This is a genomic window from Phyllobacterium phragmitis, assembly GCF_002980495.1.
Lineage (GTDB): Bacteria > Pseudomonadota > Alphaproteobacteria > Rhizobiales > Rhizobiaceae > Paramesorhizobium > Paramesorhizobium phragmitis.
Genome location: NZ_PVBR01000004.1, coordinates 1 through 57,036, shown reverse-complemented (window position 1 = coordinate 57,036; position 57,036 = coordinate 1). Strand labels below are relative to the sequence as shown.

The 57,036-nt window shown below is 60.8% G+C and carries 54 protein-coding genes, 1 tRNA gene and 1 other RNA gene (1 of these 56 only partly in view); 34 read left to right on the top strand and 22 right to left on the bottom strand.

What is annotated here, in order from left to right:
* The 5 genes from C5748_RS06255 to C5748_RS06235 all read right to left on the bottom strand — a co-directional run.
* A protein-coding gene (locus C5748_RS06255) for a type II and III secretion system protein family protein (RefSeq protein ID WP_105741365.1) crosses the window boundary here: on the bottom strand, window positions 1-708 show its 5' end (the start). 870 nt of this gene lie to the left of the window's left edge; the window shows 708 of its 1,578 coding nt (coding positions 1-708); its start codon is at window positions 706-708; its stop codon lies beyond the left edge, outside the window.
* A gap of 89 nt (window positions 709-797) precedes the next feature.
* Entirely contained in the window at window positions 798-1,610 is an 813-nt protein-coding gene (gene cpaB, locus C5748_RS06250; RefSeq protein ID WP_105741089.1) for a Flp pilus assembly protein CpaB, read from the bottom strand.
* 112 nt (window positions 1,611-1,722) lie between these two features.
* Window positions 1,723-2,244 carry an A24 family peptidase gene (locus tag C5748_RS06245; RefSeq protein WP_105741088.1) on the bottom strand — a complete coding sequence of 174 codons (522 nt, stop codon included), beginning with the start codon at window positions 2,242-2,244 and terminating at the stop codon, window positions 1,723-1,725.
* Between the two features lie 31 nt (window positions 2,245-2,275).
* Window positions 2,276-2,449, bottom strand: coding sequence for a Flp family type IVb pilin (locus C5748_RS06240; RefSeq protein ID WP_105741087.1), 174 nt, complete (start codon window positions 2,447-2,449; stop codon window positions 2,276-2,278).
* Window positions 2,450-2,556: 107 nt separating this feature from the next.
* The gene (locus C5748_RS06235; RefSeq protein WP_105741086.1) at window positions 2,557-2,751 is read right to left on the bottom strand and encodes a Flp family type IVb pilin; all 195 of its coding nucleotides are present in this window, start codon (window positions 2,749-2,751) and stop codon (window positions 2,557-2,559) included.
* A gap of 402 nt (window positions 2,752-3,153) precedes the next feature.
* On the opposite strand from C5748_RS06235, the gene C5748_RS06230 reads away from it, so the two are divergent.
* The 3 genes from C5748_RS06230 (at window position 3,154) to C5748_RS06220 (ending at window position 4,905) form a co-directional block, all read left to right on the top strand.
* On the top strand, window positions 3,154-3,534 hold the full coding sequence (locus C5748_RS06230; protein ID WP_105741085.1) for a pilus assembly protein N-terminal domain-containing protein: 381 nt from the start codon (window positions 3,154-3,156) through the stop codon (window positions 3,532-3,534).
* A 143-nt stretch (window positions 3,535-3,677) separates the two neighbouring features.
* Complete coding sequence (locus C5748_RS06225) at window positions 3,678-4,277, top strand: TadE/TadG family type IV pilus assembly protein (protein ID WP_105741084.1); 600 nt, start codon at window positions 3,678-3,680, stop codon at window positions 4,275-4,277.
* Between the two features lie 31 nt (window positions 4,278-4,308).
* A complete protein-coding gene (locus C5748_RS06220) occupies window positions 4,309-4,905 on the top strand; it encodes a TadE/TadG family type IV pilus assembly protein (RefSeq protein WP_158259818.1) in 597 nt (198 codons plus the stop codon).
* 18 nt (window positions 4,906-4,923) lie between these two features.
* Here C5748_RS06220 and C5748_RS06215 read toward each other — a convergent pair whose 3' ends face one another.
* Window positions 4,924-5,847, bottom strand: a complete 924-nt coding sequence (locus C5748_RS06215; RefSeq protein WP_158259817.1) for a PhnD/SsuA/transferrin family substrate-binding protein — start codon at window positions 5,845-5,847, stop codon at window positions 4,924-4,926.
* Between the two features lie 193 nt (window positions 5,848-6,040).
* Here C5748_RS06215 and C5748_RS06210 point away from each other — a divergent pair, with 193 nt between their 5' ends.
* The 4 genes from C5748_RS06210 to rpsT all read left to right on the top strand — a co-directional run bounded on the left by C5748_RS06210 (window position 6,041) and on the right by rpsT (window position 9,499).
* Complete coding sequence (locus C5748_RS06210; protein ID WP_105741081.1) at window positions 6,041-7,291, top strand: phosphopentomutase; 1,251 nt, start codon at window positions 6,041-6,043, stop codon at window positions 7,289-7,291.
* A complete protein-coding gene (gene mutM, locus C5748_RS06205) occupies window positions 7,284-8,177 on the top strand; it encodes a bifunctional DNA-formamidopyrimidine glycosylase/DNA-(apurinic or apyrimidinic site) lyase (protein ID WP_105741080.1) in 894 nt (297 codons plus the stop codon). The genes C5748_RS06210 and mutM overlap by 8 nt, the downstream gene beginning before the upstream one ends.
* Window positions 8,178-8,228: 51 nt before the next feature.
* Complete coding sequence (locus C5748_RS06200) at window positions 8,229-9,002, top strand: enoyl-CoA hydratase (RefSeq protein ID WP_105741079.1); 774 nt, start codon at window positions 8,229-8,231, stop codon at window positions 9,000-9,002.
* A gap of 230 nt (window positions 9,003-9,232) precedes the next feature.
* Window positions 9,233-9,499, top strand: coding sequence for a 30S ribosomal protein S20 (gene rpsT / locus C5748_RS06195; protein ID WP_105741078.1), 267 nt, complete (start codon window positions 9,233-9,235; stop codon window positions 9,497-9,499).
* Between the two features lie 609 nt (window positions 9,500-10,108).
* Here rpsT and C5748_RS06190 read toward each other — a convergent pair.
* Entirely contained in the window at window positions 10,109-10,405 is a 297-nt protein-coding gene (locus C5748_RS06190) for a hypothetical protein (RefSeq protein WP_105741077.1), read from the bottom strand.
* Here C5748_RS06190 and dnaA point away from each other — a divergent pair.
* The 6 genes from dnaA to C5748_RS06160 all read left to right on the top strand — a co-directional run bounded on the left by dnaA (window position 10,404) and on the right by C5748_RS06160 (window position 16,893).
* Complete coding sequence (gene dnaA / locus C5748_RS06185) at window positions 10,404-11,870, top strand: chromosomal replication initiator protein DnaA (protein WP_105741076.1); 1,467 nt, start codon at window positions 10,404-10,406, stop codon at window positions 11,868-11,870. The genes C5748_RS06190 and dnaA overlap by 2 nt on opposite strands.
* A gap of 200 nt (window positions 11,871-12,070) precedes the next feature.
* Window positions 12,071-13,189, top strand: a complete 1,119-nt coding sequence (gene dnaN / locus C5748_RS06180; protein WP_105741075.1) for a DNA polymerase III subunit beta — start codon at window positions 12,071-12,073, stop codon at window positions 13,187-13,189.
* 16 nt (window positions 13,190-13,205) lie between these two features.
* Window positions 13,206-14,375, top strand: a complete 1,170-nt coding sequence (gene recF / locus C5748_RS06175) for a DNA replication/repair protein RecF (RefSeq protein ID WP_105741074.1) — start codon at window positions 13,206-13,208, stop codon at window positions 14,373-14,375.
* Between the two features lie 43 nt (window positions 14,376-14,418).
* Window positions 14,419-15,192 (top strand): molybdopterin-synthase adenylyltransferase MoeB, encoded by a 774-nt coding sequence (locus C5748_RS06170; protein ID WP_105741073.1) that lies wholly within the window; start codon window positions 14,419-14,421, stop codon window positions 15,190-15,192.
* A gap of 13 nt (window positions 15,193-15,205) precedes the next feature.
* Window positions 15,206-16,465: an aconitase X gene (locus C5748_RS06165; protein WP_105741072.1), complete on the top strand. Its 1,260-nt coding sequence runs from the start codon at window positions 15,206-15,208 to the stop codon at window positions 16,463-16,465.
* A complete protein-coding gene (locus C5748_RS06160; protein WP_425350211.1) occupies window positions 16,462-16,893 on the top strand; it encodes an aconitase X swivel domain-containing protein in 432 nt (143 codons plus the stop codon). The genes C5748_RS06165 and C5748_RS06160 overlap by 4 nt, the downstream gene beginning before the upstream one ends.
* A 211-nt stretch (window positions 16,894-17,104) precedes the next feature.
* Here the strand turns inward: C5748_RS06160 and C5748_RS06155 are convergent, their stop codons facing one another.
* The 7 genes from C5748_RS06155 to C5748_RS06125 all read right to left on the bottom strand — a co-directional run bounded on the left by C5748_RS06155 (window position 17,105) and on the right by C5748_RS06125 (window position 26,687).
* Complete coding sequence (locus tag C5748_RS06155) at window positions 17,105-18,064, bottom strand: 2-hydroxyacid dehydrogenase (protein WP_105741363.1); 960 nt, start codon at window positions 18,062-18,064, stop codon at window positions 17,105-17,107.
* Window positions 18,065-18,069: 5 nt separating this feature from the next.
* Complete coding sequence (locus C5748_RS06150) at window positions 18,070-19,710, bottom strand: ABC transporter ATP-binding protein (RefSeq protein ID WP_105741071.1); 1,641 nt, start codon at window positions 19,708-19,710, stop codon at window positions 18,070-18,072.
* Window positions 19,707-20,858 carry an ABC transporter permease gene (locus tag C5748_RS06145; RefSeq protein ID WP_105741070.1) on the bottom strand — a complete coding sequence of 384 codons (1,152 nt, stop codon included), beginning with the start codon at window positions 20,856-20,858 and terminating at the stop codon, window positions 19,707-19,709. Before C5748_RS06145 ends, C5748_RS06150 begins: the two co-directional genes overlap by 4 nt.
* Window positions 20,858-21,958 carry a microcin C ABC transporter permease YejB gene (locus C5748_RS06140; RefSeq protein WP_105741069.1) on the bottom strand — a complete coding sequence of 367 codons (1,101 nt, stop codon included), beginning with the start codon at window positions 21,956-21,958 and terminating at the stop codon, window positions 20,858-20,860. The genes C5748_RS06145 and C5748_RS06140 overlap by 1 nt, the downstream gene beginning before the upstream one ends.
* 33 nt (window positions 21,959-21,991) lie before the next feature.
* Window positions 21,992-23,887, bottom strand: coding sequence for an extracellular solute-binding protein (locus C5748_RS06135; RefSeq protein WP_245428844.1), 1,896 nt, complete (start codon window positions 23,885-23,887; stop codon window positions 21,992-21,994).
* An 8-nt stretch (window positions 23,888-23,895) separates the two neighbouring features.
* Window positions 23,896-25,743, bottom strand: a complete 1,848-nt coding sequence (locus tag C5748_RS06130) for an extracellular solute-binding protein (protein WP_425350216.1) — start codon at window positions 25,741-25,743, stop codon at window positions 23,896-23,898.
* A 152-nt stretch (window positions 25,744-25,895) separates the two neighbouring features.
* Window positions 25,896-26,687: a c-type cytochrome gene (locus tag C5748_RS06125; RefSeq protein ID WP_105741067.1), complete on the bottom strand. Its 792-nt coding sequence runs from the start codon at window positions 26,685-26,687 to the stop codon at window positions 25,896-25,898.
* A 179-nt stretch (window positions 26,688-26,866) separates the two neighbouring features.
* Between C5748_RS06125 and C5748_RS06120 the strand changes: the two genes are divergently transcribed.
* Complete coding sequence (locus tag C5748_RS06120; protein ID WP_105741066.1) at window positions 26,867-27,616, top strand: 3-deoxy-manno-octulosonate cytidylyltransferase; 750 nt, start codon at window positions 26,867-26,869, stop codon at window positions 27,614-27,616.
* A 16-nt stretch (window positions 27,617-27,632) separates the two neighbouring features.
* Entirely contained in the window at window positions 27,633-28,514 is an 882-nt protein-coding gene (locus C5748_RS06115) for a prephenate dehydratase (protein WP_105741065.1), read from the top strand.
* A gap of 284 nt (window positions 28,515-28,798) precedes the next feature.
* Here C5748_RS06115 and nudC read toward each other — a convergent pair whose 3' ends face one another.
* Window positions 28,799-29,740 (bottom strand): NAD(+) diphosphatase, encoded by a 942-nt coding sequence (gene nudC, locus C5748_RS06110; RefSeq protein WP_105741064.1) that lies wholly within the window; start codon window positions 29,738-29,740, stop codon window positions 28,799-28,801.
* Window positions 29,741-29,768: 28 nt separating this feature from the next.
* Window positions 29,769-30,173, bottom strand: coding sequence for an HIT domain-containing protein (locus tag C5748_RS06105; RefSeq protein ID WP_105741063.1), 405 nt, complete (start codon window positions 30,171-30,173; stop codon window positions 29,769-29,771).
* 69 nt (window positions 30,174-30,242) lie between these two features.
* Here C5748_RS06105 and ffs point away from each other — a divergent pair.
* The 9 genes from ffs (at window position 30,243) to C5748_RS06060 (ending at window position 37,859) form a co-directional block, all read left to right on the top strand.
* Window positions 30,243-30,339: signal recognition particle sRNA small type (gene ffs / locus C5748_RS06100), an RNA gene on the top strand.
* Between the two features lie 138 nt (window positions 30,340-30,477).
* Window positions 30,478-32,331, top strand: a complete 1,854-nt coding sequence (locus C5748_RS06095) for a DNA polymerase III subunit gamma/tau (RefSeq protein ID WP_105741062.1) — start codon at window positions 30,478-30,480, stop codon at window positions 32,329-32,331.
* 22 nt (window positions 32,332-32,353) lie between these two features.
* Window positions 32,354-32,677: a YbaB/EbfC family nucleoid-associated protein gene (locus C5748_RS06090; protein ID WP_105741061.1), complete on the top strand. Its 324-nt coding sequence runs from the start codon at window positions 32,354-32,356 to the stop codon at window positions 32,675-32,677.
* 112 nt (window positions 32,678-32,789) lie between these two features.
* Complete coding sequence (recR, locus tag C5748_RS06085; protein WP_105741361.1) at window positions 32,790-33,395, top strand: recombination mediator RecR; 606 nt, start codon at window positions 32,790-32,792, stop codon at window positions 33,393-33,395.
* A 50-nt stretch (window positions 33,396-33,445) separates the two neighbouring features.
* Window positions 33,446-34,672, top strand: coding sequence for a lytic murein transglycosylase (locus tag C5748_RS06080; RefSeq protein ID WP_342588348.1), 1,227 nt, complete (start codon window positions 33,446-33,448; stop codon window positions 34,670-34,672).
* A 78-nt stretch (window positions 34,673-34,750) separates the two neighbouring features.
* Entirely contained in the window at window positions 34,751-35,719 is a 969-nt protein-coding gene (locus tag C5748_RS06075; protein ID WP_105741059.1) for a cation diffusion facilitator family transporter, read from the top strand.
* Window positions 35,720-35,842: 123 nt separating this feature from the next.
* A complete protein-coding gene (locus C5748_RS06070) occupies window positions 35,843-36,817 on the top strand; it encodes a cation diffusion facilitator family transporter (protein WP_105741058.1) in 975 nt (324 codons plus the stop codon).
* 49 nt (window positions 36,818-36,866) lie between these two features.
* Window positions 36,867-37,181 (top strand): quaternary ammonium compound efflux SMR transporter SugE, encoded by a 315-nt coding sequence (sugE, locus tag C5748_RS06065; protein WP_105741057.1) that lies wholly within the window; start codon window positions 36,867-36,869, stop codon window positions 37,179-37,181.
* A 75-nt stretch (window positions 37,182-37,256) separates the two neighbouring features.
* On the top strand, window positions 37,257-37,859 hold the full coding sequence (locus tag C5748_RS06060; protein ID WP_105741056.1) for a hypothetical protein: 603 nt from the start codon (window positions 37,257-37,259) through the stop codon (window positions 37,857-37,859).
* Here C5748_RS06060 and C5748_RS06055 read toward each other — a convergent pair.
* The gene (locus C5748_RS06055; RefSeq protein ID WP_105741055.1) at window positions 37,856-38,746 is read right to left on the bottom strand and encodes a LysR family transcriptional regulator; all 891 of its coding nucleotides are present in this window, start codon (window positions 38,744-38,746) and stop codon (window positions 37,856-37,858) included. The genes C5748_RS06060 and C5748_RS06055 overlap by 4 nt on opposite strands.
* Before the next feature lie 109 nt (window positions 38,747-38,855).
* Between C5748_RS06055 and C5748_RS06050 the strand changes: the two genes are divergently transcribed.
* Window positions 38,856-39,881, top strand: a complete 1,026-nt coding sequence (locus tag C5748_RS06050) for a YeiH family protein (RefSeq protein WP_105741054.1) — start codon at window positions 38,856-38,858, stop codon at window positions 39,879-39,881.
* A 130-nt stretch (window positions 39,882-40,011) separates the two neighbouring features.
* Here C5748_RS06050 and rpsA read toward each other — a convergent pair whose 3' ends face one another.
* The 3 genes from rpsA to aroA form a co-directional block, all read right to left on the bottom strand.
* Complete coding sequence (gene rpsA / locus C5748_RS06045; protein ID WP_105741053.1) at window positions 40,012-41,712, bottom strand: 30S ribosomal protein S1; 1,701 nt, start codon at window positions 41,710-41,712, stop codon at window positions 40,012-40,014.
* 141 nt (window positions 41,713-41,853) lie between these two features.
* Window positions 41,854-42,501, bottom strand: a complete 648-nt coding sequence (gene cmk, locus C5748_RS06040) for a (d)CMP kinase (RefSeq protein WP_105741052.1) — start codon at window positions 42,499-42,501, stop codon at window positions 41,854-41,856.
* A 191-nt stretch (window positions 42,502-42,692) separates the two neighbouring features.
* Complete coding sequence (aroA, locus tag C5748_RS06030; RefSeq protein ID WP_105741050.1) at window positions 42,693-44,048, bottom strand: 3-phosphoshikimate 1-carboxyvinyltransferase; 1,356 nt, start codon at window positions 44,046-44,048, stop codon at window positions 42,693-42,695.
* A 284-nt stretch (window positions 44,049-44,332) separates the two neighbouring features.
* Here aroA and C5748_RS06025 point away from each other — a divergent pair, with 284 nt between their 5' ends.
* From C5748_RS06025 to C5748_RS05985, 9 genes are all read left to right on the top strand, one after another.
* Window positions 44,333-44,722: a TIGR02300 family protein gene (locus C5748_RS06025; RefSeq protein WP_105741049.1), complete on the top strand. Its 390-nt coding sequence runs from the start codon at window positions 44,333-44,335 to the stop codon at window positions 44,720-44,722.
* Window positions 44,723-44,952: 230 nt separating this feature from the next.
* Window positions 44,953-45,028, top strand: a tRNA-Ala gene (locus C5748_RS06020).
* A 129-nt stretch (window positions 45,029-45,157) separates the two neighbouring features.
* Window positions 45,158-45,370, top strand: a complete 213-nt coding sequence (locus tag C5748_RS06015; RefSeq protein WP_105741048.1) for a hypothetical protein — start codon at window positions 45,158-45,160, stop codon at window positions 45,368-45,370.
* A 367-nt stretch (window positions 45,371-45,737) separates the two neighbouring features.
* Entirely contained in the window at window positions 45,738-46,082 is a 345-nt protein-coding gene (locus tag C5748_RS06010) for a hypothetical protein (protein WP_105741047.1), read from the top strand.
* A 38-nt stretch (window positions 46,083-46,120) separates the two neighbouring features.
* On the top strand, window positions 46,121-46,429 hold the full coding sequence (locus C5748_RS06005) for a Dabb family protein (RefSeq protein ID WP_105741046.1): 309 nt from the start codon (window positions 46,121-46,123) through the stop codon (window positions 46,427-46,429).
* A 98-nt stretch (window positions 46,430-46,527) separates the two neighbouring features.
* Window positions 46,528-47,079, top strand: coding sequence for an SH3 domain-containing protein (locus C5748_RS06000; protein WP_342588346.1), 552 nt, complete (start codon window positions 46,528-46,530; stop codon window positions 47,077-47,079).
* A gap of 275 nt (window positions 47,080-47,354) precedes the next feature.
* Window positions 47,355-49,313 carry an autotransporter assembly complex protein TamA gene (locus C5748_RS05995; RefSeq protein WP_425350210.1) on the top strand — a complete coding sequence of 653 codons (1,959 nt, stop codon included), beginning with the start codon at window positions 47,355-47,357 and terminating at the stop codon, window positions 49,311-49,313.
* Complete coding sequence (locus tag C5748_RS05990) at window positions 49,310-53,911, top strand: translocation/assembly module TamB domain-containing protein (protein ID WP_105741044.1); 4,602 nt, start codon at window positions 49,310-49,312, stop codon at window positions 53,909-53,911. The genes C5748_RS05995 and C5748_RS05990 overlap by 4 nt, the downstream gene beginning before the upstream one ends.
* Window positions 53,912-54,081: 170 nt before the next feature.
* Window positions 54,082-54,798: a L,D-transpeptidase gene (locus C5748_RS05985; RefSeq protein WP_105741043.1), complete on the top strand. Its 717-nt coding sequence runs from the start codon at window positions 54,082-54,084 to the stop codon at window positions 54,796-54,798.
* A 31-nt stretch (window positions 54,799-54,829) separates the two neighbouring features.
* On the opposite strand, the gene C5748_RS05980 is transcribed toward C5748_RS05985, so the two are convergent.
* Together C5748_RS05980 and C5748_RS05975 are read right to left on the bottom strand one after the other, a co-directional pair.
* The gene (locus C5748_RS05980) at window positions 54,830-55,219 is read right to left on the bottom strand and encodes a DUF930 domain-containing protein (RefSeq protein ID WP_105741042.1); all 390 of its coding nucleotides are present in this window, start codon (window positions 55,217-55,219) and stop codon (window positions 54,830-54,832) included.
* Window positions 55,220-55,436: 217 nt separating this feature from the next.
* Window positions 55,437-56,531, bottom strand: a complete 1,095-nt coding sequence (locus tag C5748_RS05975) for a GGDEF domain-containing protein (RefSeq protein WP_158259816.1) — start codon at window positions 56,529-56,531, stop codon at window positions 55,437-55,439.
* Between the last annotated feature and the right edge of the window lie 505 nt (window positions 56,532-57,036).

Below are 57,036 nucleotides of genomic sequence, written 5' to 3'. Positions count from 1 at the left end.
GTTGACCTCGGCCACAGTCACTTTCAGCATTACCTGGTCCTCGCCGGTGATCTTGATCATGTTGACGATCTTGCTGGAGCGGCGTTGGGAATCCGGGTTGTTGATGTCGACGCCGCCGCCATCCGTCGGCGCCGAGGCGGTGGTGGTGTACTGGCCGGTGGTCGCTTCACCGCCGGAGACGAACAGCCCCGCCAGTTTCGCCGCCTGCGCCGCGTCCTGCGGCGTCTGCACCGTCCCGGTCAAAACCACATTGTCGTTGATCAGTTCGACGGTGATGTCGGAGCCGGGTATATATTTCTTCAGGTAATGGTTGAGCCCCGCCACGTCGCGTTCGATCTCCAGGTCGAGGCTGGCGATCTGCTCGCCATTCGGCCCGAACACGAAGATATTGGTCTGGCCGACCTGTTTCCCGAAGAGATAGATGCGCCGCGCCGTGCGCGTTACCGCATCCGCCACATCCGGGTTGGCCACGAGAATGTCATAGGCGTCGCGCGGCAGGTCGATGACGATCGATTTGTTGAGGCCGAGCTTGATGCGCTTGGTCGAGCCGTTCTGGCCCGTGAGCTGAATGACATTGCTTTCGGCATGGGCGTGGGGCAACAGCGGCCCGGCCAATGGGAGAAGGGCTATCAGGGCAATTGCATATGGATGCAATGACCCTCGTCCTTCGAGGCTTCGCTTCGCTCCGCACCTCAGGATGAGGGTCATCTGGCGCCGCGCTTCCCGTACCCTCGTCCTGAGGTGCGAGCGGAGCGAGCCTCGAAGGACGAGGGTACGGGAAATGCCGTTGCTCATCATCATTTCGCACCCACTTCCGTCACGCTTCCCGATTTTATGAGTTTCACTGTTCCGCGCCGTCCGGGAGCCGAAATGAGATAATCGGCTTCCTTGCCCGCCGGCTCCTGTGCGTCATGTGTCGAGCGCAGCGCGAGGCTGAGCCGGTCCGCCATCTGCTGCGCGACGATGATGATCTCGGCCTGCTGCGATGTCAGCTCGAGCGTCGCGGTCTGGCCGACGATGACCTTCTGGCCTTTTTCATCTTCCTGGATGGCCTGGTCGATGGCCAGGACGCGGATATTCTCCAGGATGGTTTCGGTCAGGAAGGCCGGGCCCGAGCTATTGGCGCCGTCCTGCCGCCGCCGCGTCATGATGACGTCGACGAAATCATTGGGAAGGATAAAGCCGCCCGCCGATGTATCGGCCGAGATTTGCGTCGCCACGGCCCGCATGCCCGGCGGCAGCATAGAAGACATGAAGCTTTGGCCAGGCCCGATCAGCTTGGCCTTGCGGATGGGCTCGCCGGCCAGGAACTGCAGCCGGACCGTCGACCCCTTGAGATCATCGATGGCCTGCGGCTCGGCATTGCGCGTGATATAGCCGTCGCTGATGGCCGTGACGGGCCAGGGTTGCCAGCGCAACTGATCGCGCACTTCCGCGCCGACGCCGAGATTTTCGGTGGCGACAAGAACATCCTGCAATTCGATCTGCGGTGCCGGTGCGGCGGTCTCGACGACATCAGGCGGTGCCGCCGACATGTTCATCGCGATCATGCCCGCACCGCCAGCAGCGATGACCGCTACGGCCAGAACGACCAGGCGTGCTGATTTCATTGGTCCCACCCTGCGCAAACGCGCCCCAAACGCGTGAGCCACAACATGCAGCGGGAAAAGTGTAATTATGGTTAACGCAATCTTATGGCGGGGCCGGAAAGATGAATGGGCGTTACAGGGACGAAAGTCGTCCGAGGACCCAGGTGCCGAGTGCGGATTGCGGAAAGGTCAGCAGACCGGCAGCGCCGAGCGCAATGCCATAGGGAATGCCGATGTCGTTTTGCGCCAGCCGGCGCATGAATTCGAAACGCCCGGCCACCACCGTTATCGGCGATCTGCGATAGGCGAGGATCGCCAGCGTCAGCATGCCGCCCAGCATCGATGCGGTGAAGAGATAAGTCACCAGACTGGTATTCAAGCCGAACCACAGGGCGGTTGCCGCCATCAGCTTCGCGTCGCCGCCGCCCATGGCGCGGATGGCGAAAAGGCCGAATGTCGCCGTCAATACGGCAAATCCGGCGGCGAAATGTAGGGCGTAGACATCCCACGCCATGCCGGTCAGCGGCGCGAGAATAGCGAAGGCGCCGACGAGGATCAGCGAAACCCGGTTCTGGATCGTCATCGACAGAAGATCGGAGATTGCCGCGAAAGCCATGGCAAACGGAAACACAATGAGAATGGCCGCTTCGATCATCACTCCTCCCTCAAACTTGTTGCGCCGCAGTCTATTGCATCGTGTCGGAAACACGTGTCGCGACGGAGTCGAATTGTCCTTCCAGACTGGCTGAAAGCTGTAGAAGTCCCGCAAGAATGGCAATCGATACAAGCGCACCGATCAGTCCGTATTCTATTGCGGCTGAAGCAGTCCGGTCACAGAGGAAGCGTTTGAGAACTGTCATCGGATGCGACTTTCTCCATAGGGCTTTAAACGCAATGACTTGGATGCATTAACCGCCCGGTTTGAATATCGGGCGGTTAATCCGGGTCAAACCCTACGCAACTCTCACTAATTATCTTTATGGCTATTGAGCGCGGTGCCACTCACTTCGCCGGCAATGTCGCGAAACTTTGTATTGATGTTATCGCCGAGAAGCTTGCCACCACCGATGACGGCGACGGAGATAAGCGCGGCGATCAGGCCGTATTCGATGGCGGTCGCGCCGGATTCATCCTTAGCGAAACGTGCGAAAAGGTTCTTCATGATTTTGGCTCCTGGGTTCTTGTTGGTACAGCACTCCGTCAACTGTTTTTGATCTCGTTGATCGGATGGCCGGAACCTAGATGGCCAGAATTGCAATCGCCTTAAAAAACAGGATTAGGAAAAGGTAAATGCGCTGCTTGCCTTGACGTAGTTAATCCAAGGGAAACATTTTACAGTCGTTTTGAAGTAATGATCAGGCGTTCCACCGAACCGTGATTTCAGGCTTTCGAATATTCGTGGAAGTCATGCTTGAACATTGATCGGGCAGGCGGGGAAGATAGCCTCGACCGGGGATATGAGCCTTAATCGTTCCTTCACCAATCTCCTTCATTTTCGGGCAGGAATTTGCCGGGTGGGAGAAATCGCGTGTCATATAAAGGCCGATACGATCTTGGAGGCACGATGCGGGCTGCCTCGGTCGTTCTCATGGCGTTATCCGCAGGCCTGGGCAGCGCCATGGCCGATGAGAACATCAAACTGGTGACCAATCAGGCCCGTGTGCTGCGTCTGGCGCGCCCGGCCGATACGGTCGTCATCGGCAATCCTGATATCGCCGATGCGGTCGTGCAGGATTCAAGGACCGTGGTTCTCACCGGCAAAGGCTTCGGCGTCACCAATATCGTCATCATGGATGCCGACGGCAGTGCCATTGTCGACGACCAGATCGTCGTCGGCCGCGACGATTCCAAGACCACGCGGGTCTATCGCCGCGCCAATGTGCAGATGCTGTCCTGCACGCCGTTTTGCGAAAATGCCTATCAGGGCGACGGCGCGGTCAACTAAATCTGTCAACGGCTTTCGTCTTGCCGCCATGGTTGACGAAGCGTGAAGATTTTTCCTCGAATTTGCTTTCCCGCTCATACGGGAAAGCAAGATGTTCGTGCTTATGATCTGGCCATAAATAAGGGCAGTGGGGCAGTGGGAACATGCGGGGCGCAAATTTTGCGGCGGAGCCGGAGACTAAGCAATCACGTCGGCTAAAGATTACGGCGCGTGTCGCTGCGCTGCTGCGCGGCTTCAGGCGGGACCGGAGCGGCACGACGGCGATCGAATTCGCCGTGCTGATCTTTCCCTTCATGCTGCTTCTGTTTTCGATCATCGAAGTCAGCGTCAGCTTCATGGGGCAGCAGCTTCTTTCCGATGCCACCGACAAGATCGCCCGCCAGTTGCGCACCGGCGAGCTGAAGGCGGCGGATATGACCTCCAGCAAGCTGCACGATATGATCTGCACCCGCCTGGAAATCCTCGTCCCCTTCGATTGCCCTGAACTCTCCGCCAATCTGAAGACCTATACGAGCTACGCCGGCGTCCCGAAGAGCGGCCTCATCGATGCCACGGGCCAGCTGAGCCTCGGCAATACAGTCAGTCCTGGAGGGAGGGGCTCAATCAACCAGCTCAACGTGCTTTATCGCTGGCCGCTCCTGACCGATATCATGCGCCGGCAAATGCAAAGCGCCGGCGGCGACGGCAAGCTGCCGCTGTTTGCAACGAATACCTGGCAGAACGAGCCTTATGAGCTTGATTGAAAAAAACGTTCGGGACGAGGGGGATATGAAAATGTCGAAACAGCAAGCACGCTTGGGAACGTTCGGGCATATCGTTAGCCGGTTCACGAAGGACAGATCCGCCACCGCCGCAGTGGAATTCGTTCTGGTCGCGCCGCTTATTATCCTGGTCTACCTCGGCGCAGTCGAACTCTCCGAGGTCATCGAAACCGATAAGAATGTCAGCCGGACAGCCGGCATCATCGCAGATATCGTCGCCCAGCAGTCTGATGTATCGAGAGCCCGGATGGACGACATTTTCGAGATCGGGCAAGCAACGATACTCCCTTATGATCGCGACAAGGCAGGCATCAAGGTAACAGCCATTCAGGTCGCCTCGACCCCGCTGACCAATCCGCCAGCCACCGTCGCCTGGTCATATGCCAATGGCAAGCTGTCGCCGGACACGAAGAAAAGCACGATCGATATCCCGGCTTCATTCCGGACCAACGGCACGTTTCTCATCAGGGTCGAAATCACCTTGACCTATGAACCGATCACCACATGGGGGATGCGCAATATTGTTTCGGTGAATGACGGTTTTCCATTGTCCGAAATTTATTATTTCGCTCCGCGCTTGTCCCAAACCATCACCTGTTCGAATTGCTGAAGCGCTACGCTTTCTTTTCTAAAGCTCTTTTCCCTGTCCGATGATGGCCGAAAGCATCTTGAGCGGCAGACGGTAATCATTGCTGCCGACAGCAACGAAGCCACCGCCATGAACGGGATCGATAAGATCATAGGCATCGGGATCGCGCGTCGACAGGGAGACCAGAAACTGGCGCAGGATGAGCTTCGCCTCGGGCGCGAGATTGGCTCGCACGGCGTGCGGCCCATAGCGCAGGAGCGAAGATTCCCAGGCGATGCGATAGCTGTTTCTGTCCAGCCCTTGTTCGGTCAGCCGCGCCAGCGTTCCGCCATGCCGCTGCAATTCTTCGCCGCTGGCCGGCACCCAGCCGAAAAAGCCGTCGATCTTGCCTGATGTGAACAGCTTCTCGGCCTTTTCAAGCGAACCGGCATTGGTAAATGTGTCGTGGACGAGATCGGCATTCGTGCCCGACAGCATATAGGTCGAGACCGGGATGAATGCCGCCGCCTTGGCTGCGTCTGCCGGCAGGGCGATGCGCGCGCTCTTCAAATCTTTTCCATCGACATTCGTCCGCAGCAGCAGGATTGAACGAATACCGAGCGACCGATCGGCTCCAATGGGGGCGACGAGAGGCTCGACGCATTCGCAGGCCGTATAGGCGGCCGCATAGGCGGCGGACGTCTCGATCGTATAGTCGATGCGCTCGGTTGCCTGCGCATCGATCAGGGCGGGTATGTCGGGCAGGACGACCAGTTCGACCGGCATATCGAGCGCTGCGGCATAGATTGATTTCAGCCGCCCGATTTCGGTGGGGTTCATCTCGGTGATGCGTGGAGCGGCGACACCGATACGAAACCGTCCGAGTTCCTTGCGCCAGTCGGCATGGGCGGGGCCGCTCAGCCCCGTGAAAGCGAGAATGAAGCCGAGGAAAATCGTCTTCGAAAGAACACGGGACGAAAGCATGATCCAAAACCCCCGATGGTTGCCCAAAGATTGCAGTACGTCGACCATCCCCAAATCGATTGTGCCGGTCCAAATATTGACAAAAGATTAATGTCGGCCCCTGCGGCATTAACCATCAGGATATCTCGGCAAGTTGTTTGTCTTCGGGCAGGTTTTCTCCTATCTCTAGCGCAAGGCATTGGAAGAAAATTGCATGGCTCGGGTCTTTCTTTTCGTACTTGATTCCTTCGGCATCGGCGGCGCGCCGGATGCCGGAGAGTTCGGCGACGCGGGCGCGGATACGCTCGGTCACATCGCTTCGGCCTGCGCCGTCGGTGCAGGCGACCGCGAAGGATTGCGCAAGGGTCCGCTCGCCCTTCCCAACATGACTGCGCTCGGCCTTGCCAGGGCGGCGGAACTGGCGGCGGGCAGGGTTCCCGAAGGACTTGATGGGAGTGTGCCGCCGCAAGGATTATGGGGTGCTGCGCAGGAGATCTCGCGCGGCAAGGATACGCCATCGGGCCATTGGGAGATTGCGGGCGTTCCCGTGCGTTTCGAGTGGGGGTATTTCCCGCATAGCGTACCGGCTTTTCCCGCCGGTCTCCTGGAAGAGATAGTGCGGCGCGCCAGGATCCCGGGCACGCTTGGCAATTGCCATGCCTCCGGCACCGAAATCATCGAACGCTTCGGCGAGGAGCATATCCGGACCGGCAAGCCGATTTTATACACTTCGACGGATTCCGTCCTCCAGATCGCCGCCCATGAGGGGCATTTCGGTCTGGAGCGCCTTTATGCGCTCTGCGCGATCGTGCGCGAATTGGTCGATCCCCTGAATATCGGGCGGGTCATCGCGCGGCCCTTTATCGGCGAAACGGCTTCGGCATTCGAGCGCACCGGCAATCGCCGGGACTATTCGGTTCTGCCGCCGGAAGCGACCGTCCTTGACCGGCTGACCGAGGCCGGGCGCAATGTCATCGGCGTCGGCAAGATCGGCGATATCTTCGCTCACAGGGGGGTGGCAGACATGCGTAAGGCCAACGGCAATATGGCGTTGTTCGATACGACGCTGCAGGCGATGCAGGACGCGCGCGACGGCGACCTCGTCTTCACCAATTTCGTCGATTTCGACATGCTTTACGGCCATCGCCGCGACGTGCCGGGCTATGCCGCGGCACTCGAGGCCTTCGACCGCCGGCTGCCGGAGGCGATCGCCCTGATGAAGGAGGGCGACCTTCTGATCCTGACGGCCGATCATGGCTGCGATCCCACCTGGAAAGGCACCGACCACACCCGCGAACGTGTTCCCGTGCTGGCAATGGGTGCAGGGTCGACCGGTATTGGGAGGGGCGCGCTCGGCGTCCTGCCGACTTTTGCCGATATAGGCGAGACGGTCGCCGCTCATCTCGGCCTGCCCTCGGGCGTCCATGGTACGAGCTTCCTCAAAGGTGCGGCGCAAAATGCCTGAATTGCCCGAGGTGGAAACGGTTCGGCGCGGTCTGCAGCCGGTCATGGAAGGGGCGTTGCTGGTCTCCGTCGAGCAGAACCGCGCCGATCTGCGCTTTCCTTTCCCTGAGCGTTTCGCGGACAGACTGGCGAACCGGCGTATCGAAGCGCTGGGGCGGCGCGCGAAATATCTGACGATCCACCTTGACGGCGGGCTTTGCATCATCAGCCATCTCGGCATGTCGGGTTCCTACCGCATCGAACTGGAAGACAAGGCCCGGACCGCCGGGGCATTTCATCACGATCGCTCGAAGAACACGCTGCATGACCATCTCGTCATGAATATCGAGCGCAAGGGCGGAGGCTTGGCGCGCATCATCTATAATGATCCCCGGCGTTTCGGCTTCATGGCTCTGGCGGAACCCGGAATGCTCGATAGCCACCCGATGCTGAGCGGGCTTGGCGTCGAGCCGACCGGCAATGCGCTGAGCGGCGAATTGCTGGCGGGCCTTTTTGCCGGCAAGCAGGCTCCGCTCAAGGCCGCCTTGCTCGATCAAAGGCTGATCGCCGGCCTCGGCAACATCTATGTCTGCGAGGCGCTGTGGCGCGCCGGGCTTTCACCCGTCCGCAAGGCCGCAACCATCGTCACGCCAAACGGCCGAAAGACGGCCGGGGCCGATGCGCTGGCCTTCGCGATACGCGACGTCATCGCCGATGCGCTTGCGGCTGGCGGCTCGAGCCTGCGCGATTATATCGGGGCTGACGGCTCGCTGGGCTATTTCCAGCACAGCTTTTCCGTTTACGACCGCGAGGGGGCGTCTTGCCCGCGCCCCGGCTGCGGTGGCACGGTGGAACGCATCGTGCAAAGCGGGCGTTCGACCTTCTTCTGTGCCCGCTGCCAGCTTTGAGACGACCAGACTTGAACCACAAGACGTTGCAATCATCAGGAAGGATCCGCCATGGCCTATGAGAATATCATCGTCGAAACCCGCGGCGCCGTCGGCCTCATCCGGCTCAACCGGCCGCAGGCGCTCAACGCGCTCAATTCCGCTCTTCTCGGCGACCTGAACATTGCGCTCGGCGCATTCGATGCGGACGGGAGAATCGGTGCGATCGTCATTACCGGCTCGGAAAAGGCTTTCGCCGCCGGCGCTGACATCAAGGAGATGCAGTCGCTCGATTTCGTCGACGCCTATATGGAGGACTTCATCGGCGATTGGGAAAAGGTGCCCCGCATCCGCAAACCGATCATCGCGGCCGTGGCCGGATATGCGCTCGGCGGCGGCTGCGAACTGGCGATGATGTGCGATTTCATCATCGCGGCCAAGACTGCCAAGTTCGGCCAGCCGGAGATCACGCTTGGCGTGATGCCGGGCATGGGCGGGACGCAGCGTCTCGCGCGCTTCATCGGCAAGGCCAAGGCGATGGATCTTTGTCTCACCGGGCGGATGATGGATGCCGACGAGGCGGAGCGCTGCGGACTGGTTGCGCGCGTGGTGCCGAGCCAGGACCTGCTCGAGGAGGCGATCAAGGCCGCGGAGAAAATCGCATCCTTCTCGCAGCCGGTTGTCATGATGACCAAGGAAACGGTCAATCGGGCTTATGAGACGACGCTTGCCGAAGGCCTGCGTTTCGAACGGCGGCTTTTCCATTCCATGTTTGCGCTCGAAGATCAAAAGGAAGGCATGGCGGCCTTCACCGGCAAGCGGACGCCGTCTTTCAAGAACCGGTGAGAGAGATCCTCCGTGCGACCCGGAAGGGCTCCACAATTCACACAAGAACCGATACGTGATGGTGGATGCTGTGGTGCTGTCGAGAAACCTCCAGAAATACCCAGGAATCCATTGACGCAAAGGGAAAGCTGATCTATAAGCCCGCCACGGTTTGGCGGCCCTTCGGGCGGCCCTGATTGTTTTTGCCCGGCGATAACGACCGGATAGCTGACAGAAAAAGAGAGGCATTCATGGCCAACACTCCTTCGGCCAAGAAAGCGGTGCGCAAGATTGTCGCCCGCACGGAAGTCAACAAGGCCCGCCGTTCGCGCGTGCGCACGTTCCTGCGCAAGTTCGACGATGCGGTTGCCAGCGGCGACAAGACCGCGGCGCAGGCCGCTTTCAGGGCTGCGGAGCCGGAAATGATGCGCGCCGCAAGCAAGGGCGTCGTTCACAAGAACACCGCTTCCCGCAAGGTTTCACGCCTTGCAAAGCGCCTCAAGGCGCTGACCGCCTGATTGCATCAAGCAAGAATTTATCGGAACCCGGCTTATCATTAGCCGGGTTTTTTATTTTTAGCGCAATGGCTTGGCCGATTTTTGGCTTGACGCGACGGATCGTTCGCATCCATATGTAAGTTATAATTATGTAAAAAACATTTATATTCCGAAGTGTCGGCATTCAAATTTGCCGAATATTTTCAATAAGTTACAGAGCTTTATCCACAGATATCCACAGGCTGGTGAGGAATCCGTGAAGCCATCGAATGTCAAGCGATTTTTTAAAATTTTTTTCCAGCCTGCGGCCGCTGACAGGCGGCAAAACAGATCACCGAAAAACGTATTGAATCCGAAGACCTTATCTCATTTAGGATTTCCATCCGCCAATTGGAGTACCCTCCGCAAAGGAGCAAACACTTAAAAAACGGTTACGTTCGCACTTGCCCTCTGCGCCCCGGGTTTTGTAATGTCCCTTCATCGAGAGGGATGGACCACGGGTCCACGTCAAGCAAGAAAATCGCAGTTCAGTTTGGACGCAGGCAACGTCTGCGAATGGGGAGCTGTTGTCAGAACACGGTGGCCTCAGGCGGAGTGTGTTTTAGTGAGTAGGAATTGTTTACCGGTTGTTTACCGGAACGAACGTTTGCGCGGCAAAAGAAGATTTGAGTGGTTGTTGAGCGGCGGCGTACAGGCAATCAGCAGCGGAGTGAAAGGAGAGTGAGTCGTATGCCAGCCGATCGGCTGGATGATACGAGGTCGAAGGACCAAGGAAATGAGAAAGCGCTGAAACGGCGCGCCGGAAAGCAGAATGACAGGCGAGGCGATAATGATATTGAGCAGCAAGGCGAACAAAGAGATGCGCAACGAGGCGTACAAGGCCGCCATTCCGGCAATTCCGATTTCGGCATGCAAGAGGGACGACATGGATTCGACCGTCAACTCCGGCGAAGCGGCATTTGAACGATTGACGAGCAAGCTGAAAGCGCGTGTCGGCAGCGAAATCTACTCCAGCTGGTTCGGTCGCCTGAAACTTGACGAGATATCCAAGAGCGTTGTTCGTCTTTCCGTGCCCACGGCCTTTCTGCGGTCATGGATCACCAATCATTATTCCGAACTCCTGACGCAGCTCTGGCAGGAAGAAAATGCCCAGATCCTGAAGGTGGAAGTCGTCGTGCGCAGCGTCAGCCGCGTCGTCCGGGTGCCCCTTTTGCCGGCAGCGGGCGAGACCGTCGAAACGCGTGCGCCCGTCCGTGAAAAGGTCGCCTTTCCCGTCGGTCAGACGAGCGGTGATAGACACAGGGCGATGACGCTTGCCGAAGGTGCGGGCCAGAGCGCGGTTTTCGGTTCGCCGCTCGATCCGCGCTATACGTTCGAGAGCTTCGTCGACGGAGCGTCCAACCGTGTCGTTCTCGCCGCCGCCCGCACCATCGCCGAGGCGGGCTCCAGCGCCGTGCGGTTCAACCCGCTGTTCATCCACGCTTCCGTTGGTCTGGGAAAGACCCATATGCTGCAGGCGATCGCCGCCGCCGCGCTGAAACGCCACGAAAAGGCGCGTGTCGTCTATCTCACGGCGGAATATTTCATGTGGCGCTTCGCCACCGCGATCCGTGACAACAATGCGCTCTCCTTCAAGGAGCAGCTGCGCGACATCGACCTGCTCATCATCGACGACATGCAGTTCCTGCAGGGCAAGTCGATCCAGCACGAGTTCTGTCATCTCCTCAACACGCTTCTCGACAGCGCCAAGCAGGTCGTCGTCGCCGCCGACCGCGCCCCGTCCGAGCTGGAATCGCTCGATGTGCGGGTGCGCTCGCGGCTCCAGGGCGGCGTCGCGCTGGAAATCGCGCCGCCGGATTATGAGATGCGTCTCGAAATCCTCAAGCGTCGCCTCGCCGCCGCCCAGGTCGAGGATCACAGTCTCGATATTCCGGCTGAAATCCTCGTGCATGTGGCGCAGGCCGTCACCGGCAGCGGCCGCGAACTGGAAGGCGCGTTCAACCAGTTGCTGTTCCGCCAGTCCTTCGAGCCCAATCTCTCCATCGACCGGGTCGATGAGCTGCTCGGCCATCTCATGCGCGCCGGCGAGCCGAAGCGCATCCGCATCGAGGAAATCCAGCGCATCGTCGCGCGCCACTACAATGTTTCCAAGCAGGACCTTCTGTCCAATCGCCGCACGCGCACCATCGTCAAGCCGCGCCAGGTGGCGATGTATCTCGCCAAGATGCTGACCCCCCGTTCGCTGCCGGAAATCGGCCGCCGCTTCGGTGGTCGCGATCACACCACGGTTCTGCACGCGGTCCGCAAGATCGAGGATCTGGTCGGCGCCGACCAGAAGCTGGCGCAGGAGTTGGAACTCCTGAAACGGCTCATCAACGATCAGGCGGCCTGATCCCGTCCTCAGGGCTATCCTAGAGCAGCGTTATCAACAGAAAGCCGGTCCGCGTGAGGTTGCTAGCCTTTCACGGACTTGCTTTTGAGCCTCGATATCTGCCACTTTACATCCCCTTGGGGTGAGTTCTCGCCCCGTTGCGGCCAGGCGGGCCGATGTGCCCACCTTGTCCGGTCAGAAGTCAGCGAGTCCGGTCTATCATGCGTGTCACTCTCGAACGTTCCAATCTCTTGAAATCACTCAATCACGTTCACCGCGTCGTCGAGCGGCGCAACACCATACCCATTTTGTCGAACGTGCTGCTTCAGGCCGATGGCGCCAGCCTTGAGTTGAAGGCAACCGATCTCGACCTGGAGATAACCGAAGCGACCGCGGCGATGATCGAACAGGCCGGGGCGACCACGGTGCCGGCCCATCTGCTCTATGATATCGTGCGCAAGCTGCCCGATGGCGCTGAAGTGCTGCTTGCCACCAACCCGGATGGCAATTCGCTTGCCGTCGCGTCGGGCCGCTCGAACTTCCGGCTGCAATGCCTGCCGCAATCGGATTTCCCCGAACTGACCGCCGGCGCCTTCACGCATACCTTCCGGCTGGAGGCGAGCGCGCTGAAGCGGCTGATCGACCGTACGCAGTTCGCCATTTCCACGGAAGAGACCCGTTATTATCTGAACGGCATCTATCTGCATGCCATCGAGAACAATGGTGCGCTGAAGCTGCGTGCCGTGGCGACCGACGGTCACCGCCTGGCGCGCGCCGAGCTCGATGCGCCCGCCGGCTGCGAGGGGATGCCCGGCATCATCATCCCGCGCAAGACCGTCGCCGAATTGCAGAAGCTGGTGGACGATCCCGATGTCGTTGTCACGGTCGAGCTTTCAGAGGCCAAGATCCGCTTCACCATCGGTTCCGTCATTCTGACCTCGAAGCTGATCGACGGCACGTTCCCGGATTACCAGCGCGTCATTCCGTCGGGCAACGACAAGAAGCTCACCATCGACCGGCAGAGCTTTGCCTCGGCCGTCGACCGCGTCTCGACCATTTCGAGCGAGCGCGGGCGGGCGGTGAAGCTTGCCATCGCCGATGGCCAGCTGACGCTCACCGTCAACAATCCGGATTCCGGCAGCGCCACCGACGAACTGCCCGCCGATTACGATGCCGATCCGATCGAGATCGGTTTCAATTCGAAATATCTCCTGGATATCACCGGACAACTCTCCGGCAGCGATGCGATCTTTATGCTGGCCGACGCCGGATCGCCGACGCTGGTGCGCGATACGGGTGACGAGAACGCGCTTTACGTGCTGATGCCGATGCGCGTTTGACGCGCGCGAAACCGAGGTGACCGACACGAACGATGCAGATAAAAGCCGCCCGGACCGGGTAGCGGTCCGGCGGCTGCGTCTTGCGCATTTCCGCAATTATCCGAGCCTTTCGCTGGCCCTTTCGCCAAACCATGTGGTTTTGACCGGCGAGAACGGATCGGGCAAGACCAATCTTCTCGAAGCCGTCTCTTTCCTTTCGCCCGGGCGAGGGCTGCGCCGCGCCACCTATCCCGACGTGACCATGAATGGTGCGCCCGACGGTTTTGCCATCCATGCGACGCTGGAAAACGCCGGTTATGGCGAGGTCGAGATCGGTACCGGGCTCGCCGGAAACGCCATCGGCGAAACCGCGCGCAAGGTCCGCATCAACGGGGTGCAGGCAACGGCGAGCGACGCGCTTCTCGAATATTCCCGGATCATCTGGGTGGTGCCGGCCATGGATGGGCTGTTCACCGGGGCCGCTGGAGACAGACGGCGATTTCTCGACCGCATGGTGCTCGCCATCGATACCTCCCACGGCAAGCGCGTACTCGATTACGAAAAGGCGATGCGCAGCCGCAATCGGCTGCTGGCCGAGGAGCGCAGCGATGTGCAATGGCTCGATGCGATAGAGGCGCAGATGGCGGAACTCGGCGCAGCGATTGCCGCCGCGCGCGCCGAGATGATGCAGCTCATCACCGCCATGATCGAACGCCTGCCGCAGGAGGGACCCTTTCCCAAGTCGGAATGCTTCCTGGAAGGCGCGCTGGAGCAGCGCATCGCGATAGAGGCTGCGGTCGATCTCGAAGAGGATTTCCGCCGCACCCTGCGCGACGGGCGGCCGCGCGACCGGGCGGCGGGGCGTACGCTCGATGGTCCGCACCGCACCGACCTCATGGTCCACCATCGGCCGAAGGCGATGCCGGCTGCCCTTTGCTCGACAGGCGAGCAGAAGGCGCTGCTGATCGGGCTCATTCTCGCCCATGCCAGGTTGACCGGTGAATTGTCGGGCATGGCCCCGATCCTGCTCCTCGATGAGATCGCCGCCCATCTCGACGAGGGTCGCCGCGCCGCACTTTTCGGCATCATCGACGATCTCGGCGGCCAATCCTTCATGACCGGAACCGATCGTTCGCTGTTCGACGCCCTCGGTGACCGTGCGCAATTCTTCACGGTCTCGGGCGGTACGCTTTTGCAAACTGCGTGAATTCCGGCTGACTTTCATCAAGCAGCGTCTTATTGTCCGTCCCATGAGCCATCATGATGAGACCATATTGTCCGGCCCCGAGCTGGAACGCTATGCACGCCATATCGTGCTGCCGGAGATCGGCGGGCCGGGGCAGCAGAAGCTGAAACGCGCCCGCGTGCTCGTAATCGGCGCCGGCGGTCTGGGGGCGCCGGTGCTGCACTATCTGGCGGCTGCGGGCGTCGGCACGCTCGGCATCATCGATGACGACAGCGTTGCGCTTTCCAATTTGCAGCGCCAGGTGATCCACGACACCGATAGTGTGGGCGAGCCCAAGACGCAGAGCGCTGCGCGCAGCCTTGCCCGCATCAATCCGCATGTGAAGGTCGAGACCCATGTAATGCGGCTCGATGCGGCCAATGCCGAAGCGCTGATCGCCAATTATGACGTCATTGCCGACGGCTCGGATAATTTCGAGACGCGCTACGCCGTGGCCGATGCGTCGGCGGCAGCCGGGAGGCCCTTGGTGACGGCCGCTATCGGGCGCTTCGATGGAACGCTGACGGTGCTGAAGCCCTTCGAGGCGGACGGGGACGGCAAGCCCAACCCCTCCTATCGCGACCTCTTTCCCAGCCCGCCGCCGCCCGGCATGGTGCCGTCCTGCGCCGAAGCGGGCGTTCTCGGCGTGCTGCCCGGCGTCCTCGGCACCTTGCAGGCGATGGAAGTCATCAAGCTCATCACCGGCATCGGAGAGCCGCTCGTCGGCCGGCTCCTGCTTTATGATGCGCTCGCCGCCCGTTTCGAGACCATCCGCTATAGCGCCCGCACAAAGCCATGAAGGGGAATCGCCCATGGCGCTGACGCTCATTGACGAAGAGCGGGCCATCGCCTCCGGCAGTATGGGCGAAGGCGCGGCGATGGCGATGCGCATCGTCGCCGAGACCGCCCGGCTGATGGGGGCGCCAAGGCTTCTGCCCATCGCCTCGGCGCATATCGATGGCGCGCTCTACCATGGCGACAGCGGCACGCTCTTTGCTGAAAAGCTGGTGGAGGGTGGCGCGAGCGTCCGCGTCCGCGCGACACTCAATGTCGGCTCCATCGATCTGACCGGCTGTTCGAAGAACCGTCTTGGCAACCACGAGCGCGGCATGGCGCGGCGCATGATGGATGCCTATCGCAGGCTTGGATGCGAGCCGAGCTGGACCTGCGCGCCCTATCAGGCAGGCCATCGTCCGGCCAAAGGCAGCGACGTGGCATGGGGCGAGTCCAATGCCGTGGTGTTCTGCAATTCGGTGCTTGGTGCGCGCACCAACCGCTACGGCGATTTTCTCGATATCGCCTGCGCCATAGCGGGCAGGGCCCCCGACTATGGCCTGCACCGGGCGGAAAATCGCCGCGCGAGAATCGTCTTCGATATTTCAGGCATCAACCATGCCTTTCTCGCCTCCGAGGTGGCATGGCCCATCCTCGGCAATCTCTATGGCCGCTCGGTCGGTGATGCGGTGGGAGTCGTCGCCGGCGCGGCAGTCCATCCGGATGAGGATATGCTGAAGGCCTTTGGTGCTGCCTCGGCTTCGTCAGGCGCGGTCGGCCTCTTCCACGTTGCCGGCGTGACGCCGGAAGCGCCGGATCTCGCCACCGCGCTCCACGGGTGCGAGCCCGAAGCAATCATTCATGTCACTCGGGACATGCTGGAGGAGACACGCCGCAGGCTCTCGACGGTTGGGGACGTCTCCGCCATCGACGCCGTCGCTATCGGCAGCCCGCATCTCTCGATCGCCGAGTTCGACCGGCTGGAAACGCTGATCGCCGGCCGCCATCTCCGCGTTCCGCTCTATGCCTGCACCGGCCGCCACGTGCTGAATGTTCTGGAAGAGGGCGGACGGCGACGCAAGCTCGAGGATTGCGGCGTGATCATCGTCGCCGATACCTGCGTCGTGGTCACGCCGATCCTGCCGGAAAAGCCGGGTGCCGTGCTGATGACCAACTCAGGCAAATTCGCCCATTACGCACCCGGCAACACCGGCTACGGCGTCATCTACGGCTCGCTCGCCGAATGCATGGAAAGCGCCGCCGCCGGGCGTCCGGTCTTCATGAAAGCTGCGGCATGATGGCGGCGAAGACGGCCTTGCAGGCATCTATCCTTGTGCCAGGAGCCCCAGCGTGCGCCGAAGCATTGGTGCTGACGGCGCCGATCAGCTTTTGGGGCGGGGTCAATCCGCAGACCGGATTGATCGCCGACGTTCGCCATCCCGAGCACGGCGTGTCGATCCGCGGCCGCATTCTCTGCCTGCCGGGCACGATCGGCTCCTCATCGGCAGCCGCCGTGCTCCTCGAACTCGTCCATGCCGGGCTCGCACCGGCGGCGATCATCCTCCACGAGCCCGACGCCATTCTGCTGCTCGGCCTGATCGTGGCGCGTGAAATGGGTCATGAAGTTCCTCCGGCGCTGCAACTGGACAAGGCGGAATTTGCGGGCTTCGAGGGGCGCATGCTGTCGATCGATGCGGATGGACGCATGATGACTGAAGCGGTTTAAAAGCGTTGAGTGTTGCACACCCCCCTCTGCCCTCCTGAGCTTGTCGAAGGGCGGGCATCTCCCCCTCAAGGAGGGAGATTGGCTGGCATGGCCCTTGATGTTCATTCTGCAACGTCTGCGATTGGTGGCGAGCGCTATGAAGGCCTGATCTCCCCCCTTGAGGGGAGATGGCTGGCAAGTCAGAGGGGGGTGAGAAAGTCCCGCCAACGCCTCAATACTGCGCGCTGCGATCCACCAGATTGGTCAAAGGCTCGCCGCGTTCATGGGCTTCGATCTGCTGCAGGATCAGCGGCACCAGCGCGCCGGGTGCGGAGCTTGCCGCCGCGTGCGGCGTTACCGTCACCTTCGGATGCGACCAGAGCGGGCTGTCGGCCGGCAGCGGTTCCTTTTCGAAGACGTCGAGCGACGCCGCCGATAACAGCCCCCGGTCGAGTGCGGCCAGAATATCGGCCTCGTTCTGCAAGCCGCCGCGTCCGGCATTGATCAGGACCGGCGCGCCGAGCGGTCCTTCCTGCTTCAGCCGGGCAAACATCGACATGGAAAGAATGCCCTTCGTCTCCTGCGTCAAAGGCAGGAGGCAGACGAGGATGTCGGCGCCGGCGAGAAAATCGCCCAGGCCTTGCCTGCCGTGGAAAGTTTCGACGCCATCCATCTGGTGCGGCCGCCGGCTCCAGCCGGTGACGCGGAAGCCGAGCGCCAGAAGCTTTTCCGCCGCATCGCGCCCGAGGACGCCGAGGCCCAGTATGCCGACCGTGACCTCGTTGGCGGCGGGCTGGCGGCGGTCCTCAAGCCAGATGCGGTTCTGCTGCTGCCTGCGGTAGCGCGGCCCCAGCCGATGGTGATCCAGCACCTGCCAGACGACATACTCGCTCATCCGCATCGACAGATCGTCCGAGACGATGCGGACGATCGGCACGTCGGGAATATGCGGATCGTGGAAGATATGGTCGACGCCGGCGCCGAGCGAGAAGATCGCCTTGAGATTGGGCAGGTTGGCGAGCGAGCCCGGCTTCTGCTTCCAGACCAGCGCATAGTGGATGGTCTCGTCGCCGGGATGATCCGGTGCAAGCACCACGGGACGGTCGGGCGCTACCTTGGCGAAGGCCGCGCGCCAGTTTTCCGGCTCCCAATCCGTGACCGACAGGAGAATCCGCCCCTTGTCGTTGTTCATGCCTGTCATTGACCGACCACCCCCTCTGCGGCTTCCATGCGGAATGCCGCCGCCATCAGCGCTTTCGTATAGTCTTCTTTCGGTCGGGCGAAGATTTCCGCCGCCGGACCATATTCCACCGCCTTGCCGTTGCGCATGACCAGAACGTCATTGGCGAGCGCCCGCACCACTTTCAGATCATGGCTGATGAAGAGATAGGCCAGATCATGCTTTTTCTGCAACGCGCGCAAAAGGTCGACCACCTGCGCCTGTACGCTCATGTCGAGCGCCGAAGTCGGCTCGTCGAGCATGACGAAGCGCGGGTTGAGCACCATCGCCCGCGCGATCGCGATGCGCTGGCGCTGGCCGCCGGAAAATTCGTGCGGATAGCGGAAGCGGGTATCGGGATCGAGATTGACCTCTTTGAGCGCGGCGACCACGCGCGCATCGCGCTCGTCCGCCGAAAGCCCGGGCTCATGCACCTGCAAGCCCTCGGCGATGATCTCGGTAATCGACATGCGCGGGCTGAGCGAGCCGAACGGATCCTGGAAGACGATCTGCAATTCGCGCCTGAGCGGCCGCATTTGTTTAAAGCTGAAGCGGTCGATCTCGCGCCCGGCGAAGCGGATATCGCCTTTCGACGAGATCATGCGCGCCAGCGCCAGCCCCAAAGTTGTCTTGCCGGAACCGGATTCGCCGACGACGCCCAGCGTCTGGCCGGCGCGGATCGAGATGTCGATGCCGTCCACCGCCTTCACATTGTCGACGGTGCGGCGCAGGAAGCCTTGTCTGATCGGAAACCAGACCTTCAAATCCTTGCCTTCCATGACGGATGGCGCGGTAAAATTGGCGGCCGGCGGTTCGCCCTTCGGCTCGGCGGCAAGCAGATGGCGGGTATATTCATGCTGCGGATTGTCGAAGATCTCTTTTGTCGGCCCGGTCTCGACGATCCGGCCCCTGGTCATCACGCAGACCCGGTCGGCGATCTTGCGCACGATGCCGAGATCATGGGTGATGAACAGCATCGACATGTCCTGAGATGTCTTCAGATCTGCCAGGAGCTTCAGGATCTGCGCCTGCACGGTGACGTCGAGCGCCGTCGTCGGCTCGTCGGCGATCAGCAGCGCCGGCTTGTTGGCCAGCGCCATGGCGATCATCACACGCTGGCGCTGTCCGCCCGACAATTGATGAGGATAGGCGGTGAGGCGCTTTTCCGGCTCGCGGATGCCGACCTCGTTCAGAAGCTCCAGCGTGCGCGCCCGCGCCGCCTTGTCACTCATACCCTGATGGATTTTCAGGATCTCGCTCACCTGCCGCTCGATCGTGTGCAGCGGATTGAGCGACGTCATCGGCTCCTGGAAGATCATGGCGATATCATTGCCGCGCACCCGGCGCAGATCGCGCTCGTCATGGCCGAGCAGATTGTCGCCGTTGAACAGGATCTGACCCGAGGGGTGGCTCGCGGAGGGGTAGGGCAGGAGCTTCAGGATCGAAAGTGCTGAAACCGATTTGCCGGAACCGGATTCGCCGACGAGCGCCACCGTCTCGCCCTTGGCGATATCGAAGGAGATGTGGTCGACGGCCAGCGTCTCGCTCCCGCCCTGGGTGAAGGCGACGGAGAGATCGCGGACGGAAAGCAACGGTGTGCCGCTCATTTTCCCGCTCATTTGAACGCCTTTCTCGGATCGAAGGCGTCACGCGTCGCTTCGCCGACGAAAATCAGCAGCGACAGCATCAGCGATATGACGATGAAGCCGGTCAGGCCGAGCCATGGCGCCTGCAGATTGTTCTTGCCCTGCGCCAGCAATTCGCCGAGCGACGGCGAGCCGGGTGGCAGGCCGAAGCCGAGGAAGTCGAGCGAGGTCAGCGTCGTGATCGAGCCGTTGAGGATGAAGGGCAGGAAAGTCAGCGTCGCCACCATGGCGTTCGGCAGAAGATGGCGCAGCATGATCGTGCCGTTGGGAACGCCGAGCGCGCGCGCCGCATTCACATATTCGAAATTGCGTGCCCGCAGGAACTCCGCCCGCACCACGCCGACGAAGGCGACCCATGAGAACAGCAGCATGATGCCGAGCAGGATCCAGAAGCCCGGCGGCAGCACGGCTGCGATGATGAGCAGGAGATAAAGCACCGGGATCGCCGACCAGATCTCGATGAAGCGCTGGAACAGAAGATCGACCCAGCCGCCGAAATAGCCCTGCACCGCCCCCGCCGTCACGCCGATGAGCGCCGATGCCGCCGTGAGAATCAGGCCGAACAGCACGGAAATGCGGAAGCCATAGAGCGCGCGGGCGAAGACATCGCGGGCCTGGTCATCCGTACCAAGGAGATTCCAGTTGCCGAAGATGCAGTTTTCGTCGTCCACCCCCAGCGGATAACGCTGGCAGCGCTCTTCCTTGCTGTAGAGCCAGAAGGGTTTCGAGGGCGCCGCCTCGGGGATTTCGTTGTTCACCGTACGGTAGGAATAGCGGATCGGCGGCCAGACCATCCAGCCATGGGCTTTGATCTCGTCCGAGATGACGGGATCGCGATAATCGGTGACGGCGTAGAACCCGCCGAATTTCTCCTCGGGATAATCGACCAGCACAGGCATCAGGAGCTCGCCCTTGTAGGAGACGAGGATCGGCTTATCGTTGGCGATGAATTCGGCGAAGAGCGAGGCGATGAACAGGAAGAGGAACAGCCATAGCGACCACCAGCCGCGCCGGTTGGTCTTGAAATTGTACCAGCGCCGCTGGTTGAGCGGCGAGAGCCATGGACGGCGCACCGGAATCGCCTGGCTTCCAGCTTCGGCCTTTGCGGCGATCTGCACCATCACACATCCCTCCGCTCGAAATCGATACGCGGATCGATCCATGTGTACAGGAGATCCGAGAGAAGACCGACGATCAGGCCGAGAAGCGAAAAGATGAAGAGATTGGCGAAGACCACGGGGTAGTCGCGGTTGAGCACCGACTGATAGCCGAGCAGCCCGAGCCCGTCGAGCGAGAAGATGGTCTCGATGAGCAGCGACCCGGTGAAGAAGGCGGAGATGAAGGCGCCGGGAAAGCCGGCGACGACGATGAGCATGGCATTGCGGAACACATGGCGATACAGCACCTGCCGCTCGGTCAGTCCCTTGGCCCGCGCTGTCGTCACATATTGCTTGCGGATCTCCTCAAGGAACGAATTCTTGGTCAGGAGCGTGGTCGTGGCGAAGGCGGATAGCACCAATGCCGTTACCGGCAGCGCGATGTGCCAGAGATAATCGACGATCTTGCCCCACAGCGAAAGCTGGTCGAAATCGGGAGAGGTCAATCCGCGTAAGGGGAACCAGTCGAAGAAGGAGCCGCCGGCAAAGAGCACGATCAGCAATATGGCGAAGAGGAAACTCGGAATGGCATAGCCGACGATGATCACCGCGCTGGTCCAGACGTCGAATTGCGAGCCGTCCTTGATCGCCTTGCGGATGCCGAGCGGGATCGAGATGGCGTAGGACAAAAGCGTCAGCCACAGGCCGAGCGAGATCGAAACGGGCATTTTTTCCAGGATCAGGTCGAGCACGCCGATATCGCGGAAATAGCTGCGACCGAAATCGAAGCGCATATAGTTCCACAGCATCAGGCCGAAGCGTTCCAGCGGCGGCTTGTCGAAGCCGAACTGCTTTTCCAGGCTCGCAATGAATTGCGGGTCGAGCCCCTGCGCGCCGCGATATCTGGAGTTTGCGCCACTCGTGTCGAAGCCGCTCCCCTGGCCCATGTCGCCGCTGCCGCCGCTTAAGCGATCGAGCGCATCTCCGCCTTGTCCGGAGAGTTGCGCGATCACCCGTTCGACCGGACCGCCGGGCGCGAACTGGACCACGGCGAAGGAAATGGCCATGATGCCAAACATCGTCGGTATCATCAGGAGCAGGCGGCGCAGGATGTAAGCGCCCATCAGAAACCCATTCCCAGTCTATTGTCGTTTCGTTTATGCCTTGCCAATCGCCTGTGCCTTTTCTTCATCCACCCACCACAGCGTCTCCACCGGAAATCCGTAATCGGGTTTCGGTTCCCTGAAACCGAACCTGTCCCAATAGGCGACCAGGTGATTCGCCGAGGTCCAAGTTGGAATCCAGTCGCGCCTGAGACGCAAGAGGCGATCGAGAACCTGCAGAACCGGCACGAGTTCGTCGCGCGAGGTGACCTTGCCGGCATCCTCGATCAGCGCATCGATGACCGGATCGGCGGTTCCCGGATAGTTGCGCGTGCCGGGTATATCGGCCGATCTGGAGGAAAACATCGGGCCGAGCGATTCCTGCGTCGGCGTCGCCGACATCGAGACCGCCATGCCCATCATGTCGAAATCGAAATTCAGGGTGCGGGCCTGGTACTGGACCGGATCGACCAGCCGCAGCGATGCATTGATGCCGATGGCGCGCAAATTCTGCATGAAGGGATTGCAGATGCGGACAAACCCTTCCGAATCGATCATCAATTCGAGATCGAAGGACCGTCCGTCCTTGTCGGCAAAGCGTCCATTCTCCCGTTTGAACCCGGCTTCCGTCATCAGATCGATGGCGCGGCGGAACAGCTTGCGGTCGCGGCCCGAGCCGTCGGAAACGGGCATGGTGACCACTTCGCCGAAAATCGCCTCCGGCACGCGGCCGCGATAGCGCTCGAGAATGGCGAGTTCATCCGGCGAGGGCTTCCCCCTGGCCTCGAAATCGGAACCGCCGAAGCAGGACTGCGCGCGCTGATATGCGTCGTAGAAAAGATTCTTGTTGGTCCATTCGAAATCGAAGCACAGTGTGATCGCCTCGCGCACCCGCGGATCGCGGAAGCGCTCGCGCCGCTGGTTGACCGCCCATGACTGCATGCTTGGCCGCTTTTCGCGCGGGAAGGTGCGTTTCACCACCTTCTTTTCCAGGATTGCCGGGAAATTATACTCCGTCGCCCAGAATTTCGACGAGCTCTCCCAACGCCAGTCGAGTACGCCCTTCTTGAAGGCCTCGAATTCCGGCTGCCTGTCACGGTAGAACTCGATGCGGATGCGGTCGAAATGATAAAAGCCGCGATTGACGGGGAGGTCGCGCGCCCAATAATCCTTGTTGCGCTCATATGCGATGAATTGCGCCGGCGAAAACCGCCCGACCTTGTATGGCCCGGAGCCCAGCGGTGGTTCCAGAGTGGAAGCGGAGAAATCGCGGGTTGCATACCAGGCTTTCGAAAGGATCGGCATGGTGGCGGCGTTGAGAATGGCCCGGGCGGAATGTTTGCCGGAAAAAACGAGCCGTAGCGTATGCGCGTCTTCCGCAACAGCGTCCTTGAGCTCGCTCAGCGTCAAGAGCAGTTCCGGGTGGCCTTCTTCCCTGAAGGTCAGATAGCTGAAGGCGACGTCATCAGCCGTGAGCGGCGTGCCGTCGGCAAACCGTGCGTCTGGTCGCAGCTTGAAGATATAGGAATTGCGGTCGTCCGAGATCGTCACGCTTTCGGCGACGAGGCCGTAGATGGCATCGGGCTCGTCCAGCGCCGAAGTCATCAGCGAATCGAAACAAAGCTCCATGCGCGGCGGCGCATCGCCCTTGCCGGAGAAGCTGTTCAGCGTGTTGAAGGTGAGCGGGCTCTGGTTGTAGACCCAGTTCGGCGGACCGAAGGCGAAGGTGCCGCCTTTCGGAGCGTCCGGGCTGGCATAGTCGAAATGGGTGAAATCATCGGGATATTTCAACGCCCCGAAAGCCGAAAGCCCATGCAGCGGCGTGTCGGTCGGCACCTCGGCGAAGGCGCGCCCGGGCATGAAGGCGGCAATCGCCGCGCTGCCGGAGAGTGACAGGAATGAGCGCCTGTCGATCGTCGGTTTCGCCATGACAGGACGGTCTGCCGGCATGTCGCTCCTCATTCGCCACGCACCTGCAGCGCCCGCTCCTTGGCCGGATCGATCCACCAGGAAAACGGATCGATGCCTGAATAATCCGGCTGCTTCTCAGGCATGCCGAACTTGTTCCAATAGGCGACGTGGATATCGTCATCATACCATTGCGGCACGACATAGTAGTTCCACAACAGCACCCGGTCGAGCGCATGGGTTGCGGCGACGAGATCGTCGCGGTCCTTGGCGTAGACCACGCGGTCGATGAGCTTGTCGATGGCCGGGTTCTTGATGCCGGAATAGTTTCGGCTGCCTTTGATATCGGCCGCAGCGGAGCTCCAGTACTCGCGCTGCTCGTTGCCGGGCGACTCGCCTTGCCCAATGATCGTAGCGATCGAATCATAATCGAAATCGCTCACCCGCGCCTGATATTGCGCGCTGTCGACGATGCGCACCGTGGCCCGGATGCCGACACGGCGCAGATTGGCGACGAAGGGATTGAAGATGCGTTCGTCGGTCGGATCATTGCCGAGAAATTCGATGGTGAAGGGCTTGCCGTTCTTGTCGACGAGGGCGCCGTCCTTGAGTGTGTAGCCTGCCTCCTTGAAGAGTTGCATCGCGTGCCGCAGATTTTCCCGCGTCGCCTGCGGCGTGTCGAAGACCGGCTCCTTGAATTCCTTGGTGAAGACCTCGGGCGGCACCTCGTCGCGCACCGTTTCGAGTATCTCCAGTTCCTTGCCCGTCGGCAGCCCGCTCGAAGCGAGATCGATGCCGGCGAAATAGCTCTCGATGCGCTTGTACTGGTTGAAGAACAAAAGGCGGTTCATCGACTGGAAATCATAGACCCAGTTCAGCGCCTCGCGCACTTTCGGGTCCTTGAATTTGTCACGCCGTGTATTCAGGAAATAGGCCTGCATGCGTCCTATCGCGTGGTACGGGAAGGCCTGCTTGATCACGTCGCCGCGCTGCACGGCGGGAAAATTATACCCCTGCATCCAGCGCTGCATGCGGTTTTCCGCCCTGTAGTCGTAGAGCCCGCCCTTCTTGAAGGCTTCCCATGTGGCATTGGCGTCGAGATAATAATCGTACTGGATGCGATCGAAATTGTTGCGTCCGACGTGAACAGGCAGGTCCTTGCCCCAATAGTCCTCGACGCGGGCCCAGATGATCGAGCGGCCGGGCATCACCTTTTCAACCCTGTAGGCGCTGGAGCCGAGCGGGATTTCCAGTGTCGGGCGCGAGATGTCGCGCTTCCTGCCCTGGGCGTCGGTCCCTTCCCACCAATGTTTCGGCAGCACGGCCAACTGGCCCATGATCTGCGGCAGTTCCCGGTTGCCCTTCTCGGAAAATGTGAAGGTGACCTCACGTTCCCCGGTCTTTTCTGCCTTGATCACATCGCCATAATATTTGTTGTAGGGCGGCGACTGTTTTTTCAGGGTCTCGAACGACCAGATCACGTCTTCCACTGTGATCGGCTGGCCGTCATGCCAGCGCGCGGCGGGATTGAGGCGGAATTTCACCCAGGAAAAATCATCGGGATATTGTATCGCTTCGGCGACCAGTCCGTAGCTGGTCGAGCTTTGGTCGGTCGAATCCGACATCAGCGTATCGTAGAGCATCCCGCCGCCGAAGTTGGCGAACCCGGCGGCGGGCACGCCCTGCACGACATAGGGGTTCAGACTATCGAAGGTACCCTCCGCCACCTGATTGAGCGTCCCGCCCTTGGGAGCGTCCGGATTGACATAGTCGTAATGCTTGAAACCGGGGGGATATTTCGGCTCGCCGAGGAGGCTGGAGGCGTGGCGCCATTGAGGTTCGGGGCTTTGCGCGGCCGCGATAATCGTCGACCCCGCCATCATAGCCAACGCCATCATGACCGCCAGGATTGCCTTCATGCCTCTCACCTCCGATTGAAATCTACAGGAAAAGACTATGGCATTTTGCGGAGGAAGAAAGGCATTATCCCGCGAAAATGAAAAAAGCCGGGCTTTTAGCCCGGCTTTCCAGCAAATAATCGACCGAATGATTAATTGTTGGTGGCAGGCTGCTCGCCCTGTGCCGGCGCGGGTTGTGCCGGTGCGGCTGGCTGTTCACCCTGCGCTGGAGCGCTCTGTTCACCTTGCGGTGCCGGGGCGGTGTTTTCTGCAGGCTTCTCGGCCTCGCCAGCAGGCTTTTCCGCTTGACCAGCGGGCTTCTCGGCCTCGCCGGCGGGCTGGGCTGCCCCACCTTCGGCAGGCGCGGCATCGCCGGCGGCCTGCTCGGCTGCGGCAGGCGCTTCAGGCAGCGGCTTCGGATTGTCGGAAAGCGTCCTGAGATAGGCGATGAGATCGGCGCGCTCGGCGTCGTTCTTGTCGCCGGCGAAGCCCATGGCCGTGCCCTTGACGTAGTTCTTGGGCGAGGTGAGGAAGCCGTTGAGATGGTCGTAGGTCCAGGTCTTGGCGGTCTTGGCGAATTCCTTCATGCCGGCCGAATAGCTGAAACCCGGATGAGATGCGATCGGACGGTCAACGATATCCCACAGGTCCGGGCCGACCTTGTTCGGGCCGCCTTTTTCACCGGTATGGCAGGCCTGGCAGCGCTTGAACACATTCGCGCCCTTCTTCGGATCGGCGGTCTGCAAGAGCGTGGCGATTGGTACGGCCACTGGCGCGGCCTTCTCTTCGCCGCCGGTGGAAGCCTCCAATGGCTTGATGAAATAGCCTTCTTTTTCCGGCTTGGGACTATCGAAGATGACATCGGAGAAAAGGCTGACAGACATGACGACGAAAACCGCCGCAAGAAAGGCCATGATAAATTTATTGGATTGAGACGATTCCATCGGCAGTCAGCGCTCCCCCTTGTGAGAGGTCCTCATATTCGGGAAACGCGAACCCATGATCGGGCCGGTCTCCTCCTGTCCAAGATGGCGCGGAAACTAGGTCTTTTGCTCTGCACTTGCAACACCTATAAGGACGCTCCGGCCCGTGACTTTTTGACACTTTTGGAAATCCAACGCTCATGCTCCAGACCATGAAAACCCTGACGATCATTCCGGCGCGCCTTGCAGCGACGCGCCTGCCCAACAAACCATTGGCCGATATCGCCGGCAAGCCGATGATCGTCCATGTCGCGGAACGCGCCGCCGCTGCGCGCCTAGGCCGCACGGTCGTCGCCACCGATAGTGAGGATATCGCCAGTGCGGTCCGCGCCCACGGGTTCGAAGCGGTGATGACCCGCTCCGATCACGAATCGGGTTCCGACCGCATTTACGAGGCGCTTTTGTCGCTCGATCCCAATGGCGAAATCGATGCCGTCATCAATGTGCAGGGTGATCTCCCGACCATCGATCCCCGGACCGTCGCCAAGGCCCTGCGGCCGCTCGAGGATGGCCCGGCCGACATTGCAACGCTTGGTGTCGAGATCACCGAAGAAGCTGAGAAAACCAATCCCAGCGTGGTGAAGATCGTCGGTTCGCCGCTCGGCGACGGCAAGCGCTTGCGCGCGCTTTATTTCACCCGCGCCACGGCGCCATGGGGCGACGGGCCGCTCTACCACCACATCGGCCTTTACGCCTATCGCCGCGCTGCGCTGGAGCGCTTCGTCCGGCTCGGACCCTCGCCATTGGAGCGGCGCGAAAAGCTGGAACAGCTCCGCGCGATCGAGGCCGGCATGCGCATCGATGTCGAAATCGTCAATTCCGTGCCGCTCGGTGTCGATACCGCTTTCGATCTCGAACGGGCGCGCATTCTTATTTCGCAAGGCATCTGAAGGAGGGCATACGAAGATGGCAGGCCAGACGGCAGCTAAGACCAACAAGATCTCGTTCCAGGGCGAGCCGGGGGCAAATTCCGACACGGCCTGCCGCAACATGTTCCCGGACATGGAGCCGCTGCCTTGCCCGACATTCGAGGATGCGTTCAACGCGGTGGAAGCCGGCGCCGCCGACTTGGCGATGATCCCGATCGAGAACACCATCGCCGGCCGTGTCGCCGATATCCATCATCTCCTGCCCGAATCGCGGCTGCATATCGTCGGCGAATATTTCCTGCCCATCCATTTCCAGTTGATGACCCTGCCGGGCAGCGGGCTTGACGAGATCAGGACGGTCCACAGCCATATTCATGCACTCGGTCAGTGCCGCAAGATCATCCGCAAGCATGGCTGGAAGCCGGTGGTGGCGGGCGATACGGCGGGCGCTGCCCGTATCGTGGCGGAAGCGGGCGACAGGACGATGGCGGCACTTGCGCCGCGCCTGGCCTCCGGCCTCTACGGCCTCGACATACTGGCCGAGGATGTCGAGGATATGGAGAACAACATCACCCGGTTCGTCGTGCTCTCCAAGACGAAGAAATGGGCGCCGCGGCCTGCGGATGGCAGCCGCATCGTGACGACCTTCGTGTTCCGGGTGAGAAACGTCCCCGCCGCGCTCTATAAGGCCATGGGCGGCTTTGCCACCAACGGCATCAACATGACCAAGCTCGAAAGCTACCAGATCGGCGGCACCTTCACCGCAACGCAGTTCTATGCCGACATCGAAGGCCACCCCGAAGAACGTTCCGTGCGGCTCGCGCTGGAGGAACTGGAGTTCTTTTCGAAGGAAATGCGCATCGTCGGCGTCTATCCCGGCAGCCCCTTCCGCGATACGCAGAACGAGCCGGCGGAGTAGCTAGATAGAGCGGTTCTATTCAAAATGAACCGGTCTAGATTTCCACTGTCTCGATGGTACTACCGGAACGGCTAGAGTCTGTCAGGACTAGCTTGAAACAGCTTCCACCTGGCCGTCATTCTCGGGCTTGTCCCGAGAATCGACCGCAGTTTGAGCTGTTCGTACGGTAATTGCTTTTCTTTTTACTTATGGCAGATTCTCGGGACAAGCCCGAGAATGACGACGAGACAAGACCCCTTGTCGTATCAACGATTCAATTAATCCATGACAGACTCTAACTGCGTTTAACCCTCCGCCCAGCTTCTGATCAGATGGGCGGCGATCGCGCCCGGTGGTGGCGTCATCAGTCCTTCGGGATGCGAGCGCTCCAGCATGGCGAGAACTTCGCCGCGCGTAAACCAGCGTCCGTCCTCCAGTTCCGACCGGTCGATGATGAAATCGTCCGACAGCGCTTCGGCATGGCAGCCGATCATCAGCGAATAGGGGAACGGCCAGGGCTGGCTGGCATGGTAGGCGACGCGGCCGACAGGCACGCCCATCTCTTCGAACGTCTCGCGCCGCACCGCCGCTTCGATGGTCTCGCCGGGCTCGATGAAGCCGGCAAGGCAGGAATACATGCCCGGTGCGAAATGCGGGCTTCTGGCCAGAAGGCAGCGTTCGCCGCGCACCGCCAGCATGATCGCCACCGGATCGGTGCGCGGAAAATGCTGAGCGTCGCAATGCGGGCAGACGCGCTTGTAGCCGCCGGCTCGCATTTCGGTGAGCGTCCCGCAACGTCCGCAATAGCGGTGGTTCTCGTGCCATGCGATCAGGGCCGCCGCCTGCGCCAGTGCGCCGAGTTCGTCGCCCGGAATAAGGCCCTGCATATAGACCGAGCGGTAGTCGACAGCCTTGAACGGCTCTGTAAGCTGCTCTGGATCAGCCGCCGTGACGACGGCAAGAAGCGGCCGCTGGTCCTGCCTGCCGAGCAGAACCGCCTCATGCAGCAAAGGCTCGAACCGGGCGATTTCGCCTGGTAGAAAGAAGGCTTTCGGCCGGGCTTCGTCCTCAAAAGAGAGCAGTACGCGTCCCTTGCCGAGAAGCATGATGCGCGCATCCGGTTCGGCCAGCGCCCGCTCGCCCGCATCATCGGAGCGCTTTTCCGACAGCCGGTCGATGATGTTGCCGGCAAAGCCGACGGCTTGGCTTGGCTCGATCTCCGGCAGGTCGAACAGGCGCAATGTCATGGAAGCTCCGGATGGTCCTGGAATGATTTTAAAGGGCGTCTCTGATGGCGAGGGCGAATGTCTTCGCGTCCTCCGGCTGATAGGGCTCAGCGGTGCCGTAGCCCCAGACGGGGCCGGGCCATGCCGGATCGCCGCTGTTGCGGGCGATGATATGTATGTGAAGCTGGCGCACGATATTGCCCAGTGCGCCGGTGTTGATTTTTTCGCAGCCGGTCACGGATTTCAACGCCTGTGCGGCGATGCCCATTTCGAAGGTGAGCATGGTCTGGTCGAGCGGCGTCAGATCGTATAGCTCGACCTTGTCGGCGCGCTGCGGCACGAGGATGAGCCATGGCCAGCGGCGGTCGTTCATCAGCCGCAGATCGCAGAGCCCCAGCGTGGCGACCGCGAACGTGTCCGCGGCGAGCTTTTTGTCGAGCACGAATGTCGTCATGCGTTTCAAATAGCAGTTTTTTTCAGCCTTGGCTTGCTTTTTGCGCAGGCGTAGCCGATATGAAGGTCGGGAGGTTGGTGGTGGACGAGCCACTCGCCAACCGGGTCAGGTCCGGAAGGAAGCAGCCCTAACGAGCCAGGCACGGGTCACCGTGCCAGCCTCCCACCCTCTCCCCTTTTGCGGGTATGATTTGCGGTCGCCGGATCGTGGCCGGGTGTTCGCCCAGGTTGGCATTGACGGTGCCGGGCCCGGGGTCCAAACTCCGCGGCACAAGGTGCGCAACAAGGATTAGGACAGGCTCGGCATGGAGACGAAAACGGCAGACGGCGCCTATCGCGTTCTCGCCCGCAAGTACCGTCCGCAGGATTTCGGCGACCTTATCGGCCAGGAGCCGATGGTCCGCACGCTCACAAACGCTTTCCACACAGGCCGCATCGCACAGGCCTGGATGCTGACCGGCGTTCGCGGGGTCGGCAAGACGACGACGGCGCGCATCCTCGCGCGGGCCTTAAACTATAAGACTGATACGATCGACCAGCCGACCATCGATCTTTCGACGCTTGGCGAGCATTGCCAGGCGATCATGGAAGGCCGCCATGTCGATGTCATCGAGATGGACGCCGCCTCGCATACCGGCATCGACGACATTCGCGAAATCATCGAGCAGGTGCGCTACCGCCCGGTTTCGGCGCGCCACAAGGTCTATATCATCGACGAGGTCCACATGCTGTCCAACCAGGCCTTCAATGGCCTGCTGAAGACGCTCGAGGAGCCGCCGCCGCATGTGAAATTCATTTTCGCCACGACGGAAATCCGCAAGGTTCCGATCACCGTCCTGTCGCGCTGCCAGCGCTTCGATCTCAGGCGCATCGATTCGGGCCTTCTCGCCGCGCATTTGAAGAACATCGCCGGGCAGGAAGGGATCGCCATCGACGATACCTCGCTTGCGATGATCGCGCGGGCCGGCGAAGGCTCGGCGCGTGATTCGCTATCCATTCTCGACCAGGCCATTGCCCATGGCAGCGGCAAGGTCGAGGCGGATGCCGTGCGCGCCATGCTCGGCCTTGCCGACCGCGCCAGGATCATCGACCTGTTCGAGATGCTGATGCGCGGCGATGTGGCGGCCGCGCTGAAGGAGTTCCGCGCGCAATATGATGTCGGGGCCGATCCGGCGGTGGTGCTGACCGATCTTGCCGAATTCAACCACCTCGTGACGCGGTTGCGTTTCATGCCTGATGTGGCGAGCGATATGTCGCTGTCGGAAGACGAGCGCGTGCGTGGTCGTGATTTCGCCGAGAAATTGTCGATCCGCGTCCTGTCGCGCACCTGGCAGATGCTCTTGAAGGGCATTGCCGAGGTCGAGACCGCCTCGCGCCCGATTCAGGCCGCCGAAATGCTGTTGATCCGCCTGGCGCACGCCGCCGATCTGCCGACGCTGGATGAAGCGCTGAAGGCGCTCGAAAGTGGCGCTGCTTCCGCACCGCGTGTCGGTGCCGATGCTCCCCGGCCCAATGCCGGCCCCAATGGCGCCGGCGCAATGATATCAGGCGGCTCTGCTTCCGGAACTCCCGCCGACGCCGTGGCCTCATCTTCCGTAGGCGTGAGCACCGGCAACGGCTCGACGGCAATGCGCCTGGTTCAGCCGGAACAACAGGCGAGATCCGCCCCCGAACCCGTTGTCGCCGACGTGCCGGTGGCTTCCCCGGCAGTTCCCCCTGTGATCCCATTGACCAGCCTTGCCGATATCGTGTCGCTGGCCGACAAGCATCGTGACATGCAGTTCAAGATCATGGTCAAGAATTGCGTGCGCCTGGTCGCCATTGCGCCGGGACGCCTTGAGATTGCCTTGACCGACGGCGCGCCGAAGACGCTTCCAAGCGATATCGCGCAAAAGCTCCACGCCTGGACCGGCATCCGCTGGATGGTCTCGGTATCGCGCGAGACGGGCGGGCAGACCATCGCTGAAGCCGAGGCCGCGCATCGCGACATGCTGGTCACCGACGCCCGTGCCGATCCTGATGTGGCGGCGATCCTCGCCCAGTTTCCAGGCGCCCGGATCACCGATGTCCGCATCGCAACCAGCGAGGCCGAGAGTGCCGATGTCGATCTCGATGCCGAACCGCCGGATGTCTCGCTGACGCCGGACGATGACGACTGATTTGAAATAGGAGTGCGATCTCATGCGCGACATGATGGGAATGCTGAAACAGGCAAAGGAAATGCAGGCCAAGATGGAGGCCATGCAGGAAGAGATCGCCAATCTCGAAGCGACGGGAAGCTCTGGCGGCGGCCTGGTCAACGTGACATTGAGCGGCAAGGGCGTGATGAGCACGCTCAAGATCGATCCCTCGCTCTTGAAAGAAGACGAGGCCGAAATTCTCGAAGATCTGATCATCGCAGCCCATAACGAGGCGAAAACCAAGATCGAGGCGCTGATGGCCGAGAAGACGCAGGCGCTCACCGCCGGCCTGCCATTGCCTCCGGGTTTCAAACTGCCGTTTTGAGGGAATAGGGGAGTAAGGGAGTAGGGGAATATGTATGGGCAGATGGGTTGCTGTTGTGACCCGCATATTCCCCTATTCCCCTACTCCCTTTTGTTTTATTCCCTACGTCATCATGTCGAAACGAATCGCCGGCCCTGAAATCGAACGTCTGATCCAGCTCCTCGCCCGTGTGCCGGGGCTCGGTCCGCGGTCGGCAAGGCGCGCGGCGCTCCACCTCATCAAGAAGAAGGAAGCGCTGCTGATACCGCTTGGGCTCGCCATGCAGGATGCCGCCGAAAAGGTGCGCGTCTGCTCGGTCTGCGGCAATGCCGATACCAGCGATCCCTGCACCATCTGTACCGATCCGCGCCGCGATGCGGCAACGATCATCGTTGTCGAGGATGTGTCGGACCTGTGGGCGCTGGAACGCGCCGGCACGATGAATGTGCGCTATCACGTGCTCGGCGGCCGGCTGTCGCCGCTCGACGGCATCGGGCCGGACGATCTCAACATACGCGGCCTCGTCGAACGGGTCGGGGCAGGCGAGGTGAAGGAAGTGATCCTTGCCGTCAACGCCACCGTCGAGGGGCAGACGACAGCCCATTATATCACCGATCAGTTGGCCGGCTTCGACGTGCGTGTCACGCGGCTTGCTCATGGCGTGCCTGTCGGCGGTGAACTGGATTATCTCGATGAGGGAACGCTTGCAGCGGCGTTGCGGGCGCGCACCGCGCTCTAAGGGGGAATTGGATGCCTAAACTCGTCGCGGCTTTGAAATGTCTGGCAGCCATGGCCGTTTTCTGCCTGCCTTTTCTCCTGGCCGGGCCTGCCGCCGCCGCCCCGTCGAAAGCCGAGACGGAGGCACAGTTCAAAACCTGGCTCGACCGTGATCTATGGCCGGAAGCAAAGGCCAAGGGCGTTTCCCGCACCGTTTTCGACAAGGCTTTCTCCGGCGTGACGCTCAACTGGAAGCTGCCTGATCTGGTCCCACCGGGCACCAGGCCGAAGACGCCGAAGAAGCAGGCCCAGGCGGAATTCGGCTCGCCGGGCAAATATTTCAACGCCAAGACCATGGGCGCCGTCACCCGTGGCGGGCAGGCGCGGCACAGCCAATATGGCGGCCTCCTGAAGCGGATCGATAAGCAATATGGCGTGCCGGGCGCCATCGTCCTGGCCATATGGGGGCGGGAATCCGGCTTCGGCGCCGTCAAAATCCCCTATGATGCCTTCGAGGTGCTGGGCACCAAGGCCTTCATGGCGACGCGCAAGGAAATGTTCCGCGGGCAACTTCTGGCCGCTTTGGAGATCGTCCAGAAGAACTATATCGATACCGGTTCGATGAAAAGCTCATGGGCCGGCGCGATGGGCCAGCCGCAATTCATGCCGACCTCCTATCTCGAGCATGCCGTCGATTTCGATGGCGACGGCAAGCGCGACATCTGGAACTCGGTGCCCGACACGCTTGCCTCTATCGCCAATTATTTGCGCCTTCATGGCTGGCAGCGTGGGCGTGACTGGGGTTTCGAGGTCATTGTGCCGGCTGGGCTGACCTGTGCGCTGGAAGGTCCCGATCAGGGCCTGAAAATCGCCGATTGGGCCAGGATGGGCATCACCCGCGTCAACGGCAAGCCTTTCCCGGCGAACGAACTGGCGGGAGAGGGGTATCTCCTGATGCCCGCCGGACGGCATGGACCGGCCTTCATCGCCACACCCAATTTCTATGTGCTGAAAGATTACAATATGAGCGATCTCTATGCGCTGTTCATCGGCCATGTCGGTGACCGCATCGCCTATGGCGCGGGTGATTTTAAAGGCGCATGGGGCAATGTCGGTACGATGTACCGCTCCGACATCGCCGCCATGCAGAGGGCGCTGCAGGCGAAGGGCTATGATGTCGGCAAGGCCGATGGCCTGCCCGGCTTCAAGACACGCCGGTCGATCGGCGACTGGCAGGCCAGGCATGGTCAGGCGGCTACGTGCTTCCCTGAGAAGTCCATGATCGGCGCGATCAGATGATCTGAGAAAGCGGCGGCTTTATGCAACCGATGCGCGGTCGCGGAGTTCCGCCTTCATCGAAGAGGGGCATGAGGGACAATGGCGACGCAATCCGGTTCCAGAAAGGTCATCTACGCCGCGCTGATCGGCAATCTCCTGATCGCCATGACGAAATTTGTCGCGGCATTCTTCACCGGCAGTTCCGCCATGCTGTCGGAAGGCGTGCATTCGCTCGTCGATACCGGCAATGAGCTCCTGCTGCTTTACGGGTTGCATCGGGCGGCGCGCCCGCCGGATCTGAGCCATCCGTTCGGCCATGGCCGCGAGCTCTATTTCTGGAGCTTCATCGTCGCCCTTCTCGTTTTCGCGCTTGGCGCGGGCATATCCTTCTATGAGGGCGTGGTGCATATCCTCGATCCCGAGCCGGTGCGCAATCCCATGGTCAACTATGTGGTCCTGGGGCTGTCGGCGCTATTCGAGGGCGCAACATGGTATATCGCCCTGAAGGAGTTCAGCCGGAAAAAAGGCCGGCTCGGTTATCTCGCGGCTGCCCGGCGCAGCAAGGACCCGAGCGTCTTTACCGTTTTATTCGAGGATAGCGCGGCCCTCCTCGGATTATCCGTGGCTTTTGCCGGCATCCTGGCCGCGCAACTCCTCAATATGCCGGTTCTGGATGGCGTCGCCTCCATCGGCATCTCGCTCATTCTCGCCGCCACGGCTGCCTTTCTCGCGCGCGAAAGCAAGGGGCTGCTGATGGGTGAACCGGCGCAGCCCGAGGTCCAGGCGGCTGTTCTGGCCATCGTGCAGGCGGACCCGGATGTGCAAAGGGCCAATGGCGTCGTCACGGTTCATCTGGGCCCCGAGCAGATCGTGGCCACGGTCAGCGTCGAGTTCGAGGATCGGCTGACGGCGCCTGAGATCGAAGCCTGCGTCGAGCGCATCGAAACGTGCCTCAAGCGCGAGCAGCCTTCGATCGTGGCGCTGTTCGTCAAGCCACAGACAACGGGCACGTGGCGCGAGCAGCGGCAGACGATTGCGATGGCCGGAAGCAGCGATCTCGAAACATAAGGGTAAAGCAGGGAAGCCGAGGTTGCCGGTTGTATGCATATTTGATCCACAAATATAGGTTGTATTAATACAAATAGCGCAACTTAAACGCGATTGCAGGATTGCTGCGATATAGAGAGCACAATGGCTTCGCGTTCAGGTTCCCGAAAAGTCATCTACGCCGCATTGATCGGCGATTTCCTGGTTGCGCTGACCAAATTCGGCGCGGCGTTCTTCACCGGCAGTTCCGCCATGCTGTCGGAAGGCGTGCATTCGCTCGTCGATACCGGCAATGACCTTCTGCTGCTCTACGGGCTTCATCGTGCCCGACGTCCACCGGATAGCGCCCATCCCTTCGGCTACGCGCGGGAGCTCTATTTCTGGAGCTTCATCGTCGCGCTTCTCGTTTTTGCGGTCGGCGCGGGCGTCTCCTTCTACGAAGGTGTCAGGCACATTCTCCATCCCGAGCCGATGCGCAATCCGCTGGTCAATTATGCGGTGCTGGGCCTGTCGTTCCTGTTCGAGGCGGTGGCGTGGCTGGTGGCGCTGTGGGAATTCCGCCGCAACAAAGGCCACTACGGCTATTTCTCCGCCTTTCGCCGGAGCAAGGATCCTACGATCTTCACCGTTCTGTTCGTCAACAGCGCCGATCTGCTCGGCCTGATCGTCGCTTTCCTGGGCATCGTCGCGTCACATATGTTCGAAATGCCGGTTCTGGACGGCGTCGCCTCCATCGGCATAGCGCTGGTTCTCGCGGCGACGGCGATATTTCTGGCGCTGGAAAGCAAAGGACTGCTCATCGGCGAGGCGGCATTTCCCGAGGTTCAGGCGGAAATCCTCGCCACTGCGGAAGCCGACCATGACGTGCGGAAGGTCAATGGCGTGCTCACCGTCCATCTCGGGCCGGAGGAGATACTGACCGCACTCAGTATCGAATTTGAAGGCAGGCTCACCGCTCCGGGGATAGAAAAATGCGTCGATCGCATCGAAAAGCACCTGCAATCCAGACGATCCGACGTCACGCTTCTTTTCGTCAAGCCGCAGACGATGGTCAGATGGCAGGAACTGCGGCCGGATTGCGAGACGACCGGTGACGAGAGGGAAGATTTGCGTATATGAAGTACGTCTCGATCACCTTCATTCCATTCTAACGAAAAGATGAACCGATATGGCTTGGGTCTACCTGTTTCTCGCCGGGCTCCTCGAAATCGGCTGGGCCATCGGCCTCAAATATACCGAAGGCTTCACCCGCCTCACGCCCACCGTTCTCACCGTGGTCAGCATGATTGCCAGCCTGGCGCTCCTGGGCCTCGCGTTGAAGACCTTGCCGGTCGGCACCGCCTATGCCATTTGGACCGGGATCGGCACCGTCGGCACGGCATTGCTCGGCATCTATCTCCTGGGCGAGCCTGCGACTGCGATCCGCCTTGCCTGTATCGGCCTGATCGTCGGCGGCATCGTCGGCCTCAAGCTGGTCGCATAAAGCAGGCTCATAAATCTTTTCATCGCTTCTTAATACTTACACTATTGAATTTTCCCTCTTAGGCAGAGGGATCAAATGGAAAACCATCTCGCCAGTCCCGGTGCGACACCGGAAGTTTTCGCTCATGTCCGGATCATCATCGGTATTGTTCTGGGCCTATGTATTTCGAGACTGCTCACTGGCTTCGCGCGTTTCGTTCAGCATCCTGCCCGCCAGATCATCTATCCCGTGCATCTGGCATGGGTTGCCTTTATGTTCCTGGCGGTGGTGCACTTCTGGTGGTTCGAGTTCTATCTGCACCGGATCCAGACATGGGATTTCGAGACCTATTTCTATATCATCATCTATGCGAGCCTTTATTTTCTCGCCTGCACGCTGCTTTTTCCCGATCACATGGAGGAATATACCGGCTATCGCGATTACTTCATGTCGCGGCGCAAATGGTTCTTCTCCCTTCTGGCACTGATCTTCATCGTGGATATCGGCGATACCGTGCTGAAAGGGTGGAAGCACTACCACTCCTTCGGCGCCGAATATCCACTTCGCACAGCCGCTTTCGTCTTGGGAAGCATCGCCGCCATATTCACGAGCAATCAGCGTTTCCATGCTTTGTTCGTGACGCTGATGCTCGTCTATGAAGTCGCATTCATCATGTGGCAGTATGCGGTGCTGGATTAGACCGGTTCCGCTCCCGGCAGCATCTCGACCAGTGAATGGAAAGCCCTGGTGCGGTATCGCTCCTTGTGTGAAAGCAGGAGAAAGCGCCTGCGCGGCAGGCTGAAATTGGCCCGGACCAGCCGCCCCGTCGCAAGATGAGGCGCTGCCGCAAGTTCGGACAGGACGGCCGCATAATCTCCTGATTGAACCGCTGACAACACCGCTTCGTTGGATGGCAGTTCCAGCGCAACCGTCAATGCCAGCGGATCGAGGCCCCTCGCACGTATCGCGCTTTCGAACACCGAACGGGTTCCCGAGCCGGGTTCACGCACGATCCAGCGGGCGTCCACCATATCCCTTAATTCCAGCGGATGGCCATCTGCCCAGGGATGGGAGGTGGAAACGACCGCGATCAGTTGGTCCTCCGCCACCGGCCGGATGGCAAGGGCGGGTTCATCCACCTCGCCTTCGATGAAGCCTATATCGGCGCTTCCCTCCACCGTCGCGCGGGTGACGCTCTGCGTGTTTCCAACCGCCAGGCTGATGGCTACAGCCGGATAGGCGGTGTGAAAGCGCGCCAGGAATGGCGGCAGCCAGTAGCTTGCGATCGTCTGGCTGGCGTGAATGCGCAGGCTCCCCCGTTTCAGCCCGCCAAGCTCGGCCAACGCAAGCTCGGCGGCTCGCGCCCGCGCCAGGGTCGCCCGCGCCTCCTCGAGGAAAATCCGCCCGGCATCGGTGATCTCGATACGCCGCCCGATCCGGTTGAAGAGCGTCGTGCCGTAGCGGTCTTCCAGCGCGCGTATGGCGGAACTCACCGCCGATGGCGTCAGCCGCAACGCCTCCGCTGCCCGGGTGAGATGTTCGCGTTCGGCGACGGCGATGAAGATCCTGAGCTGTTCGAGCGTCATGGTTGCAACCTGAATGTTCGATTTTATCGAATGGAATATGCCATATTATGGAATGGATTGAACACGCTATTTTTCGGATAATATTGGAAAATCATTCTGGAGAGCGGCAATGCTGGCCGATAATCATCTAAAAATAGGTCAAATCCTGCCGGGGATTTTTCTCAGTGGCGCTGTCGCCGGATTGGCGGTGCTGTTGCAGATGCTCGAAGTGCATCTCATCGGACAGGCATGGCTGGAGGGGCTTGTTCTGGCGATCCTCATCGGCACGGCGATCCGCACTTTCTATCGTCCCAGCGCGCGCTTCGATGCAGGTGTCGGCTTCTCAGCCAAGACGCTGCTCGAGATCGCCATCGTCCTGCTCGGCGCTTCGGTCAGCACGGGCGCCGTCATCGCCGCCGGTCCGGGGTTGATCCTTGGCATTGTCGGCGTTGTCGCCGTCGCCATTGTCCTGAGCTACGGCATTGGCCGGCTGTTGCGCCTGCCGCATCGCATGGCGGTGCTGGTCGCCTGCGGCAATTCGATCTGCGGCAACTCGGCCATTGCCGCCACCGCACCCGTCATCGGCGCGCATGGCGACGACGTCGCAGCATCGATCGCCTTCACGGCGGTTCTGGGTGTCGTGGTGGTTCTCTGCCTGCCGCTGCTGGTGCCTCTCCTCGGCCTCTCGATAACGCAGTACGGCGTTCTCGCCGGCCTGACGGTCTATGCCGTGCCCCAGGTCCTCGCGGCGACTGCCCCGGTCGCCCAGTTGAGCGTCCAGCTCGGCACGCTGGTCAAGCTGGTACGCGTGCTGATGCTCGGCCCCGTCATTCTCGCGCTCGCTTTGTTGGGGGAGAGGCCGGGCGAGGGACGCCGGGGCGCCAGGCCATCGCTCCGCCATCTCGTCCCCTGGTTCATTATCGGCTTCCTGGCGATGATGGCGCTGCGCTCCCTCGGCTTCATCCCGGCCGCGCTGCACGCGCCCATAGAGGAGACCTCGACGTTTCTGACGATTATCTCGATGGCGGCGCTTGGCCTTGGCGTCGATGTCCGCACCGTCATGCGGGCCGGCGGCAGAGTGACGCTCACCGCCATCCTGTCGCTGCTTGCGCTCGGGGTGGTCAGCTACGGCTTGATCCTTATGCTTGGGGTGTGAAGAAGCGCCACCCGACGCAAGGCCGGGCGATTCCAGCAAAACCGAAACCATTCCAGAAACGCCTGCAAAGAAAAACCCGCCGGCTTGCACCGGCGGGTTTTGATTTTTAGCCTTCAGAGGCGGGAAGAGATCAGTTCTTTTCCTGCTTCTTCAGTGCGGCGCCGAGGATGTCGCCGAGCGAAGCGCCGGAGTCGGTCGATCCGTACTGGGCAACCGCCTGCTTTTCTTCGGCGATTTCCAGCGCCTTGATCGAGACCTGCAGCTTGCGGCTCTTCTTGTCGAACGCGATGACGCGGGCATCGACCTTCTGGCCGACCGAGAAACGCTCAGGGCGCTGCTCGTCGCGGTCACGCGACAGGTCCGAACGGCGGATGAACGAGTCGATGTCGTGGTCGACCAGATGCACTTCGATGCCGCCATCGGTGATAGCCGTCACTTCGCAGGTGACGACGGCGTTCTTGCGCAGTTCGCCTGACGAAGCCGCTTCGCCGACCTTGTCGCCAGTGAGCTGCTTGATGCCGAGCGAGATACGTTCCTTGTCGATATCGACATCGAGAACGACCGCCTTGACCATATCACCCTTGTTGTACTCCTCGATGACCTGTTCGCCCGGACGGTTCCAGTCGAGGTCGGAGAGGTGGACCATGCCGTCGACATCGCCGTCGAGGCCGATGAACAGGCCGAATTCGGTCTTGTTCTTGACTTCGCCTTCGACGACGGTGTCCTTCGGATACTTCTGGGCGAACGTCGTCCACGGATTGTCGAGGGTCTGCTTGAGGCCGAGCGAAATACGGCGCTTGACCGGATCAACTTCCAGCACCACCACTTCGACTTCCTGGGTGGTCGAGAGGATCTTGCCCGGATGGACGTTCTTCTTGGTCCAGGACATCTCGGAGACGTGGATCAGGCCTTCGATACCAGGCTCGATCTCGACGAACGCACCGTAATCGGTGATGTTCGTGACCGTGCCGGTGATCTTCATGCCGACCGGATACTTCGCGCCGATGCCATCCCACGGATCGCTCTCGAGCTGCTTCATGCCGAGCGAGATACGATGGGTTTCCTGGTTGATGCGGATGATCTGCACCTTGACCGTCTGGCCGATATTGAGAATCTCGGACGGATGGTTGACGCGGCGCCATGCCATGTCGGTGACGTGCAGAAGGCCGTCGATGCCGCCAAGGTCGACGAACGCACCGTAATCGGTGATGTTCTTGACCATGCCTTCGACAACCTGGCCCTCTTCAAGGTTCTGCACGATTTCCGAACGCTGTTCGGCGCGTGATTCTTCAAGCACGGTGCGGCGCGACACGACGATGTTGCCGCGGCGCTTGTCCATCTTGAGGATTTCGAAAGGCTGCGGGTTGTGCATCAGCGGCGTGACGTCGCGGATCGGGCGGATATCGACCTGGCTGCGCGGCAGGAAGGCCACGGCGCCGTCGAGATCGACCGTGAAGCCGCCCTTGACCTGGTTGAAGATGACGCCTTCGACGCGTTCGCCGGCGTTGAATTTCTGCTCGAGCTTGACCCAGCTCTCTTCGCGGCGAGCCTTCTCGCGCGACAGGACGGCTTCGCCAAGCGCGTTTTCGATGCGCTCGACATAGACTTCGACTTCGTCGCCCGGCTTCATCGAGCCGTCTTTGCCCTTGGCGCCGAATTCCTTCAGCGGCACGCGGCCTTCGACTTTGAGGCCGGCGTCGATGATCGCCATGTCTTTTTCGATGGCGACGATACGGCCCTTGACGACATAACCTTCCGCAAGGTCATGGTTGGCGAAGGACTCGGCGAGGAGGGCTTCGAAATCCTCCCGCGTGGGATTTGCTTCTGACATATAAACTCCTGATGTACCCGGAATTCTCCTCGGATACGGCGCCGATGGCTTGTGTTTCGTTTCGCCTTGCATCCAGTCCGCCCTTGACGGGCTGTTCGGCGCGTGGACCGGAGGCAGGCAGGTTCGTCATGCATATATGGTTCAGGCTTGGCGTTTCGCCAATGCCTCATCGACCAGCCGCTTGGCGGCCAGGAATGCCGCCTCTATATCCATTTCGGTCGTATCTAGCAAGTGTGCATCGTCTGCCGGCTTGAGCGGCGAATCGGTGCGGCCCATATCGCGCGCGTCGCGCCGGTTGAGGTCGGCGAGGATTTCGGCAAAACCGGCCTCGCCGCCACTGGCGCTGATCTCCGCATGGCGGCGTCTGGCGCGCGCTTCGGCCGAAGCCATTACGTAGAGTTTCACCGGAGCATCGGGGCAAACCACCGTGCCGATGTCGCGCCCGTCGAGTATCGTTCCAGGCGGGGTTTGCGCAAAGGCGCGCTGCGCCGCCACCAGCGCCCTGCGCACCGCCGGCATCACCGCCACCTTCGATGCCGCTTCGCCCACATGGTGCGCGACAAGTGCGGCGCGGTCGAGATGCTGCAGATCGAGATTCTGCGCCATTTCCGCGGCGATGGCTTCATCATCGAGCGGCAGACCGCGATCGAGAAGCGCCTTCGCCACCGCGCGATAGGTCAATCCCGTATCGAGATGATGAAAGCCGTAATGAACGGCCAGCCGCCGCGCCAGCGTCCCCTTGCCGGAAGCCGCCGGCCCGTCGATGGCGATGGTGAAAGTATCAGGCACTTACACACCCCCCTCTGTCCTGCCGGACATCTCCCCCACAAGGGGGGAGATTAAGCTGTGATCTCCGCTTTCGCTGATCACCAACGTAGCGAATGATGCGCCGCCCTCAATGACAGCCAATCTCCACCCTTGTGGGGGAGATGCCCGGCAGGGCAGAGGGGGGTGTGCTAGAGCGGATGGGACAAGCATCCTCACACCGCTGTCTCCGCCGCCTCAATCCTCGCCCCCACCCCCCTCATCAGGCCCATGAACTCCGGGAAGCTCGTGGCGATCATCGCCGAATCGTCGATCGTCACCGGCTTTTCCGCGGCAAGCCCCATGACGAGGAAGCTCATGGCGATGCGGTGATCGAGATGGGTTTCGACCGTTCCGCCGCCGATCCCCTTGCCGCCGGGCGTGCCGCGCACGGTCAGCGACGCCTCGCCTTCGGTGCAGTCGACGCCATTGGCCTTGAGGCCGTTGGCGACGGCGGAGAGGCGGTCGGATTCCTTGACGCGCAGTTCCTCGAGCCCGTCCATGACGGTCTCGCCCTCCGCGAAGGCGGCGGCGACCGCCAGGACCGGATATTCATCGATCATCGACGGCGCCCGCTCGGGCGGAACGCCGACGCCCTTGAGATCTGATCCGCGCACGCGCAAATCGGCGACGTCTTCGCCGCCGGCAAGCCGTGCGTTGAGAATATCGATCTCAGCGCCCATCTCCTGCAAGGTCAGGATCAGTCCGGTGCGGGTCGGGTTCATCAGCACATTGCGGATCGTCACGTCCGATCCCGGCACGATGAGCGCCGCCACCAGCGGAAACGCGGTGGAGGAGGGATCGCCCGGCACGTCGATCGTCTGACCCTTGAGTTCACCCTGGCCGACGATCTGGATGTGACGCACGCCGTCCCTGTCTGTTTCCACAGAAATATCGGCGCCGAAGCCCTGGAGCATCTTTTCCGTATGATCGCGGGTCATGATCGGTTCGATGACGGTGGTAATTCCCGGCGTGTTCAACCCTGCAAGCAGCACGGCCGATTTCACCTGTGCCGAGGCCATCGGCACCCGGTAGCTGATCGGCGCTGCCACCTTTGGTCCATGCAGGGTGAGCGGCAGGCGGTCGCCCTCGGCTGCCTTCACCTGCACGCCCATCTCGCGCAGCGGGTTGAGAACGCGGCCCATCGGGCGCTTCGAAAGCGAAGCATCGCCGATGAAAATGGTCTCCATGTCATAGGTGCCGACAAGCCCCATGGTGAGCCGCGCGCCGGTTCCGGCATTGCCGAAATCAAGCGGCGCTTCCGGCTCCAAAAGGCAGCCATTGCCCGTGCCCTGGATAATCCACGTCGCGCCGTCTTTGCGGATCTGTGCGCCCATGGCCTGCATGGCGCGGCCGGTATTGATCACGTCCTCGCCTTCCAGAAGCCCGGTGATCCGGGTTTCGCCCGAGGCAAGTCCGCCAAACATGAAGGAGCGGTGCGAGATCGATTTGTCGCCCGGAATGCGGATATCGCCGGACAGATCGCGCGAGCGGCGGGCGGTGGCGGGTTTGGGTGAAGCGGAATGGGACATGATCGATTGCTCGTGGCCGCGTTTTCGGGGCAGGAAAACCGCCCCCGTTGAAGGATGCGCCGGTTCCCTAGCATAGCTCTGCGTTCCGGTCATCCGGCAATGTGGCAGCCGCACAGTGATGAGAAAACGCTCTTCTTCAACAGAGTGGACAGTCTGTGATGTCGTTAGGCTTTGACAAAGACTGCGAATTACGCTTAAGGACCGAAAACACCGTAAAAGGGCATATCCTCTTTCACGCGGGAGCGATGGATAGGATATGCAGCCAGTCAGTAACGAGGCTCCACGTGGTAAAACCCGAACTTGGCACAAAACGCATCTGCCCTGAAACGGGCCGTAAATTCTATGATCTGAATCGCGATCCGATCGTCTCGCCCTATACGGGCCAGTCATATCCGCGATCCTACTTCGAATCGGGTGTGGAATCCCGTGTGGTCGAAGAAGAGGCCGTAGAGGTAGAAGTCGATACAGCTCTCGAAAAGCCTGAATTCGTATCGCTCGAAGAGGCCGACGAGGAAACCAAGGGCGGCGACGACCTGCCCGATCTCGACGATGACGATGTCGAGATCGAGGGCGGCGGCGATGATCCGTTCCTCGAAGCGGAAGAAGACGCCGACGATGACGATGTCAGCGGAATTCTCGGCGGCGGTGTCGGTGGGGACGACGAAGAAACCTGATCCGGCCCTTCGCCTCGAATTCGTTTCGGCCGAGGCTCGGGCTCCTGGGCTTAAGAACGCGCCAATTACCGCGCTGCGTAAATAAATCGCATCTCGCTGAAAGAGATGCGATTTAGTTCTTGATCTTCACCGCGGCGCCCTTTAATAAGCCGCCTCGTCAGGGCGCTGCCCTGACGGATACTCAGCCGGACGCGGTTCCAGCCGCATCATACGGATATCCGGCAAGGAATGGGGCCATAGCTCAGCTGGGAGAGCGCCTGCATGGCATGCAGGAGGTCAGCGGTTCGATCCCGCTTGGCTCCACCATCCGTTTTCGAACCTGTTCTCGGTTTCATGTGATCGCGCTGCGCGCCAGGTGTCGTTAACCTTTTGTTAACCATAACGGCGTTACCTTTTTCCTGATCCGTTGAGGGATGGGGTTCTGGGGCAGACGCTATGCAACGATACAGGTTCGATCAAAAAGCCATATTGATTCCGGCAATCGCCGAATTGCTTAATCGCGGCGTGGGTGTGGACGAGATCGATATCCATCTCAGCCGCATCGGGCCGGTCGATCTCGATCTCTTCCAGCAATGCCTTGGCGATATGCTGGGCGACGTGCTGGCCTCGAGTGAAATGCTGGATCACGATAATCGGATGGCGGCATGAGCGCAAAAAAGAGATATCTGTCATACACTTGAAATATGGGGCTGCTAGGCATACATACAGTTTTGAAATTCGTCTCCGCCTTTGACCACGGATGTACTGGCACTGGTGTTGAGGTGGATGAGGAAAGGTCGGGTTCGTCCCGGCCTTTTTTATTGCGCATTTTCCCATCGCTTTTTATTGATCGTGGGGACGAGATATTGGGATTGACGCGTCGAGGGTGCAGGCCAAAGATATCGGGGCGCAGCGTTTCAAAGGGCGGGGGTCGTTGTGCTGCGTTCAATCGGATGCGCGGCCCGGCCGCACGGCGTTCCAGGTGAGAAGAGGTGCTGTATTGGATCGTCGGTCTGTTCTTCGGCTTGGAGCCCCTGTGCTGGTCATTGTGCTGGCGGTTGCCGCCCTTGCTTATTATTTCCTGACGAGCAACGCCGTTCTGGAGCGATCGCTTGATCTCCTGGAGGGCAATACCACCAGGAGCGCGCCTTCCACAGCGCCCGCAACGACATCTGCGCCCGTGCCGGCGCCTGCCGACGACGCCGCCGCTTTGCAGAAGGCCGGGTGCAGGCAGAGCGCCGAGGATCTCGGCCTTTACCGGAACGGAGCGGTGCCCGTCGAAATCCGTCCGCAGGATATTCTCAGCGCAGAAGTGCGCTATTGCGTCGAAACCGGCATCCTGACCAAAGCGGAAACCGCCGGTCTCGATCTGTCCGAATAACCTTCCGCGTTCCCTGCATCCTGCAAAAAGGAAGACCCATGATTCGCCACATCGTCCTCGTCCGTTTCCGCGAAGAGTTGAACGCCGCCGAGATCGATAATCTGCTGAAGAGCGTCCACGCGCTCCAGAATCGGATCGAGGGGATCCTCGCTGTGTCGAGCGGGGCGAACGATAGTCCCGAAGGTCTGGAGAAGGGGTTCGCGCATGGTTTCGTCGTCGATTTCGCGGATGCGGCCGCCCGCGACGCCTATCTGCCGCATCCCGCTCATGTAAAGGTCGGGCAAAGTCTCGTCGCTGCAGCACTTGGCGGCATCGAAGGCATTCTTGTCTTTGATTTCGAGATGTAGAAGCAAGTTTGACAAAGTAACGTCCAGGCGTTGTTATTCTATTGTAAACGTTACAATCCAAATATCCTTGCGAAGAAGAGAGCTTCATCTATGGTTTGATGAACGTTTATATCTTTCGCAGGGGATTTCACATGAATTTGCGCGGTGGTATTTTTTCGGCTGTTCTTCTGTCTACTGTTTTGTTCTCGGTGTCTCCCGCCTTGGCTGAAGACGCCTTCACCACCGCGGCGCTGAATGTCAGGACCGGGCCGGGGGTGGGGTATGCCCGCGTGGCAACGCTGCCGCCAGGCGCCGAGGTCGATATGGGCGTATGCCGCGGCGGCTGGTGCCGTGTTAGCACTGGTCGCGTCAGTGGCTGGGCCTCCGCGCGCTATCTCAATTCCGCACCTGGCTATAGCAGCGGTAATCGCGTCGTGATCGTCGGTCCAGGGCCGTTTTGGGGGCCGCCGCCCTTCTGGCGGCATCGTCGCCATCACTGGGGCCCGGGGCCCGTCCGTCGGCGGCCCTATTGGGGCGCTCCGAGCTGGACCGCTCCAGGCCCGGTTCTTCCTCCGCCCTACTGGCGCGGCCCGCGCCGGGGTGGCCCGCACTTTCGCGGCCCAGGTCCGGTTCGTCCGCCTCATATTCGCCCCTGGGGTCCGGGGCGGTAGAAAATCAGCAAATCCAGGAGAAACAATCCCGCCATCCCGGCGGGATTTTTCGTTAGCCTTTTGTTGCCCTTGGCAGGGCCTGGCGATGCCGATAAATAGCGGTTTCCTGATTATTAACAGTTCATTGACATAAACGTTCGGATTTTAGACGTGTCTTTTGCCGTTCCCCGATAGCTGTGCTATTTGCTATCTGGTCCTGTTGGGGAGGGGCTCCGTACCGCAGAGCGCGGATTTTTTGTATGGTGAGCCGGATTTTTCGTCCAGAGTGCTTTTTGATGAGTGGACCATTTCGAAGAATCGGCGCCGTCATGCTGCTTCTTGCCGCACAAGTTTCTCCACTTGTTCTTTCCCCCGCAGCTGCCTTCGAGATATTCGGAATAAGGCTTTGGGGTGAGGAAAAGCAGGACGACGCCGATGCGGTGATCGCCGATCCGAAGCGCTACAAGGTCAATGTCGTCATCACCGGCAACACCAGAAATCACGACGGCAGCGAAGGCGACATCAAGGATACCGTCGAAGGTGGTTCCAGCCTGGTTCAGGACGAGGATAAGCCCGCGTCGGGTGCGGCCGGGCTCCTGGCAAAGGCGCGGGGCGATTACAGGCGCATTCTCGCAACGCTTTACGGCGATGGCCGCTATGGTGGAACGATCAGCATCAAGGTCAATGGCCGCGAGGCGGCCGATATTCCTCCTGATGCCGAACTGCCCGACAATGTGGCGGTGGAAATATCAGTCGATCCCGGCCCGCAATTTCTCTTCGCGCGCACCAGCATCAGCCGATTGGCGCCGCCGCCGGTCGATCGCAGGGATGTGGTTGCACTGCCGCGTGATGAAGGATTCGCGCCCGGAGAGGTGGCACGTTCTGCGACGATCCTGAAAGCCGAGGTTCTGGCCGTCGACGGCTGGCGCCAGCAGGGTTTCGCCAAGGCGAAAACCACGGATCCGAGCATCACCGCCGACCATCGCAACGATACGGTCGATGTCGATATCGCAGTGGATCCCGGCCGCCGCGCCACTTACGGTCCAGTCGCGGTCAAGGGCACCGAACGCATGGATCCGGTGTTCGTCGCCCGGCAAACGGGCCTGGAACCCGGCCAGGAATATGACCCCGACGATATCGAGAGAGCCAAGAAGCGGCTGAACCGGCTCGAGGTCTTCCGCGCCGCCACGATTACCGAAGCGGAAAATATCGAACCGGACGGCACCCTGCCCATGACGCTGACGGTGCAGGAACGCCCGCTGCGCCGCTTTGGCGTCGGCGGCAGCTATTCCACGCTCGACGGAGCCGGTGTCGAAACCTACTGGATGCACCGCAACCTGTTCGGCAGGGCCGAGCGCCTGCGTTTCGATGCGAAGATCAGCGGCGTCGGATCGACGCAGGAGAATTCCTACGATCCCAAGAACTACAATTATCTGGCGGGCGTCACCTTCACCAAGCCGGGCACCTTTACCCCCGATACCGATTTCGTCACCTCGCTGACCGCAGAGCGCGAGGTGCTCGACGCCTACACCCGGACATCGATCACGGGCCAGGCCGGCTTCACCCATATCTTCAACGACGAACTGACCGGGCGGATTTTCGCCGGCGCTTCGCGGGCGCAGTTCGAGGATGATTTTTTCGGGACGCGCGATTTCCTCACCATCGGCATGTTGGGCGGCCTGGTTTATGATAGCCGCAACAATGCCGCCGACGCGACCACGGGTTACTATCTCGAAGGTGTGGTCGAGCCGTTCTACGAGATCGAATATGGCAATTTCGCCACCAAACTCACCGCCGAGGGGCGCGCCTATTACGGTTTCGGCGAGGATGATCGCGTCGTCCTGGCGGGACGTCTGAAGCTCGGCGCGCTGGCTGGAGCATCGATTGCGGAATTGCCGCCCGACAAGCTGTTCTTCGCCGGCGGCGGCGGATCGGTACGCGGTTACGGATACCGTAATATCGGTGTCGTCACCGCGACCGGGGACGTCATCGGCGGCCGCTCGCTGATCGAAACATCAGGCGAAGTCCGTGTGCATGCGACCGAATCCATCGGCGTGGTCGGCTTTGTCGATGCCGGCTATGTCGGGGAAGATACGTTCCCCGATTTTTCCGAGGAGATGCGCGTCGGCGTCGGCGCCGGCCTGCGTTATCAGACCGGTCTCGGACCCATCCGCCTCGATGTCGCCGTTCCGATGAACCGTCGCGACGGCGACCCGAGTGTGGCATTCTATGTTGGCATAGGACAGGCGTTTTGACCAAGGTGCTCGCTATCATAGCCTTTTTCCTGTTCGCTTTTCCGGCCTTTGCGCAGGATAATGCGGAGGAGGAGAAGTCGTATTTCCTTTCCTTCGTGGAAGACAAGCTTTCCGCACCGAACCGCCAGATCAACATTTCCAACATTCAGGGCGTCCTGTCGTCGGAAGCCACCATCGGCTCGATCACCATCGCCGATCGACAGGGCGTATGGCTGCGCGTTACCAATGCGCATATCGTCTGGAGCCGCACAGCGCTTCTGACGGGACGATTGAGCGTCCAGACGCTTGCCGCCGACCGTATCGATGTGATCCGCAGGCCGCTGCCTGATGACAGCCTGCCGACGCCGGAATCCAGCAGCTTCAGCCTGCCGGAATTACCGCTTGCCATCAATCTCGACCAGCTCGACATCGCGCATCTGATATTTGGCCAGGGTGTCTTCGGTCTCGCATCGGAAGTGTCTGCGACCGGAAGGCTGCGGCTCGAGGATGGCTCGCTCGATTCCGCCTTTCAGGTCCAGCGGCTCGATGGGCCGGGTGGCCAGTTCCAGTTGACCGCTGCCTATGCCAATGAAACGCAGAACCTCAATCTCGACCTGAAACTTTCCGAGCCGGCGAATGGCATCGTCGCCAACCTTCTGAAAATCGAGGGACGCCCGCCGGTCGATCTGACGGTCGCCGGTTCCGGTCCCTTGAGCGATCTCGATCTCAATCTCACGCTCGACGCCGCCGGAAGCCGCGTGCTGACGGGCCTTTTGAGCCTCGACCGGCAGGATGACGGCCTCAACTTCCGGACCGATTTCCGGGGTCCCATCGCCATCCTCGTGCCGCCGGTCTTTCGGGATTTCTTCGGTGCCGAGACGACGCTTGCCGCCCATGGCCTCGTCAAGAATGCAGGCGGGGTCAGGGTAGACGATATTGCCTTGAACAGCGCGGCAATGACCCTCGCCGCATCCGCCGAGACGGGTTCCGACGGTTTCCTCAATCGCCTGCGCGTCAATGCGCGGGTCGCCGATCCCACAGGAAACAGGGTCATCCTGCCGGTTCCGGGTGGCGAGACGACGGTGGGGAGTGCTGCATTGCAGGTCGCTTTCGGCGACCGGCCCACCAATGACTGGACCGGTTCGCTGGATATCGGCGACTTCGCCACCAGCAATTTTGCTTCCAGAGCGGTTGCGCTGAAGATGGGCGGGGTTGCGGAAAATCTCGATCTGCCGACGGCGCGGCACATCACCTTCAAGGTCGATGGAGACGTATCGGGCATCACCTCTGAGCGTGCCGATATAGCCGAGGCATTGGGCGAGCGCATCACGCTGGCGATCGATGGGCTGTGGCGGGCCGGGACGCCGGTGCATCTCGAACAGGCGGAGATCGCCGGCAACGGCCTCAGCGTTGGATTGCAGGGCGATATCAATGATTACACCTTCACCGGCGATATCGGGATCAAGGCGGACAGCATCGCGCCATTCTCGTCGCTCGCCGGACGCGATCTCGCCGGGCGTCTCGATCTTCAGGCAAAGGGGACGGTCCAGCCGATCTCCGGCGCCTTTGATCTTGCGTTGGACGGCAATGCGACCGGCATGCGGACCGGCACCGATGTGGTCGATCGCATCATAGCTGGTGAAACGCGCATCGGCGGCGGCCTTGCCCGAAGCCAGGCCGGTTTCACCGCCCGCAATTTCCGCATCGGCAACCCACAGAGCGAAATCACCGCCAACGGAACGTTCTCCAGCAAATCGGCGGATTTCGACTTCGGCGTCAACCTTGCGGATCTGGAGCTTCTTTCTGAAAGAGCTTCCGGCAGGCTGACGGTGAAAGGCAGCGCCAAGGGAGAAAACGATCTGATAGCGCTCGCTCTCAGGGGCGACGTGCCGCAGGGAACGCTGGCCGGACGCAGGCTCTCCGACGCCGACATCAATTTCAACGGATCGCTCGACAAGGGCGAACTGAGCGGCAGGGTGCAGGGACTGGCTTTTCTGAACGGCGAACGTGTCGATCTCTCGACATTGCTCGCGGTCGTCGGCGGTGAAAAGCGCCTGACCGATCTTTCCTTCAACGCCGGCGGCACGCGCATTTCCGGTGGCGTGACGCAGACGGCGAATGGGCTCTATCAAGGCAAGCTGGCGCTTGACGCGAACGATGTGTCCACCGCCGCGGCCCTGCTTCTCATCGAGGCGACAGGCACGGCGAAGGCCGATATCAGCCTTGACCAGGAAGGCGGACGCCAGAATGCCGATATCCAGGCGTCGATCCGCGATCTGAAAGCCAATGGAACCAGCATCGGGACGGCGGACATTGCGGCAAACCTGCGCGACATCTTCAATGTCCCCGCGGCAAACGGCACGGTCAGCGGCAGCAATATCGCGATCGCCGGTCAGATGATCGAAAGCCTCGAGGCAAAGGCTGCGCAAACGGGCTCGAAAACGGATTTCACCGCGAATTCGAAATTGAAAAATGGAACCACCGCGGCGGTGCGAGGCTCGCTGGAACCGCAAAACGGCGGCTATCTGCTTTCCCTCGGTTCGGCCGATTTGCGGCAGGGGGAGCTTGCCGCCCGGCTGGCCCAGCCCGCCACGGTGAATGTGCGGGGCCGCAACATCTCGTTCGGTGATATTCTTCTTGATGTCGGCAGCGGCAGGGTCACGCTGCGTGGCGAAGCGGCTGACGCCTTGAACCTCTCGGTCGCCATCAGGGATCTGCCGCTTGCCATCGCCAATACCGTGCGCCCGGATCTGGGGTTGGGCGGCACCGTCAACGGCACCGCCAACATCACCGGAACACGCGCGCGGCCCGATGTGACCTTCGATCTCGATGCGCGATCGGTCACGGCGGCGCAGCTCAGGCAGGCGGGGATCGATGCGCTGCAACTGGAAGCCAGGGGAACCTCGACCGCCGATCGGCTGAATGTCGATGGAAGAGTGACCGGTTCCAACGGTCTCGATGCGCGGGTGACGGGCGGGGTGCCGCTTGGACAGGGCGGCGATCTGGCGCTCGACGTCAACCTCGCAAGCCTGCCGCTCGCAGCCCTCAACGGCATTGCCAAGGGGCAGGATCTGGCGGGAACGATTTCCGGCACCGCGCGCGTCACCGGTCCGCTGCGCAACCCGGCTGCGGAGTTCAACGTGAACGGCGCCGGGCTTGCCGCAAAGCCGTTGCGGGACAATGGCCTTGCGCCTCTCAGCCTGCGGGCAGCGGGGCGATATGCCGACAAGGCGGTCGATCTTTCCTCGGTCAATGTCGAGGGTCCGCAGGGCCTGACCCTATCGGGAAGCGGACGCGTGCCGCTCTCCGGCTCCGGGCTGGGCGTCGACGTCACCGGCAGCGTACCGCTGGCGCTCGCCGATCGCTTCCTCGCCGATCGCGGCGGGCAGGCATCGGGAACGCTTTCGCTGACCGCGAATGTGTCAGGCAGTTTCGACAAGCCGGCGATCCGCGGCATGTTCTCGACCAGCGGCGCGCGACTGGCCGATCCGCAGACCAATGTGCAGTTGCAGAACATCAATATCATGGGCAGCATGGACGGGCAGACGGTGACGATACGCTCGGCCACGGCAGGGCTTTCGACCGGCGGTTCGATCAATGCAAACGGTACGGTCTCCATCGATGCATCAGCCAATTTTCCGGCCGATATCCGCATCACCTTCAACCGTGCCCGCTATGCCGACGGCAATCTCATCGTGGCGACCGTGAATGGCGGTCTGGCCATCACGGGCCCGCTCATGCGCGATCCCCTGATATCGGGCCGTATCGATGTCGAGCGGGCGGAAATTTCCGTGCCCGAAAGCCTCGGCGGCGGCGCGGCCAATATCGATGTGAAACATATACATACGCCGCCCGCCGTGGAGCGTACGCTCGAACGCGCCAGGGTGGAAAGTCGCGGCGTTCCCAAGCCCACCGCGCGCCCGAGCGTCGTGCGCCTGGATGTCGAGGTCAACGCACCCAACAAGATCTTCGTGCGCGGCCGCGGCCTGGATGTCGAGCTCGGCGGTTCGGTGCGCCTGACCGGGCCGGTCACGGATATCCGGCCCGTCGGCGCCTTCGATCTGCGCCGTGGGCGGCTCGGCATTCTCGGCCAGCGCATCACCTTCGACGAGGGCCAGGTCACGCTGGTCGGCGATCTCAATCCGCAGCTGAATTTCGTCGCGCGCTCCGAACGAAGCGATATCGTCGTTCTCATCACCGTGACGGGCACGGTGGATGATCTCGACATCACCTTTTCCTCGCAGCCGGAATTGCCCCAGGACGAAGTTCTGGCGCGTCTGATCTTCGATCGTTCGATCAACGATTTGTCGGCGTTCCAGATCGCGCAGCTCGCCGCCGCTGCAGCCGAACTGGCGGGCGGCAAGAACACCTCGCTCCTCGGCAACCTTCGGCGCGGCACCGGCCTCGACGATCTCGATATCGTCACCGACAGCAAGGGCAATGCCGGTGTGCGCGCCGGGCGCTATATTCGAGAAAACGTCTATCTCGGCGTCGAAGCCGGCGCGGGCGGCAACACCAAGGGTACGATCAATCTCGACATCACCAAGAATTTGAAGGCCAAGGGCGCGCTTGGCACCCGCGATTCGAGTATCGGTCTGTTTTACGAAAAGGATTATTGATTCCGATGCATCTTTTCTGATGCACCGGCCCGTTTCGGGTTCTCTCCCGTTCGAGCACGACGTCTCGATGCGGGCCGCGATAGCGCATTGATTGCAGCTTAACCCTTCATCAACCATAAATGCCGCAATGTCGCCGCCATCGCTTTAGCTTGGGGTTGTTGGAAACATCTATGTCGAATCAATCAGATCACTTGAGCCGCCGTGCGCTTATTCTCGGTGCCGGCACGGTGGCGCTCACCAGCGCGGCGGGCTGTTCGCAGACCATGGATATGTCGGCCCTGCAGATGAACATCGATCCCATGCCGACGGGAGGCATCCGCCCGCAGATCAGCGTCGACAAGGCTGTCACCACACCCGATGTGATGTATGCCGCGGTACAGGAAGGGCCTTTTTCGCTGCCGGCCGTTCCCTATCAGAAAGTGCCCAAGCAGTTCCGCCGCCAGATCGTTCCAGATCCGACGGGCGAGGCGCCGGGCACCATCGTCGTCAGTCTCAAGGACCGCTATCTCTATCTGGTGCAGCCGGGCGGCGACGCGATCCGCTATGGCGTCGGCATCGGCAAGGAGGGTTTCCTGTGGTCGGGCCGCGCCAATATTCAATATAAGAAGGCGTGGCCGCGCTGGACGCCGCCGCCGGAAATGATCCAGCGCAAGCCTGAACTGGTGAAATACCGCACAGGCATGGAGGGCGGAACCGATAATCCGCTGGGCGCACGTGCCCTCTATATCTTCAAGGACGGCGCCGATACCGGCTACCGCATCCATGGTTCGCCGGAATGGTGGTCGATCGGCCAGGCGATGTCGTCGGGCTGCGTGCGCCTCATCAACCAGGACATCATCGACCTCTATAACAGGGTTCCCGGAAAAGCGCCCGTTGTGGTGAGCTGATTCGTCAACGCGCCGACCGCATTTGTTCCACTCACGGTACGAGATAATGTTGCGACCATTCCCGCTTGGGAATGACGCTGCCGATCGCATATTGGAATGACAGCACCTTGAGATGGTCGGGTGAGGTCTTGCAGTTGAAGGAAAGGTGAAACCATTTGCCGCCGCTGCGGAATGCCGCTCCCGAAGTGCGGATGGAATTGGTTCCGACAATCGGCTCGGCATAGGCATAAGCCAGCACCTTGTCGGGGGTAAACCGGCCTGGATCGGCCCGGATACGCTCCATGGCCTCCACGTCGCATCTCTGTTCGAGACGTGTTGCGGGATCGAGCTTCATGAGTTGTGCGGCGACCGAACTTCCCATCGCCATCCCCGGCAGAGCCGTCGATGCCAGAACGAACGGTACGATGAGCAGTGCTTTCATCTCGTTTTCGCGCTTCTGATTTCTTGGAAGACAGGAATTGCTTGAGCGCACCGGCTCGAAAACCGGAGACGGTTTTCGGAAAGCACGGCGTGTCGGTTCAATAAGTTACAGCGTCTTTGTGTAGCGTCCAAGGATGCATGCGCCGTATCGGCGACGAATGGGACCAGAATAAGAAGTTCGCCTGAAGATACCCCCAAATTTTTCAGATTTCTGATGGTCAGGCGGCGATGCCTTCGGCAAAAGTGCGGTTCCGCCCGGCCTTCTTGGCCGCATAGAGAATCTTGTCGGCGCGGTTGACCGCAGTCCAGAGATCCTCGTTCTTGCGGAATTTGGTGATACCGAAACTGCAGGTGACGATCTGGTCCGAAGCGACCCGCTCGAAATGCCGGTTCTGGATCGTTTTTCGGATGCGCTCGGCAAATACATAGGCGTTCTGCACTGTCATGCCCGCCAGCACCATGACGAATTCCTCGCCTCCCATACGGCCGACAAGATCGCTTGAGCGAACGTTCTTTTTCAGGATTTCGGCAAAGTCCACCAGCACCGCATCTCCCGCCGCATGGCCATAGGTGTCGTTGATGTTTTTGAAATAATCCAGATCGCAGATGACGACGCTTGCTGCCGATTGACTGTTTTTCGCCAGAAGCCGTGAAATCTGGCTGTCGAGCCCTCTGCGGTTCAGCACACCGGTGAGAGCGTCCGTATCGCGCTCGCCGCGCAAGCCTTTGATGATATCGGCGCCGGTGACCGTGAGCAGCCCGAGACCGACAACGGCCCCCAGGATGGCAACGGAAATCTCGGACCAGCCCCAGAAACTCGTCTTGATGAAACTGCTTAGAAGGGCGGCGCGCGGAAACCCTTCTATTGCCGATACGGATCCGATTGTCAAAAGTGTGCGCAGGAAGAAATGCAGCGCCAGCGCCACCACCAGCCAGAAAAGGATGCGGTCGGTGATCGTCCCATGCCGCAGGAAATGGGCCCGCCCCGCGAGGACCAGGAATATGGCGCCCATCCCGAAATTCAGGAGATAGATGCGAGCGACGAGATTCGTGTCGATATACTGGAAATAGAACAGCGGGATGAGGATGGAGAAGAAACTGATCGCGTAGAACGATGCCGGAAAACGCTTGTCCGATCGGGCGAGAATGCCTTTCACCAGAAGCAGGCATGCGCCGATATAAAGCGTGCCCGAAACCATCGCATTATATCCCGCATCGGGAGGCAGATGCCCGACCTGCGAAAACATCGCCATGCTGAAGGCCAGGAAGGCCGCGCCATAGATCAACAGGAAATCGCATCGGCGATCCGGCATCGAAATCCTGCAGGCGCCCCAGATCCCGTAGAAGGTGAGTGCAAAGAGTGACAGCAATGCAGGTGGGACGAATGTCATTTATTCATACACACAAGAAAGCCGGTGGCAGCCGCGTCGGGATTGCTTAGAGCGTCCGCAATCGACGGCGCGGCATATTCTATGCCCGGCGGAGTTGGAACCACATATTATCGGGTGCCGCAGAAAATGGAGCCCATGTTCATAAATGTCGGATATTTCGGTACTTTTCATCAAATGCGGCAACAGCCCCCAACATGCCATGTTGGTAAAACTAGCACATTTGACGATATTGTACCCGAAAATGACGACGGCCTTTTCCGGAAAATCAGAACTAACTTTCGCAACTGTTATGTATGGATTTGACCTGCCACTGCGAATTTCCTCCACGATGGATTAGAGTCCGGCCCATTAAAGGACGGACGAATGAAGAAGCAGAGATTCACCGAAGAGCAGATTATTGCGGTGCTGAAGGAGCAGGAGGCTGGCG

Coding starts and splice junctions, on each gene's coding strand:
- C5748_RS06230 (WP_105741085.1), top strand. CDS start 3,154: ATGCGGGCTGCCTCGGTCGTTCTCATGGCGTTATCCGCAGGCCTGGGC.
- C5748_RS06235 (WP_105741086.1), bottom strand. CDS start 2,751: ATGAAGAACCTTTTCGCACGTTTCGCTAAGGATGAATCCGGCGCGACC.
- recR (WP_105741361.1), top strand. CDS start 32,790: ATGTCGAAACGAATCGCCGGCCCTGAAATCGAACGTCTGATCCAGCTC.
- C5748_RS06075 (WP_105741059.1), top strand. CDS start 34,751: ATGGCGACGCAATCCGGTTCCAGAAAGGTCATCTACGCCGCGCTGATC.
- C5748_RS06200 (WP_105741079.1), top strand. CDS start 8,229: ATGGCCTATGAGAATATCATCGTCGAAACCCGCGGCGCCGTCGGCCTC.
- C5748_RS06120 (WP_105741066.1), top strand. CDS start 26,867: ATGCTCCAGACCATGAAAACCCTGACGATCATTCCGGCGCGCCTTGCA.
- C5748_RS06105 (WP_105741063.1), bottom strand. CDS start 30,173: ATGACGACATTCGTGCTCGACAAAAAGCTCGCCGCGGACACGTTCGCG.
- C5748_RS06125 (WP_105741067.1), bottom strand. CDS start 26,687: ATGGAATCGTCTCAATCCAATAAATTTATCATGGCCTTTCTTGCGGCG.
- C5748_RS06215 (WP_158259817.1), bottom strand. CDS start 5,847: ATGCTTTCGTCCCGTGTTCTTTCGAAGACGATTTTCCTCGGCTTCATT.
- C5748_RS06155 (WP_105741363.1), bottom strand. CDS start 18,064: ATGAACAACGACAAGGGGCGGATTCTCCTGTCGGTCACGGATTGGGAG.
- C5748_RS06240 (WP_105741087.1), bottom strand. CDS start 2,449: ATGACAGTTCTCAAACGCTTCCTCTGTGACCGGACTGCTTCAGCCGCA.
- C5748_RS06015 (WP_105741048.1), top strand. CDS start 45,158: ATGCAACGATACAGGTTCGATCAAAAAGCCATATTGATTCCGGCAATC.
- dnaN (WP_105741075.1), top strand. CDS start 12,071: ATGCGTGTCACTCTCGAACGTTCCAATCTCTTGAAATCACTCAATCAC.
- C5748_RS06245 (WP_105741088.1), bottom strand. CDS start 2,244: ATGATCGAAGCGGCCATTCTCATTGTGTTTCCGTTTGCCATGGCTTTC.
- aroA (WP_105741050.1), bottom strand. CDS start 44,048: ATGTCCCATTCCGCTTCACCCAAACCCGCCACCGCCCGCCGCTCGCGC.
- C5748_RS06060 (WP_105741056.1), top strand. CDS start 37,257: ATGGAAAACCATCTCGCCAGTCCCGGTGCGACACCGGAAGTTTTCGCT.
- C5748_RS05995 (WP_425350210.1), top strand. CDS start 47,355: ATGAGTGGACCATTTCGAAGAATCGGCGCCGTCATGCTGCTTCTTGCC.
- cpaB (WP_105741089.1), bottom strand. CDS start 1,610: ATGAAATCAGCACGCCTGGTCGTTCTGGCCGTAGCGGTCATCGCTGCT.
- rpsT (WP_105741078.1), top strand. CDS start 9,233: ATGGCCAACACTCCTTCGGCCAAGAAAGCGGTGCGCAAGATTGTCGCC.
- C5748_RS06170 (WP_105741073.1), top strand. CDS start 14,419: ATGAGCCATCATGATGAGACCATATTGTCCGGCCCCGAGCTGGAACGC.
- C5748_RS06055 (WP_105741055.1), bottom strand. CDS start 38,746: ATGACGCTCGAACAGCTCAGGATCTTCATCGCCGTCGCCGAACGCGAA.
- C5748_RS06165 (WP_105741072.1), top strand. CDS start 15,206: ATGGCGCTGACGCTCATTGACGAAGAGCGGGCCATCGCCTCCGGCAGT.
- dnaA (WP_105741076.1), top strand. CDS start 10,404: ATGGATTCGACCGTCAACTCCGGCGAAGCGGCATTTGAACGATTGACG.
- C5748_RS06160 (WP_425350211.1), top strand. CDS start 16,462: ATGATGGCGGCGAAGACGGCCTTGCAGGCATCTATCCTTGTGCCAGGA.
- C5748_RS06190 (WP_105741077.1), bottom strand. CDS start 10,405: ATGTCGTCCCTCTTGCATGCCGAAATCGGAATTGCCGGAATGGCGGCC.
- C5748_RS06095 (WP_105741062.1), top strand. CDS start 30,478: ATGGAGACGAAAACGGCAGACGGCGCCTATCGCGTTCTCGCCCGCAAG.
- mutM (WP_105741080.1), top strand. CDS start 7,284: ATGCCTGAATTGCCCGAGGTGGAAACGGTTCGGCGCGGTCTGCAGCCG.
- C5748_RS06140 (WP_105741069.1), bottom strand. CDS start 21,958: ATGGGCGCTTACATCCTGCGCCGCCTGCTCCTGATGATACCGACGATG.
- C5748_RS06150 (WP_105741071.1), bottom strand. CDS start 19,710: ATGAGCGGGAAAATGAGCGGCACACCGTTGCTTTCCGTCCGCGATCTC.
- sugE (WP_105741057.1), top strand. CDS start 36,867: ATGGCTTGGGTCTACCTGTTTCTCGCCGGGCTCCTCGAAATCGGCTGG.
- C5748_RS06000 (WP_342588346.1), top strand. CDS start 46,528: ATGAACGTTTATATCTTTCGCAGGGGATTTCACATGAATTTGCGCGGT.
- C5748_RS06145 (WP_105741070.1), bottom strand. CDS start 20,858: ATGGTGCAGATCGCCGCAAAGGCCGAAGCTGGAAGCCAGGCGATTCCG.
- C5748_RS06070 (WP_105741058.1), top strand. CDS start 35,843: ATGGCTTCGCGTTCAGGTTCCCGAAAAGTCATCTACGCCGCATTGATC.
- C5748_RS05985 (WP_105741043.1), top strand. CDS start 54,082: ATGTCGAATCAATCAGATCACTTGAGCCGCCGTGCGCTTATTCTCGGT.
- nudC (WP_105741064.1), bottom strand. CDS start 29,740: ATGACATTGCGCCTGTTCGACCTGCCGGAGATCGAGCCAAGCCAAGCC.
- C5748_RS06210 (WP_105741081.1), top strand. CDS start 6,041: ATGGCTCGGGTCTTTCTTTTCGTACTTGATTCCTTCGGCATCGGCGGC.
- C5748_RS06050 (WP_105741054.1), top strand. CDS start 38,856: ATGCTGGCCGATAATCATCTAAAAATAGGTCAAATCCTGCCGGGGATT.
- C5748_RS06090 (WP_105741061.1), top strand. CDS start 32,354: ATGCGCGACATGATGGGAATGCTGAAACAGGCAAAGGAAATGCAGGCC.
- C5748_RS06225 (WP_105741084.1), top strand. CDS start 3,678: ATGCGGGGCGCAAATTTTGCGGCGGAGCCGGAGACTAAGCAATCACGT.
- rpsA (WP_105741053.1), bottom strand. CDS start 41,712: ATGTCAGAAGCAAATCCCACGCGGGAGGATTTCGAAGCCCTCCTCGCC.
- C5748_RS06005 (WP_105741046.1), top strand. CDS start 46,121: ATGATTCGCCACATCGTCCTCGTCCGTTTCCGCGAAGAGTTGAACGCC.
- C5748_RS06130 (WP_425350216.1), bottom strand. CDS start 25,743: ATGATGGCGTTGGCTATGATGGCGGGGTCGACGATTATCGCGGCCGCG.
- C5748_RS05980 (WP_105741042.1), bottom strand. CDS start 55,219: ATGAAAGCACTGCTCATCGTACCGTTCGTTCTGGCATCGACGGCTCTG.
- C5748_RS06115 (WP_105741065.1), top strand. CDS start 27,633: ATGGCAGGCCAGACGGCAGCTAAGACCAACAAGATCTCGTTCCAGGGC.
- C5748_RS05975 (WP_158259816.1), bottom strand. CDS start 56,531: ATGCCGGATCGCCGATGCGATTTCCTGTTGATCTATGGCGCGGCCTTC.
- C5748_RS06135 (WP_245428844.1), bottom strand. CDS start 23,887: ATGCCGGCAGACCGTCCTGTCATGGCGAAACCGACGATCGACAGGCGC.
- C5748_RS06080 (WP_342588348.1), top strand. CDS start 33,446: ATGGCCGTTTTCTGCCTGCCTTTTCTCCTGGCCGGGCCTGCCGCCGCC.
- C5748_RS06220 (WP_158259818.1), top strand. CDS start 4,309: ATGTCGAAACAGCAAGCACGCTTGGGAACGTTCGGGCATATCGTTAGC.